This is a genomic window from Thalassotalea montiporae, from assembly GCF_053485855.1.
This window is the reverse complement of the sequence record NZ_JBQRUO010000001.1, coordinates 634,386-691,151: the sequence shown is the minus strand read 5'-3', so window position 1 is coordinate 691,151 and position 56,766 is coordinate 634,386. Positions and strand designations below refer to the sequence as shown.

Annotated in this window: 59 protein-coding genes and 1 riboswitch (2 of these 60 running past the window's edge); of the genes, 31 read left to right on the top strand and 28 right to left on the bottom strand. The window is 43.3% G+C overall.

Translation table 11 applies throughout. From position 1 onward, the window contains the following. Positions 1-997, bottom strand: partial view of an NAD-dependent malic enzyme gene (locus tag ACSLUR_RS02955; protein WP_448551659.1) — the 5' portion only. The gene continues 695 nt to the left of window position 1, outside the view; the window shows 997 of its 1,692 coding nt (coding positions 1-997); its start codon is at positions 995-997; its stop codon lies beyond the left edge, outside the window. 199 nt (positions 998-1,196) lie between these two features. Beyond that, positions 1,197-1,397: a Fe-S cluster assembly protein IscX gene (gene iscX, locus ACSLUR_RS02950; RefSeq protein ID WP_448551657.1), complete on the bottom strand. Its 201-nt coding sequence runs from the start codon at positions 1,395-1,397 to the stop codon at positions 1,197-1,199. Between the two features lie 264 nt (positions 1,398-1,661). Here iscX and ACSLUR_RS02945 point away from each other — a divergent pair, with 264 nt between their 5' ends. The 4 genes from ACSLUR_RS02945 (at position 1,662) to ACSLUR_RS02930 (ending at position 3,767) form a co-directional block, all read left to right on the top strand. Beyond that, a complete protein-coding gene (locus ACSLUR_RS02945; protein WP_448551655.1) occupies positions 1,662-1,901 on the top strand; it encodes a DUF2164 domain-containing protein in 240 nt (79 codons plus the stop codon). Between the two features lie 128 nt (positions 1,902-2,029). Beyond that, complete coding sequence (locus ACSLUR_RS02940) at positions 2,030-2,431, top strand: DUF3429 domain-containing protein (protein ID WP_448551653.1); 402 nt, start codon at positions 2,030-2,032, stop codon at positions 2,429-2,431. Positions 2,432-2,475: 44 nt separating this feature from the next. Then, complete coding sequence (locus ACSLUR_RS02935) at positions 2,476-2,973, top strand: thiol-disulfide oxidoreductase DCC family protein (RefSeq protein WP_448551651.1); 498 nt, start codon at positions 2,476-2,478, stop codon at positions 2,971-2,973. Continuing rightward, positions 2,970-3,767 (top strand): SDR family NAD(P)-dependent oxidoreductase, encoded by a 798-nt coding sequence (locus ACSLUR_RS02930; RefSeq protein WP_448551649.1) that lies wholly within the window; start codon positions 2,970-2,972, stop codon positions 3,765-3,767. The genes ACSLUR_RS02935 and ACSLUR_RS02930 overlap by 4 nt, the downstream gene beginning before the upstream one ends. A gap of 39 nt (positions 3,768-3,806) precedes the next feature. Here ACSLUR_RS02930 and ACSLUR_RS02925 read toward each other — a convergent pair whose 3' ends face one another. Then, positions 3,807-4,064, bottom strand: a complete 258-nt coding sequence (locus ACSLUR_RS02925; RefSeq protein ID WP_448551647.1) for a DUF3081 family protein — start codon at positions 4,062-4,064, stop codon at positions 3,807-3,809. 212 nt (positions 4,065-4,276) lie between these two features. Here ACSLUR_RS02925 and ACSLUR_RS02920 point away from each other — a divergent pair, with 212 nt between their 5' ends. Next, entirely contained in the window at positions 4,277-5,083 is an 807-nt protein-coding gene (locus ACSLUR_RS02920) for a DUF2189 domain-containing protein (RefSeq protein ID WP_448551645.1), read from the top strand. Between the two features lie 45 nt (positions 5,084-5,128). Here the strand turns inward: ACSLUR_RS02920 and ACSLUR_RS02915 are convergent, their stop codons facing one another. Both ACSLUR_RS02915 and ACSLUR_RS02910 read right to left on the bottom strand, forming a co-directional pair. Next, complete coding sequence (locus tag ACSLUR_RS02915) at positions 5,129-5,722, bottom strand: GNAT family N-acetyltransferase (RefSeq protein WP_448551643.1); 594 nt, start codon at positions 5,720-5,722, stop codon at positions 5,129-5,131. Positions 5,723-5,856: 134 nt separating this feature from the next. Next, complete coding sequence (locus ACSLUR_RS02910) at positions 5,857-8,046, bottom strand: M3 family metallopeptidase (RefSeq protein WP_448551640.1); 2,190 nt, start codon at positions 8,044-8,046, stop codon at positions 5,857-5,859. 197 nt (positions 8,047-8,243) lie between these two features. Between ACSLUR_RS02910 and ACSLUR_RS02905 the strand changes: the two genes are divergently transcribed. Together ACSLUR_RS02905 and ACSLUR_RS02900 are read left to right on the top strand one after the other, a co-directional pair. After that, complete coding sequence (locus ACSLUR_RS02905) at positions 8,244-9,212, top strand: D-2-hydroxyacid dehydrogenase (RefSeq protein WP_448551638.1); 969 nt, start codon at positions 8,244-8,246, stop codon at positions 9,210-9,212. Positions 9,213-9,403: 191 nt separating this feature from the next. Continuing rightward, on the top strand, positions 9,404-11,794 hold the full coding sequence (locus ACSLUR_RS02900) for an Ig-like domain-containing protein (RefSeq protein ID WP_448551636.1): 2,391 nt from the start codon (positions 9,404-9,406) through the stop codon (positions 11,792-11,794). Positions 11,795-11,886: 92 nt separating this feature from the next. On the opposite strand, the gene ACSLUR_RS02895 is transcribed toward ACSLUR_RS02900, so the two are convergent. After that, the gene (locus ACSLUR_RS02895; RefSeq protein WP_448551634.1) at positions 11,887-13,236 is read right to left on the bottom strand and encodes an NAD(P)/FAD-dependent oxidoreductase; all 1,350 of its coding nucleotides are present in this window, start codon (positions 13,234-13,236) and stop codon (positions 11,887-11,889) included. A 348-nt stretch (positions 13,237-13,584) separates the two neighbouring features. Between ACSLUR_RS02895 and ACSLUR_RS02890 the strand changes: the two genes are divergently transcribed. Beyond that, positions 13,585-14,148, top strand: a complete 564-nt coding sequence (locus ACSLUR_RS02890) for a GNAT family N-acetyltransferase (protein ID WP_448551632.1) — start codon at positions 13,585-13,587, stop codon at positions 14,146-14,148. Between the two features lie 49 nt (positions 14,149-14,197). On the opposite strand, the gene thrC is transcribed toward ACSLUR_RS02890, so the two are convergent. From thrC to ACSLUR_RS02850, 8 genes are all read right to left on the bottom strand, one after another. Then, positions 14,198-15,472, bottom strand: a complete 1,275-nt coding sequence (thrC, locus tag ACSLUR_RS02885; RefSeq protein ID WP_448551630.1) for a threonine synthase — start codon at positions 15,470-15,472, stop codon at positions 14,198-14,200. Positions 15,473-15,488: 16 nt separating this feature from the next. Beyond that, positions 15,489-16,457, bottom strand: a complete 969-nt coding sequence (gene thrB, locus ACSLUR_RS02880) for a homoserine kinase (RefSeq protein ID WP_448551628.1) — start codon at positions 16,455-16,457, stop codon at positions 15,489-15,491. Next, positions 16,457-18,925 (bottom strand): bifunctional aspartate kinase/homoserine dehydrogenase I, encoded by a 2,469-nt coding sequence (gene thrA, locus ACSLUR_RS02875; protein WP_448551626.1) that lies wholly within the window; start codon positions 18,923-18,925, stop codon positions 16,457-16,459. The genes thrB and thrA overlap by 1 nt, the downstream gene beginning before the upstream one ends. 309 nt (positions 18,926-19,234) lie before the next feature. After that, on the bottom strand, positions 19,235-20,185 hold the full coding sequence (locus tag ACSLUR_RS02870; protein ID WP_448551624.1) for a GGDEF domain-containing protein: 951 nt from the start codon (positions 20,183-20,185) through the stop codon (positions 19,235-19,237). After that, positions 20,185-20,790: a chemotaxis protein gene (locus ACSLUR_RS02865; RefSeq protein ID WP_115999242.1), complete on the bottom strand. Its 606-nt coding sequence runs from the start codon at positions 20,788-20,790 to the stop codon at positions 20,185-20,187. The genes ACSLUR_RS02870 and ACSLUR_RS02865 overlap by 1 nt, the downstream gene beginning before the upstream one ends. Next, positions 20,790-21,155, bottom strand: coding sequence for a response regulator (locus tag ACSLUR_RS02860; protein ID WP_116014819.1), 366 nt, complete (start codon positions 21,153-21,155; stop codon positions 20,790-20,792). Before ACSLUR_RS02860 ends, ACSLUR_RS02865 begins: the two co-directional genes overlap by 1 nt. Before the next feature lie 684 nt (positions 21,156-21,839). After that, positions 21,840-22,598: a M48 family metallopeptidase gene (locus ACSLUR_RS02855; RefSeq protein WP_448551621.1), complete on the bottom strand. Its 759-nt coding sequence runs from the start codon at positions 22,596-22,598 to the stop codon at positions 21,840-21,842. Further along, positions 22,598-22,966, bottom strand: a complete 369-nt coding sequence (locus ACSLUR_RS02850; protein WP_448551619.1) for a YebG family protein — start codon at positions 22,964-22,966, stop codon at positions 22,598-22,600. The genes ACSLUR_RS02855 and ACSLUR_RS02850 overlap by 1 nt, the downstream gene beginning before the upstream one ends. Before the next feature lie 402 nt (positions 22,967-23,368). Here ACSLUR_RS02850 and ACSLUR_RS02845 point away from each other — a divergent pair, with 402 nt between their 5' ends. Continuing rightward, a complete protein-coding gene (locus ACSLUR_RS02845) occupies positions 23,369-23,734 on the top strand; it encodes a DUF3718 domain-containing protein (protein ID WP_448551617.1) in 366 nt (121 codons plus the stop codon). 146 nt (positions 23,735-23,880) lie between these two features. On the opposite strand, the gene moeA is transcribed toward ACSLUR_RS02845, so the two are convergent. Beyond that, positions 23,881-25,116: a molybdopterin molybdotransferase MoeA gene (moeA, locus tag ACSLUR_RS02840; protein ID WP_448551615.1), complete on the bottom strand. Its 1,236-nt coding sequence runs from the start codon at positions 25,114-25,116 to the stop codon at positions 23,881-23,883. An 87-nt stretch (positions 25,117-25,203) separates the two neighbouring features. Continuing rightward, a riboswitch (molybdenum cofactor riboswitch) is annotated at positions 25,204-25,386 on the top strand. On the opposite strand from moeA, the gene moaA reads away from it, so the two are divergent. The 10 genes from moaA to ACSLUR_RS02790 all read left to right on the top strand — a co-directional run bounded on the left by moaA (position 25,373) and on the right by ACSLUR_RS02790 (position 32,317). Continuing rightward, on the top strand, positions 25,373-26,374 hold the full coding sequence (moaA, locus tag ACSLUR_RS02835; RefSeq protein ID WP_448551613.1) for a GTP 3',8-cyclase MoaA: 1,002 nt from the start codon (positions 25,373-25,375) through the stop codon (positions 26,372-26,374). It overlaps the preceding riboswitch by 14 nt. A 2-nt stretch (positions 26,375-26,376) precedes the next feature. Continuing rightward, the gene (locus tag ACSLUR_RS02830) at positions 26,377-27,021 is read left to right on the top strand and encodes a molybdenum cofactor guanylyltransferase (RefSeq protein WP_448551611.1); all 645 of its coding nucleotides are present in this window, start codon (positions 26,377-26,379) and stop codon (positions 27,019-27,021) included. Continuing rightward, positions 27,021-27,563 carry a molybdenum cofactor biosynthesis protein B gene (gene moaB / locus ACSLUR_RS02825; RefSeq protein ID WP_448551609.1) on the top strand — a complete coding sequence of 181 codons (543 nt, stop codon included), beginning with the start codon at positions 27,021-27,023 and terminating at the stop codon, positions 27,561-27,563. Before ACSLUR_RS02830 ends, moaB begins: the two co-directional genes overlap by 1 nt. Before the next feature lie 3 nt (positions 27,564-27,566). Beyond that, positions 27,567-28,055, top strand: coding sequence for a cyclic pyranopterin monophosphate synthase MoaC (gene moaC, locus ACSLUR_RS02820; protein ID WP_448551607.1), 489 nt, complete (start codon positions 27,567-27,569; stop codon positions 28,053-28,055). Then, complete coding sequence (moaD, locus tag ACSLUR_RS02815) at positions 28,049-28,297, top strand: molybdopterin converting factor subunit 1 (protein ID WP_448551605.1); 249 nt, start codon at positions 28,049-28,051, stop codon at positions 28,295-28,297. The genes moaC and moaD overlap by 7 nt, the downstream gene beginning before the upstream one ends. A gap of 36 nt (positions 28,298-28,333) precedes the next feature. Continuing rightward, on the top strand, positions 28,334-28,786 hold the full coding sequence (gene moaE, locus ACSLUR_RS02810) for a molybdopterin synthase catalytic subunit MoaE (RefSeq protein ID WP_448551603.1): 453 nt from the start codon (positions 28,334-28,336) through the stop codon (positions 28,784-28,786). After that, complete coding sequence (gene modA / locus ACSLUR_RS02805; RefSeq protein WP_448551601.1) at positions 28,786-29,736, top strand: molybdate ABC transporter substrate-binding protein; 951 nt, start codon at positions 28,786-28,788, stop codon at positions 29,734-29,736. The genes moaE and modA overlap by 1 nt, the downstream gene beginning before the upstream one ends. Further along, on the top strand, positions 29,729-30,436 hold the full coding sequence (gene modB / locus ACSLUR_RS02800) for a molybdate ABC transporter permease subunit (protein WP_448551598.1): 708 nt from the start codon (positions 29,729-29,731) through the stop codon (positions 30,434-30,436). The genes modA and modB overlap by 8 nt, the downstream gene beginning before the upstream one ends. Next, entirely contained in the window at positions 30,436-31,557 is a 1,122-nt protein-coding gene (locus tag ACSLUR_RS02795; RefSeq protein ID WP_448551596.1) for a molybdenum ABC transporter ATP-binding protein, read from the top strand. The genes modB and ACSLUR_RS02795 overlap by 1 nt, the downstream gene beginning before the upstream one ends. Position 31,558: 1 nt before the next feature. After that, positions 31,559-32,317: a HesA/MoeB/ThiF family protein gene (locus tag ACSLUR_RS02790; protein WP_448551594.1), complete on the top strand. Its 759-nt coding sequence runs from the start codon at positions 31,559-31,561 to the stop codon at positions 32,315-32,317. Positions 32,318-32,806: 489 nt separating this feature from the next. Here the strand turns inward: ACSLUR_RS02790 and rmf are convergent, their stop codons facing one another. Next, a complete protein-coding gene (gene rmf, locus ACSLUR_RS02785; protein ID WP_115999228.1) occupies positions 32,807-32,980 on the bottom strand; it encodes a ribosome modulation factor in 174 nt (57 codons plus the stop codon). A 401-nt stretch (positions 32,981-33,381) separates the two neighbouring features. Between rmf and maoP the strand changes: the two genes are divergently transcribed. Then, positions 33,382-33,753 (top strand): MaoP family protein, encoded by a 372-nt coding sequence (maoP, locus tag ACSLUR_RS02780; protein ID WP_448551592.1) that lies wholly within the window; start codon positions 33,382-33,384, stop codon positions 33,751-33,753. A 131-nt stretch (positions 33,754-33,884) separates the two neighbouring features. Here the strand turns inward: maoP and ACSLUR_RS02775 are convergent, their stop codons facing one another. After that, entirely contained in the window at positions 33,885-34,106 is a 222-nt protein-coding gene (locus tag ACSLUR_RS02775) for a DUF3820 family protein (protein WP_448551589.1), read from the bottom strand. Between the two features lie 286 nt (positions 34,107-34,392). Between ACSLUR_RS02775 and ACSLUR_RS02770 the strand changes: the two genes are divergently transcribed. Beyond that, positions 34,393-35,517: a DUF3083 family protein gene (locus ACSLUR_RS02770; RefSeq protein ID WP_448551587.1), complete on the top strand. Its 1,125-nt coding sequence runs from the start codon at positions 34,393-34,395 to the stop codon at positions 35,515-35,517. Between the two features lie 85 nt (positions 35,518-35,602). Next, a complete protein-coding gene (msrA, locus tag ACSLUR_RS02765) occupies positions 35,603-36,142 on the top strand; it encodes a peptide-methionine (S)-S-oxide reductase MsrA (RefSeq protein WP_115999224.1) in 540 nt (179 codons plus the stop codon). 115 nt (positions 36,143-36,257) lie between these two features. On the opposite strand, the gene yghU is transcribed toward msrA, so the two are convergent. From yghU to ACSLUR_RS02745, 4 genes are all read right to left on the bottom strand, one after another. After that, positions 36,258-37,145: a glutathione-dependent disulfide-bond oxidoreductase gene (gene yghU, locus ACSLUR_RS02760; RefSeq protein WP_448551585.1), complete on the bottom strand. Its 888-nt coding sequence runs from the start codon at positions 37,143-37,145 to the stop codon at positions 36,258-36,260. Between the two features lie 92 nt (positions 37,146-37,237). Then, a complete protein-coding gene (locus tag ACSLUR_RS02755; RefSeq protein WP_448551583.1) occupies positions 37,238-38,557 on the bottom strand; it encodes a sensor domain-containing diguanylate cyclase in 1,320 nt (439 codons plus the stop codon). A 516-nt stretch (positions 38,558-39,073) separates the two neighbouring features. Then, a complete protein-coding gene (locus ACSLUR_RS02750; protein WP_448551580.1) occupies positions 39,074-39,721 on the bottom strand; it encodes a class GN sortase in 648 nt (215 codons plus the stop codon). Further along, positions 39,718-42,153, bottom strand: a complete 2,436-nt coding sequence (locus ACSLUR_RS02745; RefSeq protein WP_448551578.1) for a marine proteobacterial sortase target protein — start codon at positions 42,151-42,153, stop codon at positions 39,718-39,720. Before ACSLUR_RS02745 ends, ACSLUR_RS02750 begins: the two co-directional genes overlap by 4 nt. 224 nt (positions 42,154-42,377) lie before the next feature. On the opposite strand from ACSLUR_RS02745, the gene ACSLUR_RS02740 reads away from it, so the two are divergent. Further along, positions 42,378-42,902, top strand: a complete 525-nt coding sequence (locus ACSLUR_RS02740) for a GNAT family N-acetyltransferase (RefSeq protein WP_448551576.1) — start codon at positions 42,378-42,380, stop codon at positions 42,900-42,902. 110 nt (positions 42,903-43,012) lie between these two features. After that, positions 43,013-43,414, top strand: coding sequence for a VOC family protein (locus ACSLUR_RS02735; RefSeq protein WP_448551574.1), 402 nt, complete (start codon positions 43,013-43,015; stop codon positions 43,412-43,414). A gap of 45 nt (positions 43,415-43,459) precedes the next feature. On the opposite strand, the gene ACSLUR_RS02730 is transcribed toward ACSLUR_RS02735, so the two are convergent. The 5 genes from ACSLUR_RS02730 to ACSLUR_RS02710 form a co-directional block, all read right to left on the bottom strand. Then, complete coding sequence (locus ACSLUR_RS02730) at positions 43,460-44,926, bottom strand: ATP-binding protein (protein WP_448551572.1); 1,467 nt, start codon at positions 44,924-44,926, stop codon at positions 43,460-43,462. An 86-nt stretch (positions 44,927-45,012) separates the two neighbouring features. Then, a complete protein-coding gene (locus tag ACSLUR_RS02725) occupies positions 45,013-45,762 on the bottom strand; it encodes a response regulator (RefSeq protein ID WP_448551570.1) in 750 nt (249 codons plus the stop codon). Positions 45,763-45,977: 215 nt separating this feature from the next. Beyond that, entirely contained in the window at positions 45,978-46,703 is a 726-nt protein-coding gene (locus ACSLUR_RS02720) for a hypothetical protein (protein WP_448551568.1), read from the bottom strand. A 201-nt stretch (positions 46,704-46,904) separates the two neighbouring features. Next, on the bottom strand, positions 46,905-47,426 hold the full coding sequence (locus ACSLUR_RS02715) for a DUF3019 domain-containing protein (protein WP_448551566.1): 522 nt from the start codon (positions 47,424-47,426) through the stop codon (positions 46,905-46,907). After that, a complete protein-coding gene (locus ACSLUR_RS02710; RefSeq protein ID WP_448551564.1) occupies positions 47,414-48,301 on the bottom strand; it encodes a MipA/OmpV family protein in 888 nt (295 codons plus the stop codon). Before ACSLUR_RS02710 ends, ACSLUR_RS02715 begins: the two co-directional genes overlap by 13 nt. Before the next feature lie 360 nt (positions 48,302-48,661). Between ACSLUR_RS02710 and ACSLUR_RS02705 the strand changes: the two genes are divergently transcribed. The 4 genes from ACSLUR_RS02705 (at position 48,662) to ACSLUR_RS02690 (ending at position 52,135) form a co-directional block, all read left to right on the top strand. Next, on the top strand, positions 48,662-49,102 hold the full coding sequence (locus ACSLUR_RS02705) for an SRPBCC family protein (protein ID WP_448551562.1): 441 nt from the start codon (positions 48,662-48,664) through the stop codon (positions 49,100-49,102). 309 nt (positions 49,103-49,411) lie between these two features. Then, positions 49,412-49,789 (top strand): VOC family protein, encoded by a 378-nt coding sequence (locus ACSLUR_RS02700; protein ID WP_448551560.1) that lies wholly within the window; start codon positions 49,412-49,414, stop codon positions 49,787-49,789. A 37-nt stretch (positions 49,790-49,826) separates the two neighbouring features. After that, positions 49,827-50,573, top strand: coding sequence for a DNA alkylation repair protein (locus ACSLUR_RS02695; RefSeq protein ID WP_448551558.1), 747 nt, complete (start codon positions 49,827-49,829; stop codon positions 50,571-50,573). A 161-nt stretch (positions 50,574-50,734) separates the two neighbouring features. Beyond that, the gene (locus ACSLUR_RS02690) at positions 50,735-52,135 is read left to right on the top strand and encodes a transporter substrate-binding domain-containing diguanylate cyclase (protein ID WP_448551556.1); all 1,401 of its coding nucleotides are present in this window, start codon (positions 50,735-50,737) and stop codon (positions 52,133-52,135) included. Between the two features lie 128 nt (positions 52,136-52,263). On the opposite strand, the gene eno is transcribed toward ACSLUR_RS02690, so the two are convergent. Both eno and pyrG read right to left on the bottom strand, forming a co-directional pair. Further along, positions 52,264-53,556: a phosphopyruvate hydratase gene (eno, locus tag ACSLUR_RS02685; protein WP_448551553.1), complete on the bottom strand. Its 1,293-nt coding sequence runs from the start codon at positions 53,554-53,556 to the stop codon at positions 52,264-52,266. 194 nt (positions 53,557-53,750) lie between these two features. Then, a complete protein-coding gene (pyrG, locus tag ACSLUR_RS02680) occupies positions 53,751-55,385 on the bottom strand; it encodes a CTP synthase (protein WP_448551551.1) in 1,635 nt (544 codons plus the stop codon). Positions 55,386-55,437: 52 nt separating this feature from the next. Here pyrG and ACSLUR_RS02675 point away from each other — a divergent pair, with 52 nt between their 5' ends. The 3 genes from ACSLUR_RS02675 to ACSLUR_RS02665 all read left to right on the top strand — a co-directional run. Next, the gene (locus ACSLUR_RS02675; RefSeq protein ID WP_181901505.1) at positions 55,438-55,611 is read left to right on the top strand and encodes a hypothetical protein; all 174 of its coding nucleotides are present in this window, start codon (positions 55,438-55,440) and stop codon (positions 55,609-55,611) included. Beyond that, positions 55,595-56,182 (top strand): DUF4202 domain-containing protein, encoded by a 588-nt coding sequence (locus tag ACSLUR_RS02670; RefSeq protein WP_448551548.1) that lies wholly within the window; start codon positions 55,595-55,597, stop codon positions 56,180-56,182. The genes ACSLUR_RS02675 and ACSLUR_RS02670 overlap by 17 nt, the downstream gene beginning before the upstream one ends. Positions 56,183-56,382: 200 nt before the next feature. Further along, on the top strand, positions 56,383-56,766 hold the beginning of the coding sequence (locus tag ACSLUR_RS02665; RefSeq protein WP_448551546.1) for a GGDEF domain-containing protein. 1,206 nt of this gene lie beyond the right edge of the window; the window shows 384 of its 1,590 coding nt (coding positions 1-384); the start codon lies at positions 56,383-56,385; its stop codon lies beyond the right edge, outside the window.

Genomic DNA, 56,766 nt, shown 5'->3' with positions numbered 1-56,766 from the left:
CCATAAAGATCTGTGAGCGTGCTTGCTCAGGTGACGCACCTTCACTGACCATTTGACTAATAATTTGCTCAGCAATACCACAACCGGCGGAGCCGGCACCAACAAAGGCGACCTTTTGATCAGCAAGCTTAACACCTTTGGTACGACAGGCCGCTAATAATGTTCCAACCGTTACCGATGCTGTTCCTTGAATATCATCATTAAAGCAACAAATTTCGTCTTTATACTTTTCTAGTAGCGGCATTGCATTAGGCTGTGCGAAATCTTCAAACTGCAACATCACATTTGGCCAGCGGCGCTTCACCGCTTGAATAAACATATCAACAAATTCGTTGTATTCTTCTTGGCTAATACGTGGGTGTCTTGAGCCCATATACATAGGATCGTTTAATAGTTTTTCATTGTTGGTACCGACATCCAATGTAATTGGCAGGCAATACGCTGGGCTAATACCACCACAAGCGGTATAAAGTGCCAACTTACCAATTGGAATACCCATACCACCAATACCTTGGTCGCCTAAGCCTAAAATGCGCTCACCGTCAGTCACGACAATTACTTTGACTTTATTTTTGGTGGCATTACGCAAAATATCATCAAGTTGGTCACGCTCTTCATAAGCGATGAATAAACCACGGTTACTGCGATAAATATCAGAAAAACGCTCACATGCATCGCCTACCGTTGGCGTATAGATGATTGGCATCATTTCTTCTAAATTTTCTTCCACTAGTCGGTAATACAAGGTTTCGTTTTTATCTTGAATATTACGTAGGTAGATATGCTTGTTTAAGTTTGTTTGAAAGCTACTAAATTGCTGATAGCAACGTTCAACCTGCTCTTCAATCGTTTCGTAACTTGGTGGAATTAATCCGGTTAAGTTAAACATCGCACGCTCTTCTTTGCTAAACGCACTACCCTTGTTTAGTAGCGGAGTTTCAAGCAAGTGAGGGCCAGCATAAGGAAGATACAATGGGCGTTTTTTGGCTTCTGTCATAATAGTTTTGGTTAGAATATTGGTATTAGGGCGGAAATTAGTTAGCGAAGTGATCGTATTAATGATCCTGACGCTAAATTTGGCCGACAGTATAGTTGATGAACCGTGAACTAAAAAGCCGACCATTGGGTCAAGTTCAAATTTTTATGGTATTCAAAATAATAACGATCAAAAAACGTGAACTTAACTTAACGCAAAGTCAGTCAGCTTCATCAATCCAAGCTTGTTGAATAGCTTCGAGGATACGCTCTCCACAACGGTTTGGGTCATCATCGAACTCTTCTAAAGCAATCACCCACTGCATTAATTCAGGAAAATGCAGTTGCGTTGGATCAACCGCTGGGTGTTCGTCAATTAAGGCTAAGGCAATATCAAGTGAGTCTACCCATTTTAGTGCCATCAAGACTTTCCTCTCTTGTTTTCGTATCAGTTCATCACTTAAGCAACCGATAAAAACTTTCAAGGCTGCTAAAAAATTAATTTAAAAACAAAGTAATCCGCTAATAACATGAGTATAAGCCATAACAGGAAATAGCGAGTTTTTCGGCAAAATTCACAGTCGGTGTGCCATAGCTTCTTGAGGTAGTCGAGCATAGTTTAGGCTTGAATAAAATTTTCACCTTAGTATAAAGAGTTCCTTCATAGTCGAACAACTCTTAGCGTAATGAAATCCTTATCAAAGCAACAAAAAAATGATTTAACCCAAAAACTTACCAATTACTTAAACGACGAGTTAGCCATAGACATTTATGGCTTTGATGCGGAGTTTCTATGTGACTTTATTGTCGAGCAGTTTTCACCGCACTTTTATAATCAAGGTGTTACCGATGCCCAGATAAAAATGCAGCAACAAGTCGACTTAATCAGCGATGCAATAGATGAGTTGGTATTGCCTACAGATTAACTAAGCCATTTAAACAGCAATTCTCCCTGCGTTACTGATCGCCTGTGCATCGTGCTGCGTAACTTCTCAGACAGTCAATACTGCATTGCACAGGCAATAAAGGCGTGAAAACAAAAGGTGTGAAAGCAATGGCAAATATAATCAATTGGCGAACACTGGGTTACCTAGGGCTAATTCCATTTATTGCCGCAACATGGGCTGCAACGAGTAATGCCTCTTTATTGTCGCTCTCGCCGTACCAAGTTTTTGTCGCCTACAGCGCCTGTATATTGAGTTTCCTTGCAGGTACCCTATGGCTAAAGCAAACAGCAACTATCATTTCCAACCTATTTACTTTAGTTGCCTTCGCCTGCTTATTACTGCCAGCAGAACTGGCTTTACCCGTGTTAGCTAGTGGCTTTGTGTTGCTGCTCGCAAGTGAATTTAAAATGGGGTTATTCACTGATAAGCCACTTGGCTACCAATTGTTGCGAATAGTACTAACCAGCATCGTAGTGCTTTGTCATATCCTGACTTTTAACGCTCTTTAGCAACCTATCGTTAGTAGCAGACTTATATTTAATAGGAAATTAATATGGCAGAGCTTACCCTATTTTTTGACGGCAACTGTCCGTTATGCATAGCTGAAATCAATGCATTAGCCAAGCGAAATACCAAGCAGTTGATTCAATTTGAAGACTTACATCAGAGCGATTTTGCTACTCAATTTCCTGATATTGATAGCCAAGAGGCGATGCGCGTTATATACGGTAAGCTTAGGGGTAAAGTGATCACGGGTATCGACGTAAATTACCATGCATGGCGACTAGTTGGTAAAGAGTTTTGGGTTAAGCCATTAGCCTGGCGACTAACTCGACCGTTGGCAAAGCTCGGCTATCGGTTATTTGCAGCTAATCGCCATAGCATTTCTAAGTTTTACGCCAAGCTAACTAAGCAAGAAACGCTAGACAAACAAGATTGTGGGTGCACGGTTTCAACGACCGTTCAACAGTCTTGTCAATCAAGCAACGTTAGTGATGGGCTACCTCACACCGAACATGACATAGATTCAAAAAGGAAAATGCGGCAATGACAACGAGTCTAGTGATTGGTGCCAGCAGTGCCATTGCCCAAGCTGTGATTGCGCAGCTTCTAAACGACAGCCTAAACAAAAATAAAGCCAAAGCTGAACATAACAAGGTTATCGCCGTATCTCGACAAGCTATGCCGCAATCACTGGCGCCTTTTTTGGCCAATGGACAATTAACTTGGCGACAAAGTGATTACCAGCAAGCAAGTATAGAAGCCTTGTTAACTGAGCTCTCATCGAACTTCACTAGAGAACAACCTGCGACTCTCTCTGAGGAGCAAAGGCAACTGAGCGAAATTATTATCTGCAATGGTATTTTACACAGCGAAGACTTTATGCCAGAGAAAAAAATCGAAGCGTTTGAGCCAAGCGCATTCGATCAAGTTTTATCAGCCAATACGTTAACACCACTGCGCTGGTTACAAGCCTTAATGCCTTATTTAGAGCATTATCAAGCACCTTGTATTGTTACTGTGATGAGCGCTCGCATCGGCAGCATTAGTGATAATCAATTGGGCGGTTGGTACAGTTATCGAATGTCAAAGGCAGCGTTAAATATGGCAGTAAAATGTTTGGCGATAGAGGCAAGTCGCAGAGCTAAGCACGTCAAATTTATTTTATTTCACCCCGGAACAACAGACACACCGTTATCTAAACCGTTTCAGCGCAATGTGCGCAAAGACAAGCTATTTACACCCGCATTTGTTGCAACGCAATTATTGTCAGCAAAACACCATGTTGAGTTGGATGGAGAGGCTAGTTACCTTGATTGGCAGCATAAAGTGATTGCTTGGTAAAAGCATTCCTGTGTAGCCGACAACCAGAAAGTTAAAACATTATAAACTGTCTGCCAAACTTTTAATTTTCTTTAAAAATTGTTGCCAAGCCTCTTCATTAGGCTTGCTAACATCATACTTGCCGTGAAACAGCAAAGTCACCACCACCTGATTAAACTGTAAATAGCAGGTATAGCCATCAAAATCAGCCCACGCAGACAGCCCTTGCCAATGGCGTTTACCCTCTAACACTTCACCGTCACTAAGCACCTTATTAAACACCGACAGACAATATTTTACGTCTAGTTCGTTGTGCATACTTCCTCCTAACTTCACCGCTGCTGGTTACGAACTAACCTTACGCCATAAGATTAACCCCTAAAAATACAAACTAGCTTACGAACTTATGCATAAACTGGCTCAATCGGGAAAAATGAACCATGGTTAATATAACTGCGTAATCAAATAGGTAGACTACCCTAGATTATGAAGCAGTATCCGCAAGAACGACAACGAACGAGGGATATGATATGCCGACCACTCAGACGTCAACACAGGCACAAGCAAACCGTCAAACACGAGACAAAAAAGCGTTTGCCAGAACGATTGAAAGTAATCAAGTAAGTACATTTGCCTGTTTTCACTGGTTAAGTTTAGCCATCAAAGATTTTACTAAAGCACCATTAATCAGCTTAATTTACGGCCTTATCTTTAGTGTCGTACCTGTGGCAATTTTCTACTTGGTAGCAAATACAGAAAATCATTTGATTATCTTGCCCGCCACAATTGCCTTTGCTTTGATTGGTCCGGCATTTGCCACCGGTTTATACGATGTCGCCTGGGAGCTAGAAAAAGGTCACAAGCCAACCATGTCGCACAGTCTTAAATCCATGTTTAGAAATCCCGTTGGCGAATGGGGTTTTGCCATCTTATTAATGATTTGTATGATTGCGTGGACTCGCCTAGCCGCCTTGATCCATGCACTGTATCCCAATACCGTAAATCCAACCTTTGAGGAACTTACGTTCTTTTTAGGTTTCGGTACACTAGTGGGGGCAGCCATGGCTGCTGTGGTGTTCACTATCAGCGCCTTTACGCCACAAATTATGGTTGAGCGCCGCGTTGATATTATGACGGCGGTGATAAGCTCAGCAAAAGCGGTTAACAAGAATGTCGTCGCCATGTTTGCATGGGCCTTGGTCATTCTAGGCTTCATTCTTGTAGGGTTCTTAACCCAAGGGTTTGGTTTTATTTTGATTATGCCAGTGCTGAGCTACGCGAGCTGGCATGCATATATTGCCGTGATAAAAACGAAACGTGAACGTCACTACGAGTAGATAGTTATAAATAAACTTTGTTTATTACCGACTACTTACTACCGACTACCAAGCGAGCCGGTAATAAACAACTTCTGCGTCACCTAATGGATCTGTGTGCAAGTAAGTAGAAGTATATTGGAGACCAAGCTTTTTCATCACCCCAATCGAGGCGGAATTATCTGGCAAGGCAATCGCGCCAATGCCGCGTGCAATACCCAGTGATTGAATCGCCGACATCACATGTTGTGCAGATTCAGTGGCATAGCCTTTGCCCCACGTATAACGTTTAAAACGCCAGCCAATTTCTAATTCATCCCAGTTGGGTTTATCCGTAAAAAAGCCCATTGGTCTAATTAAAATCCAGCCGATAAAGCGCTCGCGGTCATGCTCTGCTTGAGATGCGGTTTGAGTTACATCGGTGGCTTGTTGCGCTTCCACACCTTGTGTAAAAACGCCCCACATCCCCCAGCCTTGCGAAGGATTAACAAATTTTTGCAACCTTGGAATGAACACTTGTTCAATATCGTCAAGTGTATTAACTCGTCCACCGTTAATGTATTTCATCACCTCAGGATCTTGATCAAGATCTGCCAATAACTGAGCATCGTCAGCTGTTAGTAAACGGTAAAACAAACGTTCAGATGGGCTGATTTTCATCAGTATATTCCTTGTTAACGTGATATTTTGATTGTGCAATATAGATAAAAATATTAAAGCCCGCAAATGCGGGCTTTAGCGTATTTAACTTTTAGTTCAGCTAGTTAGTAGCTGATAACTTATTTTAAAAGTTACTATTTAGTCACCGGAAAACCACGGTCACGCATTAGCGCATCAACCACAGCGTCACGGCCACGGAACGCGCGATAAGCTTCGGCAGGATCTACCGCGTTACGCACGCTGAACAAGTGCTCTACTAATTTCGCTGCAACAGCAGGATCGTAGTAACCACCAGGAGCTTCTTCAAACGCTTCTGACGCATCAGACGTTAGCACTTCTGCCCACATGTAGCCGTAGTATGCAGCTGAGTAGCCTTCACCACTAAACACATGACCAAAATGCGGTGTGCGATGACGCATAACAATTTGCGATGGCATATTTAGCTTCGCTAATTCTTCACGCTCAAATTTATCTGGGTCAATACCAGCAGGATCTGTCGTGTGTAGCTTCATATCGATAATCGCAGACGCTAAGTACTCAGTCGTTTTAAAGCCTTCGTTAAAAGTTGCTGCCTGCTTGATTTTAGCGACTAAATCTTTTGGCATTGGCTCGCCAGTTTTGTAGTGCACCAAGTAAGTGTTAATCACTTCATCTGTCGTTAGCCAACGCTCTAATAGCTGTGATTGGAATTCAGTGTAATCTCGCACACCGCCATTTAGTGTTGGGTAATCAACGTTTGATGATAAGAAGTGCAATGCATGACCAAATTCGTGGAAGAAGGTTTCTGCATCATCCCAAGAAATTAATACTGGCTCGCCTTCTTTACCTTTGATGAAGTTCGAGTTGTTTGACGATAATACGTTAGTTTTACCATCAATCGTTGTATGACTGCGGTAAGTTGTCGCCCATGCCCCGCTGCGCTTACCTTTGCGGGCAAACGGGTCTAAGTAGAATAAACCAATATGCTCGCCAGAGGTTTTATCTTTTACGTCCCATACGCGCACATCTTCATGGAAAACAGGTACTGAGCCATCGGTAATTTCACTGAAGCTGTAGTTGAATAAACGACCCGCAACATAGAACATTGCATCTTGCAGCTTTTCAACTTGTAGGTACTTCTTCACTTCGCTTGAATCAAGTGCGTATTTGTCCATACGTACTTTTTCAGCGTAGTAACGATAGTCCCATGGTTTGATCATTTTCACGCCGTCTGCTTTGGCGATATTCAGCATGTCTGCCACTTCTTCATCAACACGGGCAATTGCTGCTGGCCAAACTTTCTCCATTAATGCGATCGCATTTTCTGGCTTTTTCGCCATACGATCTTCTAAACGCCATGATGCATAGTTGTCGTAACCTAATAAGCCAACACGCTCGTGACGAAGTGTTAAGATCTCTTTGATAATCTCGTTGTTATCAAATTCGTCACCATTGTCACCACGGTTGTAGTAGGTTTCCCAAACTTGCTTCCGCAATTCACGCTCAGTTGAATAGGTTAAGAACGGGTCCATTGAAGAACGTGTATTGGTAAAGGCGTATTTACCTTCCTGTCCGCGCTCTTTTGCCGCTTTAGCCGCTGCCGCAATAATAGAATCAGTTAAACCACCTAGCTGGCTTTCATCAAGAAATAGTACGTAGTTCTCTTCATCAGCTAAAACGTTGTTAGCGAATTTTGTATGTAACTGAGCTAAACGTTGGTTAATTTCAGCGTAGCGTGCTTTTTGTTCGCCCTGCAAGGTTGCGCCATTGCGAGCAAAACCGTTGTACACCAACCACACTAAGCGTTGCTGCTCTTTTGATAAGCCTTTGACTTCTTCGCCGTTGTAAACAGCTGAAACACGTTGGAAAAGTTTATCGTTTTGACTAATTTTTGAGAAAAACGCTGACAGCTTAGGTGCCATTTCACTTTGAATTTCTCTAAATTCAGCTGAAGAACGGTTAGCACTCCAAATACCGTAATATCTGAAAATGCGATTGAGTACTTTGCCTGCACGTTCCATTTCAACAATGGTGTTTTCGAAGTTTGCTGGTGCTGGATTGTTAGCAATCGCCTCGATTTCAGCCAAATTCAACGCCATCGCTTTTTCTAGCGCAGGCTTTAAGCCAATGAGTGATACTTTATCAAACGCTGGTACACCTTGGTATGGGCCAGTCCATTCTGACATTAACAGCTCAGTTGCAGCTGCAATTTCTGCACTATTTGCAGCCACAGTATTAACCTCGGCTTCTGGTGATTGGCTAACAGCTTGGCTAGTATCTGTTGAGTTACATCCCCAAAGTACGCCAGAAATCGCCATTGCGGCGAATAATTTGTTTAATTTCATGGTTTACTATCTCTAGTTATTGTTATTAGGCTTTGCAGGCACTATGCCCTGACCTTTACCAGCGTTACTATAAGTGCTGCGGGTTAATAACGCCATTACAACTATCGTAAAAACCATGTGAATCGCCGTACTTGAGGCCTATTGCCTTTCTCGTTAAGCTTGCGCCATTCCCCTGAGCCACGCTAAGCGGCAATAAAATGACAACAACAGTATTTCTTGATTACGGCACCTTTAATTCTGGCCTTGATGTAAATTCAATTCGCCAAGTGACAGATAAACTTACCTTACATGAGTTTACTCAGCCAGCAGAAGTGATTGACCGCGCCCAACATGCCGAAATAATTATCACCAATAAAGTGGTATTAGATGCCGAAACACTGGCCAGGCTATCCAAGCTAAAACTGATTTGTGTTGCCGCAACTGGCACGAACAACATTGATTTAGACGCTGCTAAACAGCGCCAAATTGAGGTTTGTCATGCAAAAAACTATGCAGGGCCAGCAATCGCTCAATATGTTTTTTCACAGCTATTTAAGCGTTTTCAAAATATTGAACAGCATAATTACAATGTTGCCAGCGGCAAATGGAGCACAAGCCAAGCATTCTGTTTGCACGATCAACCAATTAATGAAGTCGCGGGAAAAACATTCGGTATTTTAGGCTATGGCCATATTGGTCAAGCGGTTGCGAAAGCGGCACGTGCTTTTGATATGAAGGTACTAATTGCAGAGCGACCTGACAGCCAGACAGTTCGCGAAGGCCGCGTCAGTTTTGATGATATGCTAGCCAATGCTGATGTTGTCAGTTTACATTGCCCTTCAACGCCCGCAACTCAAGGGTTAATCAATAGTGATCGCTTAGCTCAAATGAAGCCTTCATCAATACTGATTAATACTGCCCGTGGCGACTTAATTGACAATAACGCATTAGCCAATGCATTGAGAACACAGCAGCTTAGTTACGCCATTTTAGATGTACTTGATCAAGAGCCACCACCAAGCTCACATCCTTTGGTTGCAGGCTTGGTTAGCGGTGATATTCCCAATCTTGCTATCACGGGCCATATTGCTTGGGCAAGCCAACAAGCACAGCAACGTATTTTAAATATAGTTGCGGCAAACATCGCAGGCTTTAATACAGGCAAGTTAATTAACAAGGTGAACTAGGCAACTAGATGCGCTGCCCAAGCAGTTGAATTACGCGAGTAGCCAAACTCGCTCGTTAAAATCACCAGCAATTTAACTGAGTAAAATCTGATTAAGAACACAAAATAGCCCAGAAAATTCATAGACTTTTTACCGACAGAAATTTATTCTTGCTGTAGTTTTACGTCCATCCTTTTCAACAGGTATTCCGAATGAAAAAGTACTTCACGGCACTGCTTTTTGCGAGCCTTAGCCTTTTAGTTGGTTGTAATGGCAGCTCAGGAGACAATCCCACCGCCAGTGAAAGCCAAACAGTCAATTCAATTACCCTAGCCATTTTGAATGCGTCAGGGCAAAGTCAACAAAGCTTTCAAGCCAATGATGAAGTACAGCTATTAGCTACAGTACTAGATAGCAATGGGCAAATCATCGCAGGCCGCAGTGTCAGCTTTGAAACCACCATCGGTAGCCTAGCCGTTAGCTCTCGCCTCACTAATGAACAAGGCCAAGCAAGTGTTACGGTCACTAATATTGAGCTTGCTGCTGGCGCAGGCACAGCCACAGCGACGATTGGTGAACTGACGGCATCAGACGATTTCGAGTTTTTACAGACAACAGCCGTGCAAGCCCCTAGTCTAGCCAGCCAACTATTAGTTGATGGCCAAGTCACGAGCCAGTTTAAAGCTGATCAACAAGCGCAAATTATTGCTCGCTTAACGACTAATGCTAATCAGCCTATTGCCAATGAAATTGTCACTTTTACTGCAGATATTGGCACGTTAAACACAACAACGGCACTAACTAATAGCCAAGGTGAAGCTAAGGTTACGCTGGTAAGCGACGGTCAAATAGGCGCTGGCGTTGTGGTTGCGTCACTTGGTGAAGACAGTGAAGTAACACCTAGTCAATTTAACTACGAAATCATTGCTGCTGACGCTGTTATTGTCGATGAAGGTATTCGCATTGGTCATATTGATGCTAGCGGAACCTTTAACGAAGGTGAGGTTCTATTAGGCTCAGACACCATCAGTGCAGGCGGGACATTAGGTTTAACTGTTGATTTAGTAGATAGCGAAGGGAACCGTATTAATACACCAACACCAGTAAGCTTTTCTTCAAACTGTGTGCAAAGTGGTGATGCGACTGTTGATGAATCAGTGTTTACCATCAAAGGAACTGCCAATGCGACCTTTGAAGATTTAAGCTGTGCAGGCAGCTCAGGTATTGATGATGCTATCGTTGCATCAATTACCGTTAACGGCGTTACTAGTATTGCTTCAAGCACAGTGAGTATCGCTGGCGAACAGCTTGGCTCAATTGAATTTACCTCTGCAGAGCCCACCTCTATTGTCTTAAAAGGTACAGGTGGCCAAGGCCAACAAGAAACATCTACCTTAACCTTTACTGTGCGCAGTGCCTTAGGTAACCCACTAGCGCAACAAGCTGTAGACTTTACTTTAAGTACACAAGTAGGTGGCATGACGCTAAGTCCAACATCTGGTCTTACTAACAGTCAAGGTATTGTCACTGTTAAAGTTACGGCAGGCACAGTGCCAACAGCCGTTCGTGTTTCGGCTAAGTCGACAATGAATGTTGGCAATGAAACTATTGAGGTACAAACCCAGTCAGATTTACTGTCAGTGAATACCGGTTTACCTGAGCAACGTTCAGTCACCTTGTCAACTGATATTCGCAACCCAGAGGCTGACAATATCAGCGGTGTTGAAGCGCAAATTACAGCCCGCTTAGCAGACAACTTTAATAACCCTGTACCAGACGGCACAACAGTAAACTTTACCACCGAAGGCGGTGCCATTCAGCCAAGCTGTACCACCACTAACGGCGCTTGTTCAGTTACTTGGACAAGTGCAGAGCCACGTGTACCAGATCACCGTATTACCATTTTAGCGACGGCGCTTGGCCACGAGACATTCTTTGACACTAATGGTAATAATACCTTTGACGACAGCGACGGTACTGCCATTGTTAACTCCGCAGTATCTTCAGGCCGCGGCCGTCAGATTGCGCAAGCTTCTGGTTTTGTAGATATGAGTGAGGCATGGCGTGATGATGATGAAGATAATCAATATGATGCCGGTGAAGTATTCCTAGATTTTAACAACGATAACAGCTTTACAACCCAAGACGGCCTGTTTAACGGTCCACAGTGTCAAGGCGCGCGTTGTGCAGCTGAAGATAATCAAGCCATTCATGTGCGTAAAGCGATTGTCATGGTCATGGCAAGCTCAGCTGCATCATACACATTGCAAAACCAAGCGGGTTTTGTCTATGAGACAAGTAGCTCAAATACCTCAAACGATATTACTATCGCCGATGGTAACGTGACTAACATAGTTTTACTATTTTCAGATACCGCAGGGCAAGCAATGCCTAGGGATACGACCGTTACTGTGACCTCTACTGCTGGCACAGTAGAAGGCACAACATCGTTTACGGTACCTGATACATTAAGTTCACATCGTATTGAGTTTACACTGGAAAACCCAACAGATGGTGAACCAGAATCCGGTTTGCTTATTATAGATATTACCTCACCATCTGGTGTTACAACTTCTATCCAAGCAAACGTCAGGCTGCTATAGCAATATATTTTCCGAATGAAAAACCACGCTTTAGCGTGGTTTTTTTATGTCTGTAATAAATGATTTTACCTAAAAGTCACTATGCTAAGTTGCTAAAAATACCTATCTTTGATTTTGCCATATTGAAAATAGCTCCATTGGCCAACTCGTCTTAGCGGCGCAAACGGAAACTTAGGTAGATGACGATTAAATATTGGCAAGCTTGATAATGAATTTGGTAGCTGTTTTTCAGCGACGTTTTCCGCTAAGCGCTTGCCTGCTTGCGCTGAAAATGACAAACCGGCTCCACAATAGCCCATGGCATAGAAAACCTGTTGTTTGTCATCATGGTAAATATGCGGAATATCATCGAGCGACATACAAATCCAGCCAGCCCATGCATAGTCATAGTTAATATCTTGAAGTGCAGGAAAACTCTGCTTTAATACCGAAAGCAAGCGCTTCGGGTAATAATCATCTTCTGCGCCTTTGCCAGTAATGGCCCCGCGCCCACCAAATAAGATGCGATTGTCTGGCAACTTTCGGTAATAGTATTTTAACGCACGAGTGTCCATCACCACATTATTCGTTTGCCAGTTGCATGCTGCAATTTGCTGCTCGGTCAGTGGCTCAGTCACAATAATTTGAGACAGTACAGGTAAGAATCGGTGATTAACCCAAGGATGAAAGCCTTTGGGTGTATAGCCATTGGTTGCTAGCACTACTTTTTTCGCTCGCACCTTGGCATTTGGCGTGATTAACTCTTGATATTCGCCTTGTTGCTGCCAATTAACCACTGGCGTACCAGTATAAACTTTAGCACCCGCTTGGCACGCTAAGCGCTGATAGCCCCATGCGAGTTTAAGTGGGTTCAAACCCAAACCATCTTGATAGCGAATGGCACCATAGGCTTGTTGGTCATCCATGTACTGCTCACGGACTTGCTGCTTTGACAGCACTTCCACTTGATAACCAAATTGCTGGCGTTGAACATCAGCCAGCGCAATGAGCTCTTTTAACTTACTCGGCTTATGAGCAACTTTTAAATAGCCCGCTGTTTGGCGATCACAGTCTATGCCTTGTGCAATTAAACTATTGACGGTATCAACGCCCGCCGCCATTTCTTGATAGATGCCGCGCATTACTTCATTGCCCCAATCGTTCGCCATTTCAGTAAACGATTTTCGACCAGAGCTTTTTAAGACAAATCCTGCATTACGACCACTACAGCCCCAAGCGGTTTGATTTGCTTCTAACACAACCGCTTTGATACCTTGCTCGGCGGCAAGGTGATAAGCGCAGGATAAGCCGGTAAAGCCACCGCCAATGATAACGACATCAACATCGAGATCACTTTGCAGCTGGCCATCATTGTCTGGGCTTTCGCCAGAAACATCAGCCCAATAGCTGCTGGGATAGTCAAGGTTAATACCAGGGATGGAATCGTGCAGCGGATCATACATAGGTTATACCAATTTGATTAATTATTTAGCCTCTCAGAATGACATAAGCAGTATTAGAACAAACGAAATTTATGACGATATAGTTGTTCTACATCGAGTGAATTTTGTGTAGTTATCATGCTGCTTATGCATTCCCAAGGGCGAGTTTTAAAGGCTCATATACTGCGTTATTGATTTAGACAAGGGAATAACCATTCTCGGCAATCAATGCCTTGCCTATGAGCCTTTAAATTCTCGCTGAGTGATCAAATAATTATTCAACTTGGTATTCATTAGGCGAGCGTTAATGCAACTAAATCAAAACAGTGGCAAACTATGCCATTATTTTAATTGGCGTGACAAGCAGTAATGACGACCATTGACTATCGGGCGTTGACCCCAAATGACTTTGCTAAAGTGATCCAGCTAGCCAACCATGTGCATGGTGATGGCTATATGGACGAGAACAATATTCAAGACTGGTATCAAAAAGGTTTTAAAAACGAGATTAATGCTGGCTTTGTTGCCTATGACGGCGACAAGCTCGTTGGCTTTCGCATTACCTATGCCGCTGAGCAATGGCATATCGACAAATGGTGCAGCCCACGAAAATGGCGAGCAGACGCAGCTCAAGTTTGCTATTTCAAATGTAATACCGTTGATGAAAACTACCGGGGCTACGGTATTGGCAGTGAATTACTTAAGCTGTCGATTGCTGCCGCCAAACAGCAAGGGGCAATCGCTGGCGTTAGTCATTTATGGAAGCAAAGTCCGGGCAATAGCGCGGTGAAATACTTTACCAAATGTGGTGGCGAGTTAGTGCAATCGCACCCAGATAAGTGGCGTGAAGACGCGCTCAACGGCTACGATTGCATACTTTGCGGGTTTGACTGCCACTGCGAAGCGGCAGAAATGATCATTTATTTTGATTAAGCAAGTTTAAGTCTTGTTACTTAAGCTCAAATGCCTTTTCTTAATGAGCTTACTTAAGCAAGTAAGCTCTTAAACCAGCAAAATCAGCATTCATATCCACCGATAAAATCTTTTCACCAGCGCAATCGGCTAATTCTTTTGGCAGCGCAATTGGCTGCCCCAAAGTACTTTCCACTACATCTTTAAACTTAGCTGGATGCGCAGTACCTAAGAACACACCAAACTCATTGTCTTCACAGTGACCAAGCGCTTTGTAAGCAACTGCCGCATGCGGCTCACTGATATAGCCTAATTTATTCAGTTGCAACATAGTTGATTGGGTCTGCTCTTCATCAACAGAAATTGAGCTCACACATTCGTCTACTATGCCCGCTTTTAGCATATGCTCAACACGCGGCCAGTTATTCGGGTTACTAACATCCATCGCATTAGAAATAGTCGCTACCGTGGCTTTTGGCGCCCACTCGCCGGTTGCTAAATAACGTGGCACAGTATCGTTGGCATTAGTTGCAGCAACAAAGCGTTTAATTGGCAAGCCCATCGCTTTAGCAAATAAACCCGCCGTTAAGTTACCGAAGTTACCACTTGGCACAGAAAAGACGATATCGTCTAGCTGGCTATTTTGGCGTTTTAACTGAGCCACCGCTTCAAAGTAGTAACATACTTGCGCGAGTAAGCGACTGATATTAATTGAGTTAGCTGAATTTAGGCCAATTGCTTGTGCTAGCTCCTTATCGTCAAATGACTGCTTAACAAGTGCCTGACAATCATCAAAGCTGCCTTCAATGGCAATCGTTTCAATATTGCCGCCAAGGGTTGTGAACATTTTCTCTTGCAGTAAGCTGATCTTACCTTTCGGGTATAAGATCACCACGCGGATATTCTCTAGGCCATGAAATGCATGAGCAACAGCCGCGCCCGTATCGCCGGAAGTTGCCGTTAAAATTGTGATCTTTTGACCATTAGTGAATTTTTGTAGACACTGCGCCATAAAGCGGGCGCCAAAGTCTTTAAAGGCTAGCGTTGGACCATGGAATAATTCCAATACTGAACGTTGCTCGCTGATCGGCTGAATTTGCGCAGGAAAGTTAAAGGCATTGGTGACAATTTCCGCCAGTTCACCTTTGGTTAAATCGCCCTCGACAAAGGGGGCTAATACATGCACGCTGCGCTCAACCAACGACATTGCCAATAGCTCATCAACATTGTCGAGCGCCGGAATATCTTCAGGAAAGAATAAGCCCTGATTTTTGCCTAAACCTTGTTTAACTGCTTGAGCAAAACTAACTTGCTCTTCATTTTCTTTTAAATTATAAAACTTCACGTTAACTTCCTTCCATTTACAGGCAGCGAGCGCCCTGTGTGTCGGCTTTGCAGACATGCACAAAACCTAATTCTGTTGATAAGTAATTTTCTTGCAGCCAAGTAGCTGCGTTGTCAGCCAGTGTTTTGTCGTCGGTTACAGCAAATAATGTTGGACCCGAGCCAGATATGCCAACGGCTAAACAACCTGCCGATTGCAAATGAGCTTTCGCTTCAACAAAGCCCGGCAATAAACTTTCACGATATGGCTCAGCCAGTACATCTTTAAAATGACCGAAAGCTTGTTGTTTGTCTTGTCGGTAACAGGCGTCAACAAAGCCTGCTAAGGTTTGCCCAAAGGCAATAGCATCGGCTTTTGAGTACTCATTAGGCAGTACTTCACGTGCGGCTTTAGTCGAGACTTCAATACCTGGATATGCCATCACAAAATAGCAATCTTCAAAGCTTGGTAAAGTGCGCGTAATTATAGTGGGATCGGCAATCATTAACTGTAAACCGCCAAAGTAACAAGGCGCAACATTATCGTAGTGTAGGCTGCCGCTAATTTGCGCTTCCATTTGTCCCATCATGGCTAACATCTGCTCAGGCGAAAACGGTTTGTCATAGAACGCATTAAGCGCTTCAAGCGCGGCGACAACTGAGCACGCGCTTGAACCTAAACCACTGCCAACTGGCATTTTTTTATCAAGCGTTAACCTAACAGACTGAATTGCATGACCTTGCTCAGCCTTTTGTTCAGGCTTATGTTGTTCAACCAAGGCTTGGTTAAATAGCTGCAAGCAGTGCCAAACGATATTATCGCTTGGCTCGCTCGGTAATTTATTGGCGAAATTGCCAATGACATCAAGGCAGTCACTATCACTGGCTTCGACACTGACCACATCGCCTAACAAGCTACCATCAACCGGTTGCACAGCAAGGCCTAAAACATCAAAGCCAACCGTGACATTGCCGATTGAAGCAGGGGCAAAAACTGAAACTGCCATTAGTGTTGTTGCTCCCATGCTAGCGTGCGCAGTAAGTCACCAAAAACACCAGCTGCAGTGACAGCAGCACCAGCACCATAACCACGTAGTACAAATGGCAGTGGTTGATAGTAGCGAGAGTGAATTGCTAATGCATTTTCGCCGTCTTTAATCACGTAAAGCGGATGGTCAGCAGCGACCGCTTGAATAGCCACACGGCATTTACCTTCGTTAATGGTACCGATATAGCGTAGCACTTTTCCTTCTGCTTGGGCTTTCGCCACTTGCTCAGCCACTTCACCGTCAAGTGCATTTAAGTTATTCATAAACTCGCTGACATCGCCACTCGCGTCAAAGTTATTCGGTAACACAGAGTCTACTTGAATATCTTTTAGCTCTAATGGCATGCCCGCTTCACGCGCCATAATTAATAGTTTACGCGCAACATCCATACCGCTTAAATCATCACGCGGATCAGGCTCAGTAAAGCCATTTTCTTTGGCAATCGCCGTCGCCTCAGACAGTGACATGCCCTCTTCCAGCTTACCGAAGATGTATGATAATGAACCAGATAAAATCCCTTCAAATCGCACCAGTTCATCACCCGCTTTAATCAGGTTTTGTAGGGTATCAATCACAGGTAAGCCAGCACCGACAGTTGTTTCGTATAAGAATCGGCGATTAGTGCTTTGCCCCGCTTCACGTAACTTGCCGTAGTATTGCCAAGAGTCAGTATTAGCCTTTTTGTTTGGTGTAACAACATGGAAGCCTTCTGCCAAATAATCTGCGTATTGCAGCGCTAGCGCTTCATTCGAGGTAACATCCACTAATACTGGGTTGATTAAATGGTTATCACGGGCAAAAGCTTTTAAGTTATCAACCGTCAGCGGCTCTCGTTGCTGCTCATCGGCATCGGCTAGTGTTTGCTGCCAATTAGCTAAGTCGATACCACCTTCATTAAATAGCATACCTTTTGAGTTTGCTAGGCCATATACTTTTAGTTCGATTTGCTGCGCTTTAAGACTCGCTTGCTGCTTAGCAATTTGACCTAGCAGTTCACTACCAACAACGCCACAACCAACAACAAAAGCATCAATGGTTAAACGATGTGAGAAGAAGTTTTGGTGACACACTTTAAGTGCGTCAGTACATTTACGCTGTTCAATCACCACTGAGATACTGCGCTCAGAAGAGTCTTGCGCAATCGCCACAACATTCACGCGTGCTTGTGCTAATGATGAGAATAATTTAGCCGCCACACCGCGTTGATGGTGCATACCATCACCAACGAGCGAAACAATAGATAAATTACTTTGTAGTTCGATTGGCTCTAATAAACCGTTTAATAGCTCCAGCTCAAACTCTTGCTTTAAACTTTGTTCGGCGCGGAACGTGTCAGCAGTATGAATACAAAAACTGATACAGTATTCGCTTGATGACTGACTAATCATCACCATAGAAATTTGTTCGCGGCTAATCGCTGCAAATACGCGGCTAGCCATACCTACCATGCCTTTCATGCCAGGGCCAGACACGTTAACCATGGTCAGGTTATCTAGGTTAGATATCGCTTTTACTTGCTGCTTGTCGTCAGTTTCATTAGCAATGCGAGTACCCGGTGCTGACGGGTTGCCGGTGTTTTTGATTAGGCAAGGAATGTGAAATTGCGCGATTGGGCCAATAGTTTTTGGGTGCAGCACTTTCGCACCAAAGTAGGAAAGCTCCATTGCTTCTTGGTACGAGAGGTAATCCAATAGTTTTGCGTCTTTAATAATACGCGGGTCAGCATTATAAACACCGTCTACATCTGTCCATATTTCACAGCATTCTGCTTGCGCACAAACGGCTAATACCGCGGCTGAATAGTCAGAGCCATTGCGACCGAGCGTAGTCACTTCAGCTTTGCTATTTACACCGATAAAGCCAGGCATAATGCTAATGCCCGATAGTGAAGGATAAGCAAGACTAAACTTCTCTTTACATAACACGAGATCAGCAACCGCATTCAGCGATACATCATTAGTAGCTAAGAATTGCTCAGGTGCTAAAGCTACGGCCTCTTTTCCATGTGCGGCGATCACTGACGATAAAATAGCAACGCTTAGTCGCTCACCCGTTGAGATGATGCGTGCTCGGACATGATCCGGACAAAACTCAAGTAAATGTGCCCCTTGCATCAAGCGCGTTAATTGATGCTCCCAATCAGTTAACGCTTGCTCGGCATGGTGCTTATCAAAAGAAGGAATGCTAGCACTTAAGTCAGTGATGATGGTTTCAATGGCTTGCTTGAAATGCGATAAATCTTGCTGCATTTTGGCTTCATCGCCAATATTTTCAGCCATAGCAACCAAGTGGTTTGTAACACCTTGTGGCGCAGATACCACAACGGCAACGCTAGACTCTTTTTCTTTGGCAAGAATGATATCGGCAACTGCTTTAAATCGTTCCGCTGATGCCAGTGATGACCCACCAAACTTTAATACCCGCATTTTTTCTTCCTCTAAAAACAAAAAAGCCCGTGACCTTGTTAGGTCACGGGCTTTGTAAAAATCTATTTTATTTACACGTCAGCCAATGACCACCAACCCTCGAGGGTGGTAGTGGTAATAATGGTAATGATGTGGTTTTGAATTTTAAGCATGGGCTTAACATGCCACTGTCATTTTAGAATGTCAACTCTAAAACACTGAATAAAACCCATTAATTATGAATAAACCAATAGCTTTTGTGCATAACTAGGCAAAACAGCTTGATGCCAATTTCTGCAGCCATTTTGTGATGGTTTAACGTTTTTGGTTTTAAGAACACTTATAAAGTGTTGGAGAGAGGCAGATTTTATTTCGCCCTGACGATTTCGCCCGATATAAAGCGGCATCAGCTTCAGCAATTAGCGTCTCATGACTGGTTTGCTCAGAGTTAAATGAAGCAATGCCAATGCTCGCAGAAAAGTAAATCTCTTTGCCATTAAAGACTACGGGAGTTGCAGTGAGCGATTTCTTAATTCGCTCGGCGACTTCAACCGCACCGAACTGCGCAGTTTCCGTTAAAATAACAGCGAACTCTTCGCCACCATAGCGACCTAAAATATCAGCATCGCGCAATAGCGAGTTAACTCTTTGAGCAGCTTCGACAAGAACAAGATCGCCACATTGATGACCATAGTTATCATTAATGGACTTGAAATGATCAAGGTCAAACATCAACAAACTCATGTCACAAGCATAACGCTTGGCACGCGAAAACTCATGAGTAAGTGACTCTTCCCAAAACTTGCGATTGTAAACTTTAGTTAGGCCATCAATTCGAGTCGCTAGCTCTAGCTCTTGCATCGTGGCTTTTAGCATTGACTGGTAATGGCATACATCGGTGACATCTTCAATTAAGATATAAACGCCTGCCAACTGCTGCTGCTCAAGGTAAGGCAAGAACGTACAGTTTTGTGCCATAAACTCGCTGTCTGTGGAGATTGGCCGAGTGTGAGGTAATTCAAATAAGTGGTGTCGTTGCTCCCAACCGCAAAAGCTTGGTGTGCCAAGTTGAATAACGCTATTTAGCTTGCGCTCTAACCAACGTTTAGGTAACTCTGGAAAGACATCAAATATTGATTGCCCAGCAACGTCATTAAAAGGCTTATTAACATGAACAGCGAGGAAGCGGTTCCAATGAACGAGTTTAAAGTTCAGATCGACCAGTAAAACACCAGAATTTAATTGATCAATTATTTGGCTGTCCATCATCCCCTCACTCATTAAAAGTCTGCCAAGATCCTATCAATAACGGTTTTAATGTTATCGATCGCAGCTTCTGGAATTAACAAAATCATTTCACAATTGAACGAGTAGTCGGTCACCTGATAATTAATATTTACCGTTAATGCCGTATCCCAATCAAACGAAAGCTGAGTTAAATGAGCCGATAAGGTACCTTTACTATCTGCTAGTAATTTTGGTGCACTGTATGAAAGCTGATTTTCTATTTGGCTAGCAAATACATTCAAAAAAGTGGTTGTTAAAATTGAGCTAATATCGATTAACTGCTCTTCAACTGACAATTCATCTGGCTCGTAGCCCAGCAAATCACCGATACGATCCGAATCTTTGTGTTGATAGACCAGTAAGGCTTCGCCACGAATCCCCTCATAACCAAAAAAGCCTTGGCTCACAACAGCCATAGATGCTTCGTTAGCAACAAGGTCATCACTCAACTTTTGACCATTGACCAAGGCAATATTAGGCACGGTTAAGTAGACGAAGGAGTCTAAATAGCGAGCGAGCTGATCGCTTGCCTGACCCATGGCAACATTGATCAACTCTTGCAAGCAATCTTGTTGATCTTCAGTTAATTCATACGCCATTACAGAATTCCAAAATCTTGCAAAGTCGAGGCTAAGGTATCGGCATTAATAGGCTTACGCAAAAAAGCCTTTGCACCTAGTTCTAACACTTTATTTTGCATTTCAGGTTGAATATCTGCAGAAATAACAAATACAGGCAGGCTTATATTTTCTTGTTGAAGTGCTTCAAGCACACCGACGCCATCTAATTCAGGCATGGTTAGATCAAGAAACATGACATCAATATTGGCAGTGCGTAACACAGACAATGCTTCAAGACCATTCTTGGCAAGTTGAACATCTACATCCCATTGCGAGGGTAAACTTCTTAGCACTTGTTTTCTCGCGAGATTCGAGTCATCACAAATAAGAACCGACGAACTCATAAAGAGGTACTTCCTTTCGTTATTATTATTTTAATAGTCTAATCTAACGCATATTTTTCAAATTGTTAATGAATATCAACAATATTTGTAAGATTTTTAGACACATGGGAACAGGTAGATAAATAAGGCGAAAAATATAGAGATAAGTAAAGACCTTGCACCAAACCAGTTGGTACAAAAAATTAATTCTGTGGCAAAAAAGCCTTTAAAATGGCAACAGTAGCTTAATTAACAAGAGCGAAATTATCGCTGATATACAATATATCAGTACCATTTTGACAACGTTCGTTGTTAATTTCATGACCTTTCCTCATAAACCCAACCTTACTACTTGTGCATTCTTACCTCTGATTTACTGCTTATGCATTGTTTGATCCAAAAATTTGAAAATAGTTCGTTAAATTTAACGCTCAATTAACAAATAATTTTCATATATAACCGCTTTAGTCGTATAAAAATTACGCATTCATGAAAAAAATACGAAAATATTCGCAGGGGCAGATTATGTGCAAAGAAAAGGCTTATATAGAAAGATATAAAAACAGTTGAAAAAATAAAGCGCTAGGTTACTTAAGCAATTATTACAAAGCAGAGGAAAGCTGATTAGCTTTAACTTCAATGCATCTGGAAAAAGCAGCTCAAACAAATGTTCAAGCGCTAATTATTTATAGAATGCTACTGAAATTAAAAATAGAACTCTCGCTGGTTTTGTTTAAGCCAAGATTTAGCTTGTTCCACATCAGGGCAATGGCTGTTTACAAGCTGCCAGAATTTTGCGGAATGATTAAGATGAACCAGGTGGCAAAGCTCGTGAATAATAACATAGTTAATAACTTCGACAGGGCACAACATTAGTCGGCTATTTAAGCTGACAACGCCTCGACTCGTGCAACTTCCCCAACGGGATTTGTACTTCCTAATCAAAACCTCTTGCGGAAGTAAGTTGGTTATTGATGACCAATATCTGACCCGCTCAGGCAGGTATTTTAACGCCTGTTCTTTGAGCCATTGATCAAGCTGTTTTTCCAACTGAAGTGTTAACTTGCTAGGTGTGCCTTTACTATTTATTTCATCTTCACTTGAAGCAAAATAGCTGCCTGGCAGTTTAAAAGAGAAAGCCTCATCACCAAGGTCAATACTGCTTCTGCGACCCGTTTGCACTGTAATATCGAACTCTTTGCCCATAAATAGCATACGACCACCATCCATAAGCCGATAGCGTGGTAAGCGGTTTTCTGTATTGTGCTGTTGAGAAACTTTTGCCCTAAGCCAGCTTGCTTTACTGGCCACAAATCGCTCAACAAAAGTCTTATCAACAAAGGAGGGAGCACGCACTGTGATAAGCCCGTGCTTAACTTGTAGACCTATTGTTTTGCGTTTGTCACTATAAATCAATTGATATGACAGGCTACCCGAAGATGCAGTTTGTAAGTTTGCAGTCACTAACTTGCTTCTGGAAGCTGTTCTTCATCACTACTATCAGCTTTACTAGTGTTAGTCGCTTTATCTTTTTTACTTACTTTATTTGATGCTTGCTCTTTGTCGCTCGCAGACTGCGCTTCAGTTTTTGGTGCTGGCTTTGGCTTTTTCGCTTGCAGCGCAATGAGCACTTCTTCGCGTCGCTCCGCTAAAAAGATACTAAGGTCTTCAGTTACTTGCTCTGACAATTCGATTGGTGCATCGGTGAGCATCGCAGACAAGTTATCTGCCATATCCAACATTTTGTCGTATTCATCAGCGGCCTTCTTATCCATAAACGTCTGCACCTCCACGCCATCTCTAATTACCACAAACCGACTTTCAACTGCCATGCGTTTCCCTCATTTACCGAACACTGCACTTATATAACGCAGCAAAACATTAGACAATAAACTGTATAGATCGACAGTAACACAATTCCAATTTTTCACCAAACTTTTGTCGCCGTTTGTCGGCTATAGACTCGTGTTACCGGTATTGAATGTAACTATATTTTTCAAAAATCATTATTCACATTTTCAATAAGAGACTATTTATTAATCACTTAGCGACGAACAACCTGTTTTATACGGTAAAGATATTTACAGCCAGTCTCTACTCATTAACAACTTTTCGATGAAAAAACACCACTATTAACTTGTGCTTGGCAATACACCTACAACAGCACTTTAAACAAGCGTGCTAATTGATGCTCAGTAGCACTTTGCACGCCATCTAAATTAAGGAGATTAACAATGAATAGTCCAATCAAAACAACTAAGGTTAAAACTGTCATCACTGGCGTTGTTGCTGGTATATCGTTGGCGCTGGTAAGCGGCAATAGTATGGCAATGGACAAACAAGTAGAGCGCGCATTGATCAAAGTATGTAAATCAGCGGCTAGCAACAAACCCATTCGAATGAAAGTGGCAATGGAGGATTACAATCTATCAACACATGACGTTGCGTTGAAAGTTATGTGTAATGGCGACGATATTATTACTTTTGCGGAAACTCGCGGTGCTTATAAAACCGCCTCTCGCCTGCAAAACAGTATTGGTGGTGTTGAAATTATCGACGTAGCCAAAGCGGATAAAATTAATGTTAACTTTATTGAATAAGTGACTATCTCATGCCTCAGTTCAGAAAACGGTGTGCTCATTACAATCATTCATAAATGAGCACATCATTTCATAAAACTAATCCTTAAGTCACTGCTAGTAACACCTGAGCCGCTCTAGAAATTACTGTTCAGGAAAGTAGCTAATTATGAGATTAACTCGTCAAACAACTCTATCGTCACGATTTCGCCCTGCTCCACTCGACCTTGATCTTGTGGTAACAAAATGAAGCAGTTAGCTTTGGCAATGCTGGTTAAGATGCCAGAGCCTTGTGAGCCTGTACTTGTCACTTCAAGTTGGCCTTCGCTATTTAACTGCCAAACCGCCCGTTGAAAATCCATTCGCCCCTGTGCTTTTCTCAGTGCTGAAGTTGTTACTGCCGGCAGTTTTACGCGCGGTGGCATTTTGGCAGCCATCATTTGGTAAAGTGCAGGCACAACTAGCTGGTAAAAAGTGACCAATGCTGACACTGGATTTCCCGGCAGGCCAAAGAAGGTGCTGTTAGCAAGCTTACCAAAAGCAAACGGTTTGCCTGGCTTCATGGCAATTTTCCAAAAGCCTACTTGGCCTAATTCTTCCAAAATCAGTTTAGTGTAGTCAGCCTCCCCCACGGAAACGCCGCCACTTGAGATGACTACGTCGGCTTGCTGGTTAGCTTGATTAAACGCTGCTCGCAGTTTCTCTTTATCGTCAGCGATAACACCAAAGTCAATCACCTTAACTGGTAGCTTGCTCAACATCGCCGACAAAAAGAAGCGATTACTTTCAAAAATATCCCCTTCCGTTAACACTTCACCTGGCTGTTTTAACTCATCTCCTGTCGCAATCAACGCAATAGTCAGCAGTTTCACAACGGTGACGGAGGCAATACCGATAGAAGCCAAGGTTCCAATATCAGCGCTCGTTAACTGATGTCCTTTGTTCATCAATACTTGCTGCTGCTGAATATCTTCACCTGTCGCTCTAACGTGCTGACCGTACTTCGTTGCTTGTTGCAGCACATGCTGTTCGTCTTGAACCTCGACATTTTCTTGCATTTCAACCGTGTCACAGCCTAAAGGCAATTTAGCACCAGTCATAATGCGAACACATTCACCAGCGCCGACTTGGCCTTGAAAGGGTGCACCCGCAAACGCTTTGCCTACCAACCTTAACCTACTGGTGTGCTCAACACTTGCCTGAGCAAAGGCATAGCCATCCATCGCTGAATTATCATGAGGCGGCACATTGACGGGGCTCAGCACTTGGCTGGCCAGAACTCGACCAATTGCCTGCTCAATGGGAATTTCTTCGCTATCGCTGTGGGTTGGAACATTTTCTAATATGAGGGTTTTCGCTTGCTCAAATGGCAACAACCCCGATTGACTAAAACAATCAGCCATGACAAAACCTTATAATAATTTGCGCCTGCTCAATATACTGGGTTTTATGCAAGTTTGAAATCTAGCTGTGAATTGTTATGCTTAAGGAACAATTTGGTTCGCCGAGCTTTTCAGCGCTAAGTATTTGTTGCATCAAGCGACAAAGATAAGTCTGATAAGCCGTGGTTAACGAGTGGCAACGCAATACAGCGACCACAAGTCAAACCACCAGGGTTAGCAAGGAAACGCGCTAGCCTCCCGCATTTGGAAAGGTGAGATGTTACAAGACGCTTTTGGTCGCAGGTTTTATTACCTGCGCCTTTCAATTACTGATGTATGCAACTTTCGTTGCCAATATTGCTTACCTGATGGTTATCAGTGCGATCACGATCGCAACTTTCTTACCCTGCCCGAAATCAAAACACTGGCGGCAACCTTCGCTCGTTTAGGCACCGAGAAAATTCGTATTACTGGCGGTGAGCCCTCTTTGCGAAAAGACTTACCTGAAATTATCAGTGCCTGTAAAAATACCTCAGGGATTAAAAAAGTAGCCATTACCACTAATGGTTATAAATTGCCTGAGCATTTGCCGAGCTGGTTAGATGCTGGCTTAGACGCTATCAATATCAGTATTGATAGTTTAGATGCCAAGCAGTTTCAGCTAATTACTGGCCACAACAAGTTAGCCACCATTTTAGAGGGCATTGACCAAGCACTTGCGGCGCCGCAATTAACAGTGAAGGTAAATACTGTATTAATGCGCGGTTTTAATTTAGATGAACTGTCACGCTTTTTAGCTTGGGTAAAAGACAAACCTGTTTCATTGCGCTTTATCGAGTTGATGCAAACTGGTGATAACACAACCTTCTTCGATCAACAGCACGTTAGTGGTGACACCATTAAGCGTCATTTACTGCAAAATGGCTGGCTACCAGCGTTAAGAGATAAAACCGCAGGCCCAGCGCAAGAGTTTTACCACCCAGACTATGCTGGCAAAATTGGCCTTATCATGCCGTACAGCAAAGACTTCTGTGCGAGTTGTAACCGCCTGAGAATTAGCTCGCTCGGCAAACTTCACCTTTGCTTGTTTGCCGAGCAAGGGCACGAATTACGTCACTTGTTAACCCCAGATTCTCAAGACGATGCTAAAGCCAGTGACGAAAAGATTGAACGCATAGCAGCCGAAATTACCGCCTTACTGGGTGATAAAAAGGCTAGCCACTTTTTACAAGACCGGCTGACCGGTGCCACTAAACATTTGTCGATGTTAGGAGGCTAAACTTGAATAACCATCAAAATGGCTGCATTGGCATAGTGCTCGCTGGTGGTTTGTCACGCCGCATGGGGAAAAATAAGTCGCAGCTAATGCGCGCGCAGCAAGCGGGTTCGCAAACCATGTTGTCGTTTAGTCAAGAACTGCTTGCTGATGCTGGTGTTGATCGCGTGGTGATTAGCGCGTCATCGGAAAACTTAAGCACAGATTCAGCTATAAACAAGACCGACAACAAGGCCAATATCGTACCTGATCTAATGCCACAACTTGGGCCACTGGGCGGTATTTATAGCGTATTTGCACAAGTACCTTGTCAGGCAGCATTAATTATTCCTGTTGACCTGCCCTTGATGAACGCCCAAGTATTAACTCAGTTAAAACAGGCTGGGCAGCTGCTAAAGCAGGCGGTACATTTTGAACAACACTCACTACCGCTTTATTTGCCAAACAATGCCTATACTGAATTGTTTTTTAATCAGCACTTAGTTCAACTAAGTCAAAGTGCGAAAGGGCCTTCGATTAAGGCGCTATTGGCACAAATGCCACATCAGTCAATTAGGTGCTTAACGCCCAGTACATTAACCAATACCAATACCCCTGATGACTGGCAACAAGCTCAGTCGCAACTGTTGACGCCACTAAGGAGTTATTAATGGCCAAAGCAAGTTTACCTGAATTTATTCCATTAAATATCGCTGTACTTACCGTTTCAGATACCCGCAGTGAAGAAACAGATACCTCAGGCGCTGCATTAGTCGAGCGCTTAACTCAAGCAGGCCATACACTGGCTGAAAAGGCGATAGTGAAAGACGATGTTTATCAATTACGCGCCATTGTCTCGAAATGGATTGCCAGTGACGATGTGCAAGTGGTTATTTCAACTGGCGGCACAGGCTTTACCGCCCGTGACAATACGCCTGAAGCCTTAATGCCATTATTTGACAAACAGATTGAAGGTTTCGGCGAAACCTTCCGTCATATTTCATTAGGTGAAATTGGCACTTCTACGGTGCAATCTCGCGCCCTTGCTGGTATGGCGAATGGTACCGCAGTATTTTGTGTACCCGGCTCAACTAATGCCTGTAAAACCGCATGGGATAAGTTATTGGCAGAGCAGCTTGATGCCAGCCACAAGCCGTGCAACTTTGCACCGCACCTGAAAAATATTGATGTTAACTGTCATACCCGAGGTTAATTGATGAGTGATTCACTAACTCATTTGAATGCACAAGGCGAAGCCAACATGGTTGATGTTACTGACAAAGCGGTTACGCAGCGTCAGGCCACGGCACAAGGCTATATCAAGATGTCGGCAGACACTTTAGCCATGATAACCGAAGGCAAACATAAAAAAGGAGACGTGTTCGCCGTAGCGCGTATTGCCGGTATTCAGGCAGCGAAAAAGTGTGGCGATTTAATTCCGCTTTGCCATCCACTGATGCTGACAAAAGTTCAAGTTGACTTTACTCTCGAGCCTGAGCACAACCGAGTTAAAGTCACTAGCCTATGCAAGCTTTCGGGCCAAACTGGTGTTGAAATGGAAGCACTAACGGCGGTGTCAGTTGCCTGTTTAACCTTGTTCGACATGTGTAAAGCCGTTGACCCTAACATGGTGATTGAAGGTATCGCTGTAACCACTAAATCAGGTGGTAAAAGCGGACACTGGGAGCGCACACAAGCATGTTAACCGTATTATTTTTTGCGAGGTTACGTGAGCAGCTTGGTCAAGCTTCGGTTCAAATCGCAGTTAACGAAAACACCACTGTAGAACAAGTGCTGACGCAATTGATGGAAGAGCACCCTAGTTGGCAATCTCCTCTAAGTAGCGACAATATTTTAGCGGCGCTTAATCAACAAATGGTGAGTAAAGATACTGTGGTAAGTGCTGGTGATGAACTCGCATTTTTTCCACCGGTGACCGGAGGCTAAGCATTGACTGTAACTGACCTTAATAGCGCCAGCTCAATGAGCACCAAAGTACGAGTGAGCGAAGCTGATTTTAATGCCGGTGATGAAATTACATTACTGCAAGCTAACAACCAAGCAGATGGCGCGGTTGTAACGTTTACGGGCCGCGTGCGTAAGCAAAATGAAGGTCATCGAGTCACAGGCTTGTTTCTAGAGCACTACCCAGCAATGACAGCACTGTCACTTAACCGCATCATTGATAGCGCCAGAGCCAAGTGGCAGATCAATAAAGTAACGGTTATTCATCGGGTTGGCCAGCTGAATCTCGGCGATAATATTGTTTTTGTTGGCGTCACGAGTGCACATCGTGGTGATGCATTTGCCGCTGCCGAATTTATTATGGACTACCTCAAAATTGAAGCACCGTTTTGGAAAAAAGAAACGCGAACCGATGGCGAAGTTTGGATAGACGCCAGACAAAGTGATCAAGATAAAGCAATTACTTGGTAATGCAGCAGTTTTTAACGTCAACGAGTAAGTTCATTAAATCCTTTCTCAACAAACTCGATGTAAGCTCGCGCTGGCGTCACTTGCCTGATTTTTTCGCTCACCTGCACAACCTTAAGCAACTTCGCCTTAGCTTGTTTAGCTTTTTTTCGTTTAACTTGCTTGGCTTATTTAGCTTGGCAGCATTCAGCGTCAGTGCTTACGCCCAGTCTGACATCGTACTCAGAGCAGCCGTTGCCAGTAATTTTGCGGCCAGTGCAAAACAATTATCCGCTCCTTTTGAAAAACAATATAACCTAAAAATCCATTGGATTAGCGGTGCCAGCGGCGCGCTTTACCAGCAAATTCGCCATGGCGCCCCATTTGATTTGTTTTTTTCGGCTGATCGCCAACACCCAGAGCTATTGGCCGATAACGGCTTTATCAAGCAAACAACGCTTGCTCCGTATGCCATAGGGCAACTCGCCATTTATGCGGCGAAAAATCCGGCTCTAACGCCACAAGCTATTATCAACAAAGACTTTGTTGCTAAACGTATCGCCATTGCAAATCCTATCACCGCCCCCTATGGCAAAGCGGCACAAGCGTGGCTAACCGAGCATGAACTTTGGCAGCAATATCGCAAAAGCGCGATTATCGGCAATAATGTCAATCAAACCTTTCAGCAAACTCATTCTGGCGCCGTCGATTGGGGCTTAGTTGCGGTTAGTCAGCTAGTCGCCCATCAGTTGCCTGTGCAGCAAGTTACCCTTACAAGTCCCGAGATGCTCACCCAATACGCAGGTGTACTTTCTGCCAGTAAACAGCCTGCACTATCGAGTAAGCTGATTGCGTTTTTTACGCAAGTTGAACAACAAGAAAAGCTCGCTTCACTCGGCTATTTGCCGATTGATGCATTGAGTAACCCTGCGCAGTTGTCTCAAGATATACCAAGTGCCACTCGCCATGACTGAATTTGACCTATTAGCCACCTTCACAACACTTAAACTGGCAAGTGTCACAACCCTGATTTTATTATTGCTGGGCACACCGCTGGCATGGTGGTTAAGTCAGTTACAATCCAAATGGCGAGTGGTGATTGAGGCTGTGGTTGCTTTGCCATTGGTACTTCCGCCAACCGTCTTAGGTTTTTACTTGCTTATTGCCTTTGCGCCAGATGCCCTGCCCGGCCAATTATGGCAGTCGCTTACTGGCCAGCAACTAGCCTTTAGCTTTTCGGCAATTGTTATCGGCTCAGTATTTTATTCACTGCCCTTTGTTGTTCAGCCACTACAAAAAGCGTTTGAACAAATTGACCCGCATATACTGGCCAAAGCACGTATGTTAGGGGCGACCAAGCTCGACTTGTTTTTCCACGTTATTTTACCACTGACCAAAGCCAGCTTTATCACGGCGGCAACCTTAGGCTTTGCGCATACCGTGGGCGAGTTTGGGGTGGTACTGATGATCGGCGGCAATATTCCTGATGAAACTAGGGTGCTATCTATCGCATTATTCGACCATGTTGAAGCGTTTGATTATCAACAAGCACATTTACTGGCCTCAATACTGCTAATTGGCTCATTAATTACGTTAGCGCTCATCTATTTACTCAATTTTCACCATGACCAACGCAATGCGAATGAAGGCTCGCATGGGCTAAGGCAGCGTTAATGAGTTATTTAGAAATTAACATCAAGGCACAGCTGGCAAACTTCTCCTTGGCCGTTGAAGAGCGCATACCGCTAACGGGTATTGTTGGCTTATTCGGCCATTCAGGTGCGGGTAAGTCTACGCTACTAAAAACCATTGCTGGCCTCAACACGCCTGCAATTGGTGATATCAGTCTGGCTGGCACTAAGCTATTAGCAACCAAAGAACGACTAAATGTTGCGAGCAAGCACCGGCGCATCGTCGGTGTATTTCAACAAGACAGCTTATTCCCTCACTTAAACGTGAGAGACAATTTACTTTTTGGCCGTAAACGCTTGTCGTCACCAACACTCGATACCGACAAGATTATCGAGCAAGCTGGGTTAACCTTGTTACTTGATCGCAAAGTCACTTACCTCTCAGGTGGTGAACGACAAAAAGTTGCATTAGTGCAGGCAATATTGGCAGAGCCTAAGTTGCTAATATTAGATGAGCCAGTTACCGCACTGGATAGGCAAAATAAACTAGCAATTTTACAACTGATTAAGTCGCTGCATCTCACTACCCAAATGCCCATGCTGTTTGTCAGTCACAATATGAGTGAACACGAATTTTTGTGTGAGCAGCTTTATGTTATGGAAAATGGTCAAATTATCGAGCGTGGCGAAATCTCAGGCGTGGTCGCCCAGCTAACCCAAAAGCAACGCATCGTGCCGCAAACGGTATTAAAAGTAGAACAAACGGACTTGCCTGAACAAAAAGACTTAGCAGGGCAAAACGGTCTAGCAGGGGACAATGGTTTAGTGCAACTGCGCACGCCAAATGGCCTAGAGCTATATACCTTAAGTGGCCGCATTATCTTTAACCAAGGCAGCAGCGTATGTAGTATTCTTGCCAGCGATATCAGTGTTTGCACTTCACCGCCAGATCATAGCTCTATCGTTAATCAACTGTCCGGCATTATTACGCATATATCAGTTCATCAACATCAAGTCTTGTTAACGGTGAACTGCAGCGGTCAGGAATTTTTTTCAGCTATTACCAGTTATTCATTGTCGCAACTGGCATTAGCGGTTAATCAACCGATTTATCTACAATTTAAGGCAAGTGCCTTACAACAACTGGCTTATCAAGGAGATTAAGGTGTTAACAGCACAAGAGCATATCCGCTACGGTCGTCAAATAATGCTAAGCCAAATTGGCGAACAGGGGCAACTTGCCCTACAGCGCGCCAAGGTGTTGATTGTCGGCATGGGTGGGTTGGGTTGCCCAGTGAGCCTTTATCTTGCCAGTGCCGGAGTTGGTAACTTAGTGCTCTGTGATGGCGATGAAATTGAAGCATCCAATTTACAGCGACAAGTGCTCTACACCCCAGATGACATCGGCGAAAACAAAGCGGAAATAGCGGCGCAAAAACTTTCGCAGCAAAACCCCTTGATTGATATCGAAGCGGTTGATGAGATGTTTGACTCAGAGCTCGCCGAAAGTTATTTACCTGAAGTTGATTTAGTGATTGATTGCACCGACAGCCTTAGCGCCCGTTACCTACTTAATCAAGCTTGCTACAACTATAACGTACCACTTGTGATCGGTGCAGCAACAGGCTTTGATGGCCAAACCATGATGATAGATCCGCGTCAATCAAGCGCTTGCTATCAGTGCTTATTCCCTGCATCTTCTTCGAGCGACGCAGCCGATAACAATCAAAATTGCCAAACCCTCGGCATACTTGGGCCAGTACTGGCGATAGTTGCGGGCATGCAAAGCCTAACGGCAATAAAATACCTCGCTAACCTTCCGGTGAACGTCAATCAGCTACAGTTGTTTGATGGCCTAAGCCAGCAATGGCAGCAATTTACTCTCGCCCCGCAAACAAGCTGCCCTGTTTGCCACAAACAATAGTCCTGAAGAAAGATCTAAATGACTAGGGCGTGTTGACCTTTCGAGATTGAATTTTGTTCAATCTAAACGCTTTCTGATCGCGGCGCTCGCTTTGTCGTATAGTCGTTCTATGTAAAAAGCGAGCAACAATGAGCAGGAAGCGTTTAGATGAACCCGCAGGGCAGCGTCTGTTTGAATTTTCTACTGTGTTGGCACTTATTTATGGAGAATGACTACACTACACAAGTGCCGCCTTGTATAAAACCCAAACAGACTGCTGTAAAAACAACCCTGAAAGATCAACACGCCCTAGACATGAAAAAAGCCGCATTAAGCGGCTTTTTTCGGAATCCTTACTGTCATGATCACGCTGGAAAATAGCATGATGTGGAAATTTTTGTTGTCTGTACTTATGTTTCCGTGTTTCCGTACGTGTGTTTTTCATAAGTGTGCTATCTAAATACTAAATAGCTTTTGTTGTCTATGTAGATTATTAACTTAAGGCAAGACTTATTTAAATAAGCCCATATTGCGGTCATTCATTGCCGCTCGCCAACCGCCGAGCCATTCAGATTTGGCTTCGATACTTTGGTAAGGACAATTGTCTCGGGATTTGCCACTAAGGCCGGCTTGATAACCATTTGCATGCGCTCTATCCAAACGATCTCGTTTTTGTCTTCTCATAGATCAGTCTCCGTAACTTGTTAAAAGTATTGTGGTTTTATTGACTATAAATTGATTAAGCGGTCAACCTTGAAGAACAGTTGACGATTCATTTAAGAACAAATCGAATCCGAATGCAATAACAAAAAATTCATAAAAATGTCATTTGATGTAACTAGTAGGAACAAGTAAATGAATCATTAATTAGCTAAACTTGAAAAGCTATTTGAAAACATGCGGTTAATATTTAACAAGTAGGAAAGCAACACAATAAGCTAAATGTTCGCGCACTAAACAAGAGTGATTAAAGCATCAACAATTAAACACAAATGATAACAAATTCATAAAAATGCCATTGCCAATTATCAAATCTTGCGATAAAAAACGCTCGTAATCTTTATTTTTATTTTTTGAGTCTTGTTATGAATGCAACTAGTATTCCAAAAGATAGCTTTAAGGCTAACCGCAAATTTTACGATGATAGAAACTACCCACGTGGTATGGGTAGAAGTGGCGACTTTACGCTCGCTGAAGTACAAATTTTAGAAAACCACGGCGTTGCCTTAAAAGCATTAGCTGATGGCTCTCAAACTCCAGAAACCGAGTTGGAGCAACGCTTTGTTGAAGTGTGCCAAGGCAAGCTTGCCCCAGAAAATAAGGTCGAAAAAGCTTGGCTTAAGTACCAAAACAAAGTGTTATCACCAAAGCAGTTTCATACACTATTTGGCCGTACTAAAGTCGAAGCCAGTGATGAAGAAACGACTACCGAATCAATCGATATCGACGCTGACTAGGCAATAAAGCCGCAAGCTAGCAGTTTATTTAATGATTCAACTAGCTAAGCCTCAATTAACTCGGCATCAACTAACTGAGGCTCAATCAGCTCTGGTCGATTTACAACGCTACCGCTCGACAATTAGCTTAGCTAGTCGGCTTGTAACAGCGGTTGCAACATAGCTTCTAAACCATTGAGTTTGATTTCATATACTAACGCTAGCTGTTCCCCTAACTTCCCTTCTGGGAAGCCTTTGCTATTAAACCAAACCAAGTAAGGTTCGGGTAACTGCAATAACTTACGCCCAGCGTATTTACCAAATGGCATCACTTGATTGATGGCAGCAACCAGTGCTTGTTGATCAGCGAACATAAGATGAGTAATCCATTGGGTTAATTGTTATTAGTTGGTTTAAATGCGATGAGTTTGTTTGCGTAAATATTTTCGCACTTTCTTAAGCAGAGTAATATACCTATTTAATTACCAAGCTCGGCCAGCAATTTGTCATCAAAAATTCACACCTAAGCGCACTCCCCTATATTGACGCTAACGTAAGGCGATAAACGCTAAAGTAACTGGTTAACCATGCAATAAAAGTGTCATCTGCACTCTCTATACTCGGCTCGAATTCACGAATTAACATGTTAAGGGACCATAGATGTCAATTATTCGTAAACGAACAGCACCGCAAAAAGCCTACATTCCAGTTAACGCCAGAGATAACCATTATTTACTTGCCGAGTTTCCCTTAACAGATCGCCTTATTGAAGCGTTGCAAACACAACCTAGCAAAGTTGAGGGAGAGTATGAATCTGTTTATCAAACGCTTAGTGCCAAGCTTTTTGAATTGAGTCAGCATTACGAAATCACTAATGCCCTATTTATTGCAAACGATAAACTAGCACGAGTTCGTTACTCTCAAGAAATGCATCAGTGGCAAACTAATCAGCAGATTTTGTTTTACTACAACCCTAGCTATCATCAATTGCAGAAGTCGTTTTACGATGCCAGCTATCGCGCTGAAAAAATCACCTTGCTGTTTTTAGCAATTGGCAGCGACATTCGAATTAATGCTGCTAGCTTTCATGCCAAAGTCAGCCAACTGCTACTGGAATTTGAAGCAACATTAAACTTGGGCAGCTTGAATTTTAGATTAAGAGATCACCAGCACCTGACCTACGATTTATTCGAAAAACAAAAATCGGGTGCCGACTCAAAAGCTCATAAGCTGAGAACTATTAACGTTCGTTATGCGAGCCAAAGTGTCGAGCTACCCGCGTCACAACGCCAAATGACCTATGCAACCATTAACATTCCAGTTAAATCTGACTTAGTGAATTTGGCTGATATCGACCCGTCTTCTGACGATCCGTATAACCCATTTTATACGCTAATTACTGACGCCTTTTCCAACGCTGCGCAGCGTTTTAATCTCAACAATGGTGCACTTATCGCCAATGGCTTAATTCCAATTGTTCGTTGCAACGAGCATGAAACCGTTTCACGCGTTGGTGAATTGCAAATGCTCGGCTACAACCCTGAGCTATCCCCTTGCGGTTTAATGAGTAAGTGGGATGCTCGACACTTAGTGGATCATATCCAACTCGTGTTTGTCGCAACCAAAGACAATCAAACTGATTTAGCCCATGCAAGGTTTCTCAATCAAATCGAAATGGCGGTTAAGCAAATGGCACAAACGCTGGCGTTTGATCCTAAGCATGATGAGGTCACGGTGCGCTTTCATCAGCATATTGCCTATAACTTGAGCGCAAAAAGCGATTAATAGTCACAACCAGTAAAAACATCTAGACGTCTAAACATCTATGATGTATCTTTAACATTATCATTAGGTGTTTAGGACGTTTATCGTGACTACAAACTTTCAACAAACCACATTAGCTGGTGGTTGCTTCTGGTGCATTGAAGCAGCTTTCAATCAACTGGTTGGCATAGAGCAAGCTGTGTCTGGCTATATGGGCGGCACGGAAGCAACAGCCGATTACAAAACGGTCTGCGAAGGTAATACTGACCACGCAGAAGTGGTGCAACTGACCTTTAACCCTGAACTTATTAGCTATCGCGAGATTTTAGAAATCTTCTTCGCGTTGCACGACCCTACGCAGTTAAATCGTCAAGGTAATGATATTGGTCGCCAATACCGTTCAGCGATTTTCTACCACAACGATGCGCAAAAGCAGGCGGCAGAAGCCATTATTGAAGAGATTAATCAAGACGCTATTTGGCCCGATCCTGTGGTTACTGAAGTGAACGAGCAAATGCCGTTTTACAGTGGCGAGGAGTACCACCAAGGTTACTTTAACGCGAACCCAGAAAACCAATACTGCCAAGCTGTGGTTTCACCGAAATTAGCGAAGTTTAAAAAGACTTTTGCCAGTAAGTTGAAATAAGCCAATCAACTGACGACAGTCGTAATTAAAAAGCCCCAAGCAATCCCTATTGCTTGGGGCTTTTTGTTTAGCTTTGCTTTTTAGCGTTGCAGCTAACTTATAGCAAGATAATGTGCTACGAGTTTTCTTCTGACTCAGGCTCACCAATAATATCTTGTGTGCGCAACTCAAAGTCACTGGCGTCGTGGCGCTCATGTAATTGCTCGTTAGGTTCACCCCAAGCGCGATTTACCATACGACCACGCTGTACAGCAGGTCGTTCAGCAACTTGATTTGCCCAGCGCACAACGTTGCGATAAGCGTTCACGTCTAAAAACTCAGCTGCTTCGTATAAACCACCTTGCACAAGTACACCGTACCAAGGCCAAATCGCCATATCGGCAATCGTGTATTCTTCACCACATATGTAAGTATTGTCAGCAAGGCGCTTATCTAAAACATCAAGCTGGCGCTTCACTTCCATAGTAAAACGATTAATTGGGTACTCAAATTTTTCTGGTGCATAGGCATAGAAGTGGCCAAAGCCACCACCTAAATAAGGCGCACTACCCATTTGCCACATTAGCCAAGAAAAACATTCGGCTCTTGTCGATGGCTCGGTAGGAATAAAAGCGCCAAACTTTTCAGCTAAATAAACTAATATTGCGCCAGATTCAAACACAGGAACAGGTGTTTCACCTGAGTTGTCATAAAGCGCAGGGATCTTAGAGTTTGGATTGATCTCAACAAAGCCTGAGCCAAATTGATCGCCTTCCATAATGTTTACCATGTAAGCGTCGTATTCAGCTTCTTTAACACCAGCAGCAAGTAACTCTTCCAGCATAATCGTCACTTTCACACCATTAGGTGTTGCCAGTGAATGTAATTGCAGTGGATGCTTACCAACAGGCAGTGCTTTTTCAAATGTAGCACCTGAAATTGGGCGGTTAATGTTAGCAAATTTGCCACCACTTTCACTGTCCCAAGTCCAAACCTTAGGGGGTTCGTAAGGCTTTTCTGACATTATCTAACTCCTAATAAATTTGATTATTAAATCATACGCTTAGTTGACCTAATGTAAATCACTTATCTTTCATCCGTATTTGTCCAATTAGGCTAGTAACAGACCTTATTACGACCCGAGCGTTTGGCCTGATAAAGGCAAATATCCGCACGGCCAATAAAATGCGAGACTTGCTCATGCCCTCGTGCTTCGGCAACCCCAGCACTGACAGTACGGTTTTTAACACATGCGATAGGCGCTGACTCAATCGCCTTTCTGATTTTCTCGGCAACTTGTATTGCGCCATCCAAATCCGTTTCAGGGCAAATAACTAAAAACTCTTCACCGCCCCAGCGACCAGCAATATCAGCTGCTCGTATATGCGATGCAATAATTTTAGCCATGGCTTGTAATACTTTATCGCCTTCTTGATGGCCCAGTTCATCATTAATATCCTTAAAGTGATCAACGTCGATAATAATGATGCTACTACTTTTGCGATAACGTCGAACGCGACCTAATTCGCTATCCATGGTTTCATTTAACTTAAATCGATTGTAAAGCCCAGTTAGCGGGTCAGTAATGGCTCTTTGTTCTTGCTGCATGCGCTTGCGAATTTCAGCTTGTACTTGCTGCTCTAACTGAAACCTTAACTTTGAAAGTTCGGTCACATCTGTCGAGAAACCGATATACCGATTTATTTCGTTATCGCCATCAAATAAGGGGATCTTAGTAGACCAGTAATATTTGTCTTCGCCCTTATCATCAACAAAATGCTCTTCACCCACCTGCTTTTTGCCAGTGGCGAACAGTTGATCATCCATGCGATTAAAATTACTTACGCTCTCAGGAGGAACTAACTCGTCAAGCCGATGCCCTAGCAATTCATCAATGCTTTTATTAAATAACTCCAATGTTTTGGTATTGGCATAAACAAAGCGATAGTTGCGATCTTTCATGTACACGAAAGCATCAATATTGGAGAGTATGGTGTCGAGCAGGTGATTGTTTTGTTTGATCTCGAGCTCCATGCGCTTGCGCTCGGTAATATCAGTTGCCACGCCAAACATGCCAATAATGTTACCTGCACAATCAAGCAATGGCTTTTTAACGGCTAGGCAAAAACAAACTTTACCCGTTTCAGCAATAATATTTCTCTCTTCTGCAGATATGGTTTTGCCATACTTAAGCACTTGCTCATCGTTTTTACTGATGTCATCCGACTTATCTAGTGAAAACAAATGATGGTCATCATAACCGATGATCTCTTCCTTTGGCCGGTTGAACATTTCACAGACGAGCTGATTTACATAGGTGTAACAGCCATTAGTATCTTTGATAAAGACACAGGCGCCGATATTGTCTAGCACCAACTTAAGCACATCGAGCTGAACCAAAGCCCCCTGTGCGTTGGAATCCACTTTGCTGTCCATAACAACCAATACCTTTATTATCGCAGCCTTGCGCTGCACTATTATTATCGAGTTAGGTAATACTGAGCAGTTTATTCGCTACCACTCTTAATTAGCACTTTAGCGAGCGTTTAGATTAAACAGGCTCCAGAGTTCTAAACGCTTTACAACTATTAAATACTAACTATAGGTGAGAATTCAAAATTTCAGTAGTACACGCTAAGTAACGTGAATACTCGGGCGTGTTGACCTTTCGAGATTGAATTTTGTTCAATCTAAACGCTTTCTGATCGCGGCGCTCGGTTTGTCGCATAGTCGTTCTATGTAAAAAGCGAGCAACAATGAGCAGGAAGCGTTTAGATGAACCCGCAGGGCAGCGTCTGTTTGAATTTTCTACTGTGTTGGCACTTATTTATGGAGAATGACTACACTACACAAGTGCCGCCTGGTATAAAACCCAAACAGACTGCTGCAAAAACAACCCTGAAAGTTCAACACGCCCTAGGTATCGAGCGTAAGTCGTTAATAACCAAAGGTCTATTTAACTGGTGGCTGGTAAACTGGCTGTTTGTAAACTGGTAATGCATAAACTATGAGTCGCTTCGACGCGGGTTCAACACTAGCTAACGGACTATCGCCCGTTAAACTAGTTAAGTTAGTTAAGTCACTAAAAGGATAACAAGTCACTAATACCAGCCCGCCCTGACTTGGCGCTATACTTAGCATCGCTGATTCTTCGACAATGTCACTGCCAAAAATTTGATAATACCGCTCTTGGCCATCAGCGGTGGTGAGTTTAATTTCGTCCCCGACTTTGATATTGGCGAGCAATCGAAAATGCGTATCTTGGTGGCCAGCAATAGCAATAGTTGACTCACTATCAACGCGATTGAAGGGCGCTATCATCCCCGCTGAAAATGCCAGCGAGGTAGCATCGGCATGATTTAGCACAACAATATCTTCTTCGAGCCGCAAAAAACTTAACTGTGCAGCCGCTGTTGTATCTGCCCAAGGCCAAGGCTTCAGCGATTGGCCCGTTTCGCGGTAATGTTGCCAACTAATGCTAATAAGCTCATGGGCGAGCCAAGACTTGGTTGGCAGCCACAGTGCATGCATCGCCATCACTGCGCCTAACACTAATAAGCTGCTACTTCCTAACACCAATCCCCTTTGCCAAGGTTTCATGTGCTTTGATCCTTGCTTAGCGTTCTCCCTTCCTTCGTTATAGCTAATGGCTTTACCCCGCTAAACCAATAAACGGCACATGCTGAAATCATCAATAACGCTGCTAACATTAGCTGCGACAACCAACCAAGTGATGTTTGTGGCATCATCAATTGCAAGCTTTCTTGCACTGCCAACCGACTATTAGCCAGCTTTTCACTGATATCAAGGCGCTTAGCTCGTGCTATTTTAACGGCGGCCTCTGGGTAGGCGACTGGCTTTTCTATCGCCAGCAAACTCGTGTATGGCGATAATATTTGGTAGGCAAGCGATGTTGTTGTGACTTCACTTTTTATTTGCTCTTTCGGATTGCCAGTGACTAAACCGTCCAGTAAGTCAGCAATTTTTCTGCGCGCCCAAAGCTTGGCTACACCTTTTTCATACACTCCTTTGCCGCTCTCCTCGTCACCAATGGCTTTCGCAAATTTAGAGTCAGCGAGTTTGCTTTCATCAATCACCACTGAACGATACCAATCACCTTGTGGCGTTTGCCCGGTGACTTCGAAACTGGTCAATGGTAGTGATGATTTTATCGCTACCTGCAAAGGCTGACCCGCATGTAAGTCTTTTAATCGTTTTGGATAAACATCAAGTGCTGCGTGAATAGCATTATTAAAAGACAGCTCTAGGTTGGTAACCTGCGGCTTGCTAATGGTGTCTAAAAGTTCGGTCATTTTATCTAGCACGTCTTGCTGGCGCTGAATAAACACATAGTGACCGCGACCAAATTGCGCGGCTTTTTTCATAAAATAGCCATTGGGTGCTGCGCCAATACCAATAGTATACAAACGATAATTTTGCGTACTATTCGAGAGCAGTTGCATCAGCTCAAATTCATTGGTGATTGCACCGTCAGTAATAAACACAATCTGGCGAAGGACATTTTCTCGCTGTTCATCTACTGCTTTGCTTCTCCTCATCACTAGTGCTTGACTCAGTGGCTGATACATTTCGGTGCCACCGTCAGCACGTAGGCCACTGACAAAATGTTTAGCTCGGGAAATATTTTCGCTAGTTGCCATTTGCGTTTGGCTAAACAAGCGCGACACGTTGCTATCAAAGGCCAAGATATTAAAGCTATCGGCAGGATTAAGTTGTTTTATCGCGTATTGCAGGCTCGCTTTGGCTTGTGCAATTGAGGCTCCTTGCATTGAGCCTGATGTGTCGATAATAAAAATCATATCGCGCGCTAGTTGATTCACTTCAGTGCTTACCTCGGATTCGTGAGAGTCCGATAGCGGATTTTCTAGAGATGAGTTAATTTGGGACTTAAGAGAAGAGTTAGGCGGGTAAAGGGTCAATAAGGTAAAGTGTTCCTCTCCTACTTGCTCATGATAGGTGGCTACTTGAACCGTTTCTGAGATCGCTAGTTGCCAGTTGATTTCAAAGCTGCGATCGGCTGATGCCTCGCCACTAGCGAGTTGAATGTTATATCGACCATAGTCAGAGGATACTACTGCTATTTGATGGCTAGCACTGCTAATTTTAGAAAGCTCAGCACCTGAATTTAACTGCACATTGATCGCAAGTTTACTATCTACCTTTTTATCACCATGAGTTGTATCAGACAAATGACGAACTAAACCGGATCCTAAGGTTCCAGACTCCAAAGCCCCACTTCGAGTGCGTATACGCGCATAGTTACTAACATCATTACTACTAACATCACTACTAAGATAGTTACGACTTCCTATAGTTTGCTCCGCAGCGACTTGTGTCCGCGTAGGTTGATATCGCTGCGTTATTGCACTGGGTAAACGCAACGAATACTGATTATTATGTATTGATACCGGCATCATTAAACGAATGGTAATTTCAACTTCGCTGCCTGCGGGAATATTCGCTAGCTCATTAGTAAACAAGTTTGGGCGATGTTGGTTCACTATGCTCGCCTTCTTCCCCGTCGCTTTCGCTTGGTTAAAAAGCCGCCTAGCTTGCGGCTTAGCCATAATAGTCCCTTTAATTTCACGCTCGCCAACACGCATATGTAAATAATGAACGGCACCATCTTCCGGCAATGGAAATTGATACTGACCATCAAGTGCAATGCCATGCGGATTGACAAAGACTTGCTTAAACTCAGCCATCGCGATTAAGCCATTTATTTCGACATCGATGCTGGTATCAACCGCACTAGCGAATCGCAACTTAGGGTCAGGATGATTAAACACTAACATTGGGCTCAGTAAATAAGGATTAGTTGCCCCATCATTACGTTGAACCTGAGATGCCATGGATTGACGCGTATAGAGTATGAGCAGCAATACCAAACAGCCCATCACAGCAATTATCAGAAATCGTCTAATTCGTTGATACCTGCGTTTTCGCCGCGCCTGTGCAAAGAAAAATGATTGCTGTGGTTGTAGGTAATCTCTTGTTTTATTGGTGAACACTGCCTTGTTGCTCCAGTAGGGAAAGCTTAAGTGCAAGTTCAACAAAAGATCTTGGGCATGAACTAACTAAAATCTGGCAATGTGGCGATAAACTATGGCCAAAATATGGCAATCAAAATTTGCCTAGTAAAAATAGTCATTTACACCCCAAATTTCTTCACTTTACCTTGAAGTAACTTTGCGAGTATTTTGATAGATTCAGGTGTAAAACTAACGGTAACTAGATGACAACAATTAGGAATTTAAGCCAAGCAGATGCGCTAGATGCAAAAGCTATCTGTGATATTTACAATCACTATATAGAAACCTCAACGGCAACTTTTGAAGAAACACCTATTTCGGCAGAAGAGATTAGCCATCGAATTGATAAGGTTTTAGCAGCCAAGTTGCCCTGGCTAGTCATTGAAAACGAACAACAGCAATTAATTGGCTACGCCTATGCTAGCAAGTGGCGAGAGCGCAGTGCTTACCGCTTTGCTGTTGAAGTGTCAGTTTACTTGTCGCCTCAGCACCTTGGACAAGGGCTAGGCGTAAAACTATATCGAGTTTTGTTTGAGCAGCTAAAAGCACTTGGCATACGCCATGCAATTGGCGGCATTACCTTACCTAACCCCGCCAGTGTGGGTCTGCATGAAAAACTGGGAATGACCCAAGCAGCGCAATTTAATAAGGTTGGACTGAAATTTGGGCAATGGTTAGATGTTGGTTATTGGCAAATTGATTTTCACGCCGAACCACCTCAAGAGTAATGTTAACAAGTAACTAAACTCATAGTAGTTAGCCCTTTGCAGGTAACCGATAGCTAAATAAAGCGAGTCAGCTATAATGCCGCGTTATTATTCCTAGCGAACTTGAATAAATGAGCAAAACAATACAACAAGACATTGCCACCATAGCCCTAGTTGTGGCTGATTATGACGATGCCATTGAGTTTTATACCCAAAAGCTTTCTTTTACTCTGGTTGAAGACACCGCAATGGGTGACGGCAAACGCTGGGTCGTGGTGAAGCCACAAAACACAACCGGCACCCACTTACTGCTTGCGAAAGCAAAGAACGATGAACAGCTCGCTGCAGTTGGTAATCAAGCGGGTGGACGAGTGATGCTATTTCTTAACACCAATGACTTTTGGCGAGACTACGAGCAAATGAAAGCGAACGGTGTTAATTTCCTCGAACAACCTCGTGAAGAAAGCTACGCTACCGTGGCGGTGTTTGAAGATCTTTATGGCAATAAGTGGGACCTGCTTGAACGCAAATAGTTACGCTTTAGTGTCATTAGCTATGTAAGAGTCAACATAGACTCGTTACTGCTTTGGCCAAGTCAATATAAAGCTCGCACCGCCAAGCGGCGCTTGATCGACTTCGACGCGTCCTTTATGTAACTCTACGTAGCGTTTTACGATGGCTAGCCCTAAGCCGATACCGCCAGATTTATGATCACATGTCTCTTCCAGCCTAACAAAGGGCTCAAATAAAGATTGCCTATCTGGCTCTGGAATCCCGGGGCCATTGTCTTGTACCGCAAGTTTCACCTGCTGCGCTGCTGGCTTTTGAAAATGCGTATTTCCCTCTTGGCTGCCGCTTTGACTTGCTTGTTGACTGCCATTTGAAATAGCAATATTAATGGTGGTTTTAGCATAACGCACGGCATTGCGAACTAAGTTATCGACCACCCGATTCATCGCTTCTTTGTCCGCCAAGCATGTCACTTCACTTAGTTCATTTGCATCTTGGTAGTTAATGCCATTTATTTGAAAAGTTAGCTCAGGTTCGGTTAACGCAAATCGATGGCATATGTCATAGGCTAAATTGACCAAATTAATAGATTTAAGCTCAAGCTGCGGTTCTTCACGGTCAAAACGCGCGTAAACTAATAGCTCATCAACCAAGGCGTCCAACTCTTCAATCGATTTATCCATGGTATCTATGTATTGATTGACCATGACTTTATCGTCTTCATCGCGAATAATTTCCATAGCAAAACGAATGCGGGCGATTGGCGTTCTTAGCTCATGAGAAACAGCATGCGATAGCTCTTGGTGCGATTTAATTAAACGCTGGATACGCGCCGCCATCGAATTAAAACGCAAAACAAGTTGTTCTAAAGGTTTTGCCACCTTAGTGCTGGCTCGTACACTAAAATCGCCCTGCCCGAAGATTGTTGCGGCTTTGGTAAGTGACATTAGGCCGCGAGAGATTGGCCACACCCAAATAAAAACCACCAATGCTAGGCCAATAAAAAATATCAAAGTATAAACAGCGTCGGTTTGCCCTGCGCTTTCTGTCAATATTGGCCCTAATGCAATAATATTGGCTGGCTCTGCTGGGGCGAACTTTATCGCTTCTGCGCTAATACGAGGGTTTGCTTGAGTCGGCGTTAAGGTTTTAAAAAACCAGCTTTCGCCAGCGATATCATCGTAAAGCGTAACAATGCCACCAAGGCTTAAATAGTCCAGCTGAGCTTGACTAAAAGGAGTTTGAACACGCTCAGCAATCGATGTTAGCTCAGCTAAATGCAGTAAAGAGACGGGATAACCAAATGAGGTGGTGATTGCCGTTAAATGTTGCTCGCGCGTTTGCGCAGGTTGGCGCTTGAGTTCGGTCTCCAGTAAGAAAAATGTTCCTTTGTGCAGCTCAAGATCTGACGTTAATTGGCGTTCAGCTACCACAGCCTTATTTAAGGTTGCGTTGTATAGTAGATCAATACTCCAACCTAGCCCGACCAAGGTTAAAATAAGAAACAGATAGAGCCGAATAAAAAGGTTTTTCATTACTGATGCTAAGTGAGTGCCTTTAAGTGAGTAGCATTAAGTGACTGCTGCGAAATGAGTGTTTATTGTAAACGAATAGGTGTCATTTATTGCCATGCATCAGCAACCAATAAGTAGCCTTTCTTCCACACCGTTTTAATCTTGCTCGGCTTGGTGGAGTTGTCACCCAGTTTCTTTCGCAGACGCGACACCAACATATCAACAGTGCGATCTAAGCCGTCGTAACCAAAGCCACGTAGGGTGTTAAGTAAATCGTCACGCGACAATATTTGATCGGCATTCGCCACAAATTGGTAAAGCAGCTCTAACTCGTTTGTGGTTAGTTCAATCGCTTCGTTGGCAAGAAATACTTCCTGCTTATTCTTGTTAACGGTTAAGGTGCCACACTTAATAATACCCGGTGCGATAGTTTGTGTCGCAACGGGAGCTGCAGCCTCCTCAGCTGCTACTTGATTAGCGATTTTTGCACCGCGGCGCAAGGTCGCATTTACCTTTGCCAGTAGCAATCTCGGCTTAACTGGCTTACAGATGTAATCATCAGCGCCAACTTCCAAGCCAACAATTTGATCAATATCATCTGTTCGCGCAGTTAGCATTAAGATCGGCGTATCAAGTTGTGGTCGAAGCTCTCGACATATATCTAGCCCATTTTTGCCAGGCAGCATTAAATCGAGAATGATCAAATCCGGTTTGGCGGCAAGAATTCGCTCAACCGCTTTATCACCTTGCCCTTCGACAGACACTTGGTAGCCTTGACGTTGAAAGTAATCTTGAACCAAGTCCGCTAAACTGGCGTCATCCTCAACTAAGAAGACATGCCCTTGATTAACTTCCATGTTTATCTTCCATCTGCTTACTTCCCTTGTGCTTACTTTTAATAAATGTACCTTCTATAAACTTCATTTTCATATTAGGCAGCTAACTCCCTTTTAATATACAACTCAGCATAATATTCAACGCTACGCCAGCAATTTGCGCGCTAAAAAGCGAGTTCATCATCTTGGCTTCAATGAATTACCAAAAACAAATGAACTCGCTCACTATCATACCGCTAAAAACGATAGGTGTAATACACGCCAGCGGTTTTTTCATAAATATCATCGGCCTTGTAACCATTGGCTTGTGCGTCAAAATTCGAGTAGGTCACAAGCACGCCAATATCAGACTGCTTTGATAAGGTGTAATTTAAGCCAAGTGAGCCTGCATGTGAATCATCTTCAACGAAGTCGTGCAAATCGCTATAGGTATATTGACCAAAGGCACTCAACTGACCATAAAGGCGCTGTTCAAATCCAACTGACAATGCAACCTCACCGCGATTATCGCGTTTGTCTTCTTGCCAATGAATATATTCGATGCCAAAAGTCAGTGCGGTATCTGAGCTAAATACATACTTACCCGACAAATCAAGACCAACCCCGTAAGAGTCGTCAGCGCCGATAACTTCTCGCCCGCCAGTTAAACCTAAACCTAGCGTCATCTCGAGCCCTGTTTTGTCTTGCCAGCGTTCCATAAATTGATAACGAATACCGCCAAATCCAACAGTAACATTATCAGTAACGCCGTAGCCAAACACAGGCAATGCGCGCCATTTATTGTCACCGTCAGTTTGTTCGCCAAAGAGCAATGCCCCACCGACGGCAATTTCACCATCAGCTAAGACTAATGGCCGTTCAACTAGATTACTTGGGCTTAATTGCTGAGCACTAACCGCCGCAGAGCTCAGTGCGAATACAAAACTAGATAAGATTACTGGTGTTGAGATTAACTTTTTCATCATCATTTCCCTTTGCTATTAAATGCATATTGATTAGTTCAATTGGTATGAGGGAAATCTTAAAGTTGAGATCTGTATGTTTCTTTAATTGAGATGTCGAGAAATGTCGCACACTTGTATAAATCAATGTTAGTTGTCAAAAAGTGTATGACTCTCATGTTAGCAAGTGAATTTTTTAGCTAAGTTGCTGCTGAGATGTGGCTAGAATATCCGTAAGAAACGACGACGACGTTTGGCACGAATGCGCTGTTCTAACGTACCGATGACATTGATATTTGCTTGCGCTATAGCATCACCTAGCAAGTTGGCAGATTGATAACTACGCAAGATATACGTAATAGGCTTATCTGATTCAAACATCATCACATGGCTGCCTGACCATTGGTTTTGCCAGCACTGCAACGGTTCTAATTCTTCTTGCTCATATAAACAATAGTGGCCAGCTTGTGGCATTTCCCATATTAATGCAGCTTTCATTGAACATAGGTATGTACCTGCAGCGAGCTCACAAACATTGGGACTCGCAATCAACATCGGCGACTTAGTGTGGCGAGCTTGATTAGCCTGTTCGCTTGATTGCTGGCTCAACGGTTCTGCTGGTGCAGAGTTGTTTTGAGCCTGAGCCTGCACCTGATTAATCGCAAGCATAGGTAATAACAAACCTATTGTTGCGGCTAACTTCACTAACAGTTGTCGATACGGCCTAACCATCAGAAAGTCCATAGCATGCCTACACTCAAGCTATAAACCGTATCACGGCCACTCACCAGTGGACTGTCACTAATATTGTCGCTAAACAGCGATACACTAGCCGCCGCAATAATTGACCAGTCATCATCCATTGGCCGTTCAACGTAGAGTCGTGCTCGACCAACCCATGCAGCACCAGGTCGATACTCAGGTCGAAAGCTTGTCGCCTCTTCGGCACTTACCCCGTAGTAATAGTCGGTGGCATTATCATCATAAACAGCAACACTGATGCCCGGTAAGAACATTGCGTGACGGGTAAAGTAAGGCCTTGATACATCAAGGCTGGCAACCGTACCGTGATGCCTTGATAATGCGTCATGTACAACGGCCATCCGCACATCAAATTTTCTAAAGATGCCAAAGTACTCAAAGCCAACTTCCGTTGAAGCTTTTCGTGTTTCAATACCATCGAGTAAATTACCGCGCTCTTGATCGTCTTCTGACAACTCAAAAAATAACGACTCGGCTATAACACTTACCTGCCGCGTTTCGCTTTGATAAAGAATATGCCCGATAGTAAACGGACGCCCTGATAAGGGAGCAACTTCAGCAAAAAAGTTATCTTTGTAGTAGCCACCAGAAATAACGGCATCAAGTTCTATAGTGTTGTGAAACTCATCAATGCTATCAATTAATGTATTGCGATAGGTGGTGACTAAACCAAGATCTAGCTCCCAATGTGACTCTGATGAGCTGGCTTCTTGCACAGAAGTTTCATTTACTGTCGATATTTGTACCGCTTGTTGCTCAACTGCAGAAGCCTGGTTAGTTTGACCAGCGACAAGGTGAGGATAACAAGCAACAAAAGCCAACCAAACCAACACTAGGTTATATAAATTTTTTTTCATTATTTTTCTGTTTTAAAGCCTGTGCCGATTTCAAAGGCGCTCGGTATATTATTGGTCAGCAAAGCAGTTACCATTACATAAGTGCGAGCTAAGTCTTTCATTTTGTTATTTTATAGACAAATCCAAGTGTACGATGTCATTACTTGGCATGCTAGCGATTTATTAATGCATTAAAAGTAGCAAGGCTAGCGTTAAGCCCCAAATAATTGATAAGTGATAAGTGATAAGTGATAAGTGAGCAGGCACAACTCGCTAAACCAATTCACTTCACGCTAGCAAAGGCCCTAGTTATTGGCGTGCTGGCAGAACACTCAGAATTGATTACACTTAATTTTAGGGCAGACAATCGAGCAAATAGCGATGGAGCAAAGCTTCACCTCCAGTTTTTATATCGCAGCCAAACCAGCAAGTATATACACTGCACTCACCTTGGATGTGTGTAAATGGTGGACTGAAAATGCCACTTGTGCCAGTAGAATTGGCGACTTGCTAAGTGTGTATTTTGAAAACAATACACATTGGGTGATGACAGTCGCAGAGGCCACGCCATGCCATTCTCTCGTTTGGCATGTTACCGAAGCTTTTCACGATTTACCTTCGCTTGACCAGAAAGATGAATGGCTTGGTACCAATATTATTTGGCACTTAGAAGAGCAAAAACACGGGACGAATGTCAGTCTAACACATAACGGTTTAGTGCCATCACTTAATTGCTATCGGGTTTGCCAATCGGGTTGGCAGCAATACTTATCAAGCCTGCAGGCTTATTTAGAATCGGGCCAAGGTAACCCTTATCACTGAAATACGATGCAGTAGCTTTATGTATGGTCTAGTGGATTTAAGACAATAGATTCCATATTAATCGTTTTTTTTCTGTTTAGTGTTAGCAACTCTATTATCACTTTTAACCTGATGCTGGTTTAGTCTGTCACTCTTACTCTCTTCCTTTTGCTATTGCCATTGCCATTGCCATTGCCATTGCCATTGCCATTGCCAGCAGTGCAATTGAGGTTTACACAGCCTCTTACAATTGCACCAGAATATTTTATTTTCAAATCCGACTAAAATTCATAGAGTAGAAATAAAAATAATAATTCAAGGACGCTAACATTGAACCTAAACCAAGTAACACTGCCAACCGTTGATATGGCTCAATCTACCGCTTTTTATCGCGCAATGGGATTTACTCAAATTGTTGATACAAATCACTACGCAAGATTTGAATGCCCAGACGGTGATGCTACCTTCTCACTATCACTTACCGAAAAGCTTAACTCAAACGAAAGCGTTATCTACTTTGAGTGTGAGGAACTTGATAACAAAGTGGATAGCTTGCTTAAGCAGGGCTTTACATTTGAACAATTGCCAACAGATCAACGATACCTATGGCGCGAAGCGATACTGAAAGACCCTAGTAACAACAAAATAAAGCTATATTGGGCTGGCGAAAATCGAAAAAACCCACCTTGGCGGGTAGAGCTAAAATAGCGAGAAAATAGTGAAAGCGTAAAAGAGTTAAGAGCTTATGCCAAAGCACATAAAACAAATACAATCAGCTGCTGCAGTGCTAGCTAGCCTTGATGCGATGGCCGACGCTAAAATTGCTGAACACTCAACGCGCTTTTTTAAAACAGCACTAGGGCAATATGGCGAGGGTGATAAGTTTCTTGGCATTCGCGTACCACAAATCCGAAAAATAGTAAGCCAATACAAAAGCCTCCCACTGAGTGAAGTTAACGTATTATTGTACAGTGAATATCACGAAGCCCGCTTGTGTGCATTACTGATACTCGTGAGCCGATTTAAACAAAAGCGCTCAAACGAGCATCAAGCGATATTCGATTTTTACTTAGAAAATTTAGATCAAGTTAACAATTGGGATTTAGTCGATAGCTCTGCCCACCCAATTGTTGGCGGCTATTTATATAGTAAAACGGCGAGTAAAGACCGCGCATTACTATATCAACTAGCAGACTCTGAGAACCTTTGGCATCGACGCGTCGCCATTATCGCTACATATCACTTTATTAAACGTGACGACTTCGCCGACGCACTAGCATTAAGCGAAATACTATTAACAGATAAACAAGACCTTATTCACAAAGCGGTTGGCTGGATGCTCAGAGAAATAGGCAAAAAAGACTATAACACTGAGTACAAATTTTTAGTCAAACACCATGTAAATATGCCAAGAACAATGCTGCGCTATGCGATTGAAAAATTTTCACCTGTCGTTAGAAAACAGTTTTTATCAGGCCAGTTAAGCACATAACAAAGGAAGTAATTTCAGGGGGCTTTGCAACTAAGTTGCAATGTTGTCACATTCACATTAGGTTTAATAAAGGCGTCAAGGACAGACAGTGAGTGAGCGAACCAAATTGACTACCAGACATTTGTACAGCAGTTGCCTGTAAATCGTTAAGGAAGTAACACTTGCCACAATTTATTCATAAAATTATCGGGTGTTGTTTGCTTTTGTTGGCTGCGCATGGAGCACAGGCTAGAACGCTGAACTATTGTGTTGACCCCAATTGGACACCCTATGAGTATCTAGAACAAGGTCAGCATGCTGGGCTATCGGCATTCTATTTTGAGAAAATAGCCAAGTTTGCCAACCTTGAGATAAAGCTCGTTCAAACTGAATCTTGGCAAGCGACGATTGAGGCCCTAACGAAAGGTGAGTGCGATCTCACACCATTTTTAAATTACTCCGACGCGAGAGCCGAGTATTTAATTTTCTCAGTCCCCTATTTCCAAGCCCCTAACGTGATATTTGCTCATTATCAACAAAAGCTGATTGGCGGCTTGGCCCAAGTTACCAATGAGCGTATTGGCGTTGTTAAAAGCTACCGCCTAGAAAGCTACCTCAACCGCTACTACCCCAATATTGAACAAGTGCCAGTGGCAAGTGAACTTGAAGGATTAAGAAAAGTTAATAACAAAGAAATCGATTTGTTTGTCAGCTCTTATTACGGCGCTAATTTTTTGATCCACCAGCATAATTTAGCCAATATTCGTATTATCGGTTTAGCCGATTTAAAAGATCAGTTACGTATTGGCTTACGGCATGAGCATAGCGACTTAATGCCAAAAATAAATCAAGCCATACTTAAGCTAAGTGAAGAAGACCACCGTCATGCATTTAGCTTACTTGAACCCGTTAAAGTAATCTCGCAAACCAATTACACCTTGGCTTGGCAAATTGGTGCCATCGGTGCACTTCTGGTGATGATGATGGGGCTCAGGTATTACTATTCGCTGCAACAAAAACACGCATTGGCGCAAAAGAACCAAGCACTTGAGCGCTTGCACCAAGCACTAGAAAAGAAAAACACCCAGCTGGAAGCGCTGGCCGTGACCGATCATTTAACGAAATTACATAATCGCAGTTACCTTAGCGACAAAATCGCGGAATGCATCAATCGTAAAAAACGTTACCAATCAGAATGCTGTTTGATCATGTGTGACGTCGATAACTTTAAAGCCTTTAATGATAATTTTGGTCATCAAGTGGGCGATGAGGTGCTCGTTGTACTCGCTAATACCATTCGAGGCTGTGCCCGTGAGACAGATTTTACTGCCCGCTGGGGCGGCGAAGAATTTGTGATTATTTGCCCAGAAACCAACTTAAATGATGGCTTAAGCTTGGCCAATCGTATTCGTCAGCAATTAACAATAGAAAGCGTTAAATTACCTTGTCCTGTCACTTGCAGTATCGGCATTGCCCAGCTTGGTAGCTTCGATACCCAAGAATCTTGGTTTGCCAGTGCCGATCAAGCACTTTACCTCGCTAAAGAAGCAGGTAAAGACAAAATAGAGGTAGCGATAAACTAGTACGCTAGAACGTATAGCATCTTAGTCAAGGTTGCGAACGCAGAAATGAGCGCTTCCGTCATAAAAAAACGCTGCATCAAGCAGCGTTTTTTTATTGTCAGCTAATAAAGGCTATCAGCGCCTAAAGGTTACTGACCTTTAACTTCTGACAATCCGTTGAATAATGCTTTATCGCCTAAGAACTCTTCAATGCGAAGCAATTGGTTGTACTTAGCAACGCGGTCAGAGCGACATAAAGAGCCAGTTTTGATTTGGCCAGCTGCTGTACCAACAGCAAGGTCGGCAATCGTGGCATCTTCAGTTTCACCTGAGCGATGCGAAATAACCGCGGTAAAACCAGCATCTTTCGCCATTTTAATCGCCGCTAAGGTTTCGGTTAGTGAGCCGATTTGATTGAATTTGATCAAGATAGAGTTACCAATACCTTGTTCAATGCCGCGCGCTAAAATCTTAGTGTTGGTTACGAATAAATCGTCACCTACTAGCTGAACTTTGTCACCAATTAGGTCGGTCAACACTTTCCAGCCATCCCAATCAGACTCGTCTAAGCCATCTTCGATTGACACGATTGGGTAACGAGAAGAAAGTTCAGCTAGGTATTTTGCAAACCCTTCAGAGTCAAACTGCTTACCTTCGCCAGCTAAATCGTAAACACCGTCTTTGTAGAATTCAGACGAAGCACAATCAAGCGCTAGGGTCACGTCTTTATTCATCTCGTAACCAGCATTTTTTACTGCTGTTTCAATCACTTTAAGCGCATCTTCGTTAGACGCTAAGTTAGGGGCAAAGCCACCTTCATCACCCACAGCAGTGTTTAAGCCTTGGCTTGAAAGCTCTTTCTTCAGTTGGTGGAAAATCTCCGCCCCCATGCGCAATGCTTCTTTAAAGCTAGGCGCACCAACAGGCTGTACCATAAATTCTTGAATATCGACGTTGTTGTCAGCATGCTCACCACCGTTAAGAATGTTCATCATAGGTAGTGGTAATGAGTATTGACCTGGAGTGCCATTCAAATCAGCAATGTGTTCGAATAACTGCACACCTTTTGCCATGGCTGCCGCTTTAGCCGTTGCTAGCGATACCGCCAAAATGGCATTGGCACCGAAGTTTTCTTTGTTTTCCGTGCCATCTAAGTCAATCATGATTTGATCAACATTTGCTTGCTCAAGCGCTGATTTACCAATTAATGCAGGGGCAATTTTGTCATTCACTGCAGCAACGGCATTTAATACACCTTTACCTAAATAACGTGATTTATCACCATCACGCAGTTCAAGAGCCTCACGCGAACCCGTTGATGCACCTGATGGCGCACAAGCGCGACCCCATGCGCCAGATTCTAAATAAACGTCGGCTTCAACCGTTGGGTTACCGCGAGAGTCCATCACTTCGCGTGCAATAATTTTTGCAATGTTTGACATGTTTGTTCCTCTACAGCTTTTGCTATGTTGAGCTTTGATAATTGTTAAACTTTGATAATTCGATAATGATAATTAATGCATGCTATCAACACGCATTTTATGCCGCTAATTTACCCCGAACGTTAACGACTTGCACGTCACGAAAATAAATAGCGACAATAAAAAAACCGTAGCTAAGCTACGGTTTTAGAAAATTAAGCGTCTTGCTTGTGAAAGCTAAATGCTGCTGCAATAAAGCCTTCAAACAGTGGGTGTCCATCACGCGGTGTTGAATTAAATTCAGGATGGAACTGGCCCGCAATAAACCATGGGTGATCTTTGTTTTCTATCACCTCAACTAATTTCTTATCCGCAGATAACCCCGAGAATACCAAGCCAGCTTTGCTTAGTTGGTCACGGTAGTTATTATTTACCTCATAACGGTGGCGGTGTCTCTCATAAATTGTTTCACTGCCATATACGTCACAGACTTTGGTACCTTTCACTAAGTGGCACAGTTGTGAACCTAAACGCATGGTGCCGCCTAAATCAGACGCTTCACTGCGTGTTTCAACTTGGCCGTCTTCATCTAACCACTCGTTAATTAAACCAACCACTGGGTAAGGTGTTTCAGGATTAAACTCGGTTGAGTGTGCATCTGCTAAGCCAGCAACGTTGCGGGCAAACTCAATCAAGGCCACTTGCATACCTAAACAAATTCCTAAGTAAGGGACTTTGTTTTCACGGGCGTATTGCGCAGCAAGAATTTTACCTTCAACACCACGCTCACCAAAACCACCTGGTACCAAAATGGCATCTAAATGCTCAAGTAACTCGGTACCTTTAACTTCAAGATCTTGTGAGTCAATGTACTCAATCTTGATTTTTACTTGGTTTTTCAAGCCGGCGTGTTTAAGGGCTTCGTTAACTGATTTGTAGGCATCAGCCAGTTCGATGTACTTACCCACCATACCAATGGTTAACTCATCAACTGGGTTAGCTTCTTGGTAAAGCACTTGTTCCCATTCAGATAAATCCGCTTCTGGCACATCTAAGCCAAAGCGTTGGCAAACTAATTCATCAGCACCTTGCGATTTTAGCAATGCAGGGATTTTGTAGATGCTGTCAACATCACGCATTGAGATAACAGCACGCTCTTCAACATTACAGAATAACGCAATTTTCGCGCGCTCATTCGCAGGAATAACGTCTTCACTGCGACAAACCAGCAGATCAGGAAAAATACCAATTGAACGCAGCTCTTTTACCGAGTGCTGAGTTGGCTTAGTTTTAATTTCACCTGAAGCGGCTAAATAAGGCACTAACGTTAAGTGCATAAACATGGCGCGTTCACGGCCAAGTTCAGTACCTAATTGACGAATCGCTTCTAGGAAAGGTTGTGATTCAATATCACCGACCGTACCGCCAATTTCAACCATAGCGACATCGTAACCTTCCGCACCTTCAATAACGCGACGCTTGATGTCGTTGGTAATGTGAGGGATAACCTGAATGGTAGCACCAAGGAATTCACCTTTACGCTCACGCGCTAAAATATCTTGATAGATTCGACCGGTGGTGAAGTTGTTGCGCTTGGTCATTTTGGTGCGAATAAAACGCTCGTAGTGACCTAAGTCTAAATCTGTTTCGGCGCCATCTTCAGTCACGAATACTTCACCGTGCTGAATTGGGCTCATCGTCCCTGGGTCAACATTAATATAAGGGTCAAGCTTTAACATGGTCACTTTCAAACCACGTGCTTCCAGAATCGCAGCGAGTGAGGCTGCAGCAATTCCTTTACCTAACGACGACACAACACCGCCCGTTACAAAAATATATCTTGTAGTCATGTTTAACCCAGAAAATAAGGAAGTTTGGAAATTGGCCAAACTTGGATCTTCGATGCAAGATGCAAGTATAGCAGGACGGGGCGGCATTATACCCAAAGCCCCTATGAACAACAAGCAAGCAGCCAATAAAATTAGTGATTTAACACAGACAGTTGGCAACGCTAAAAAACTGAGTATGATGGTGCCACTTAGAACGGAAAAAGAACACTATGAGCGCAGCACTTAACCTTGTCCTTGACGCGATTGATGCAATCAACCAGCAAGATCCCAATGTTGAACAGATTGATGGTCAACCACAACCGAAAGAGCTAGTTTACGGTCAACGTATGTCACAGTGCTTACATAGCTTTTGGCCAGACAGCAGCGAGCACTTACAAATTGCGGTACGCGCTCAACATGTCAAACGTTGGGCAATTGCACGTAGCGAATATCCCGAAGGTAAAGCGGGTTATCTAAAATGGCGCAAAGCGCTCGGCCAACTTCATGCCGAAACGGCTAGTGAGCTGATGTTAGCCAACGGCTATGAACCAGCTGATGCTGACCGAACAGCCGCAATTATTCGCAAGGAAAAGCTAAAATCTAACCCTGAAAGTCAAACGCTTGAAGATGTCGCCTGCTTAGTGTTTCTCAGCTACTATTTTGCGCCGTTTGCAGCAAAACATAGTGACGAAAAAATTATCAGTATTTTGCAAAAAACTTGGAAAAAAATGTCGGCAACAGCCCAGCAAATTGCACTTAAAGCAGATCTACCCGCGCATTTAGCTGCCTTAGTTGAACAAGCATTAGCTGAAATTTAGTCGCCTTTTGATCAATTAATCACTGAATTTTTGCTGAGTTCGCTTAGCACATTTGTTATTATTTTGTGAACACGCTGACGATAGCCATTTCAATGCATTCTTTTTATTCTTGAATCTGGCCTGCAAGACATAACATCGCCAAGCGCAGCTCATAACCAAACAAGTTACTAATTTTAGGATTTACGTAAGCCTTCAACGCCATGAGTAGTCAAGATTTACAAGCACTCAAGCGCACTAACACGGAATTAAAGCGAGCTATTAGACATTTTCTCGAGGCCGCTCCAAATTCAGGTCCGTTAGCTGTGCAAGTTAATAATATTAAAGAAGCAATTAAGTCTAATGAAGCGATGTTTACTTTCGCTTCGTTGGTAGAACAATACGCAAAAATGAAAAAGAATTTTGATAACGTAGATTATCAAAATCAGAAAAAAGATCTCGCCAAGTTTAAAGCGATTGTTAAGAAAACAGGCACTCGTAATTTATCATCTAATCAGCTGGAAAAAGTTGAAACCCTGTTAGCAGAACTTAATACCGCTCAACCCGCGCATACGGTGTTAATGAGCGCAGGCCAAACGATTGATTAC

Excerpts from the sequence above, each read along its gene's own strand:
- ACSLUR_RS02865 (WP_115999242.1), bottom strand. The coding sequence starts at position 20,790 with ATGGCGTATGAATTAACTGAAGATCAACAAGATTGCTTGCAAGAGTTG.
- ACSLUR_RS02890 (WP_448551632.1), top strand. The coding sequence starts at position 13,585 with ATGACGACCATTGACTATCGGGCGTTGACCCCAAATGACTTTGCTAAA.
- ACSLUR_RS02720 (WP_448551568.1), bottom strand. The coding sequence starts at position 46,703 with ATGAAAAAGTTAATCTCAACACCAGTAATCTTATCTAGTTTTGTATTC.
- ACSLUR_RS02930 (WP_448551649.1), top strand. The coding sequence starts at position 2,970 with ATGACAACGAGTCTAGTGATTGGTGCCAGCAGTGCCATTGCCCAAGCT.
- ACSLUR_RS02945 (WP_448551655.1), top strand. The coding sequence starts at position 1,662 with ATGAAATCCTTATCAAAGCAACAAAAAAATGATTTAACCCAAAAACTT.
- ACSLUR_RS02670 (WP_448551548.1), top strand. The coding sequence starts at position 55,595 with ATGAGCGCAGCACTTAACCTTGTCCTTGACGCGATTGATGCAATCAAC.
- modA (WP_448551601.1), top strand. The coding sequence starts at position 28,786 with ATGCAGCAGTTTTTAACGTCAACGAGTAAGTTCATTAAATCCTTTCTC.
- ACSLUR_RS02905 (WP_448551638.1), top strand. The coding sequence starts at position 8,244 with ATGACAACAACAGTATTTCTTGATTACGGCACCTTTAATTCTGGCCTT.
- ACSLUR_RS02735 (WP_448551574.1), top strand. The coding sequence starts at position 43,013 with ATGAGCAAAACAATACAACAAGACATTGCCACCATAGCCCTAGTTGTG.
- ACSLUR_RS02710 (WP_448551564.1), bottom strand. The coding sequence starts at position 48,301 with ATGAAAAAAAATTTATATAACCTAGTGTTGGTTTGGTTGGCTTTTGTT.
- pyrG (WP_448551551.1), bottom strand. The coding sequence starts at position 55,385 with ATGACTACAAGATATATTTTTGTAACGGGCGGTGTTGTGTCGTCGTTA.
- yghU (WP_448551585.1), bottom strand. The coding sequence starts at position 37,145 with ATGTCAGAAAAGCCTTACGAACCCCCTAAGGTTTGGACTTGGGACAGT.
- ACSLUR_RS02860 (WP_116014819.1), bottom strand. The coding sequence starts at position 21,155 with ATGAGTTCGTCGGTTCTTATTTGTGATGACTCGAATCTCGCGAGAAAA.
- ACSLUR_RS02705 (WP_448551562.1), top strand. The coding sequence starts at position 48,662 with ATGGAGCAAAGCTTCACCTCCAGTTTTTATATCGCAGCCAAACCAGCA.
- ACSLUR_RS02675 (WP_181901505.1), top strand. The coding sequence starts at position 55,438 with ATGCAAGATGCAAGTATAGCAGGACGGGGCGGCATTATACCCAAAGCC.
- ACSLUR_RS02695 (WP_448551558.1), top strand. The coding sequence starts at position 49,827 with ATGCCAAAGCACATAAAACAAATACAATCAGCTGCTGCAGTGCTAGCT.
- thrA (WP_448551626.1), bottom strand. The coding sequence starts at position 18,925 with ATGCGGGTATTAAAGTTTGGTGGGTCATCACTGGCATCAGCGGAACGA.
- modB (WP_448551598.1), top strand. The coding sequence starts at position 29,729 with ATGACTGAATTTGACCTATTAGCCACCTTCACAACACTTAAACTGGCA.
- moaB (WP_448551609.1), top strand. The coding sequence starts at position 27,021 with ATGGCCAAAGCAAGTTTACCTGAATTTATTCCATTAAATATCGCTGTA.
- ACSLUR_RS02900 (WP_448551636.1), top strand. The coding sequence starts at position 9,404 with ATGAAAAAGTACTTCACGGCACTGCTTTTTGCGAGCCTTAGCCTTTTA.
- ACSLUR_RS02740 (WP_448551576.1), top strand. The coding sequence starts at position 42,378 with ATGACAACAATTAGGAATTTAAGCCAAGCAGATGCGCTAGATGCAAAA.
- ACSLUR_RS02845 (WP_448551617.1), top strand. The coding sequence starts at position 23,369 with ATGAATAGTCCAATCAAAACAACTAAGGTTAAAACTGTCATCACTGGC.
- ACSLUR_RS02935 (WP_448551651.1), top strand. The coding sequence starts at position 2,476 with ATGGCAGAGCTTACCCTATTTTTTGACGGCAACTGTCCGTTATGCATA.
- ACSLUR_RS02915 (WP_448551643.1), bottom strand. The coding sequence starts at position 5,722 with ATGAAAATCAGCCCATCTGAACGTTTGTTTTACCGTTTACTAACAGCT.
- ACSLUR_RS02750 (WP_448551580.1), bottom strand. The coding sequence starts at position 39,721 with ATGAAACCTTGGCAAAGGGGATTGGTGTTAGGAAGTAGCAGCTTATTA.
- ACSLUR_RS02755 (WP_448551583.1), bottom strand. The coding sequence starts at position 38,557 with ATGGACAGCAAAGTGGATTCCAACGCACAGGGGGCTTTGGTTCAGCTC.
- ACSLUR_RS02775 (WP_448551589.1), bottom strand. The coding sequence starts at position 34,106 with ATGTTCGCTGATCAACAAGCACTGGTTGCTGCCATCAATCAAGTGATG.
- ACSLUR_RS02925 (WP_448551647.1), bottom strand. The coding sequence starts at position 4,064 with ATGCACAACGAACTAGACGTAAAATATTGTCTGTCGGTGTTTAATAAG.
- moaA (WP_448551613.1), top strand. The coding sequence starts at position 25,373 with ATGTTACAAGACGCTTTTGGTCGCAGGTTTTATTACCTGCGCCTTTCA.
- ACSLUR_RS02795 (WP_448551596.1), top strand. The coding sequence starts at position 30,436 with ATGAGTTATTTAGAAATTAACATCAAGGCACAGCTGGCAAACTTCTCC.
- eno (WP_448551553.1), bottom strand. The coding sequence starts at position 53,556 with ATGTCAAACATTGCAAAAATTATTGCACGCGAAGTGATGGACTCTCGC.
- moeA (WP_448551615.1), bottom strand. The coding sequence starts at position 25,116 with ATGGCTGATTGTTTTAGTCAATCGGGGTTGTTGCCATTTGAGCAAGCG.
- ACSLUR_RS02725 (WP_448551570.1), bottom strand. The coding sequence starts at position 45,762 with ATGGAAGTTAATCAAGGGCATGTCTTCTTAGTTGAGGATGACGCCAGT.
- thrB (WP_448551628.1), bottom strand. The coding sequence starts at position 16,457 with ATGGCAGTTTCAGTTTTTGCCCCTGCTTCAATCGGCAATGTCACGGTT.
- ACSLUR_RS02770 (WP_448551587.1), top strand. The coding sequence starts at position 34,393 with ATGTCAATTATTCGTAAACGAACAGCACCGCAAAAAGCCTACATTCCA.
- ACSLUR_RS02715 (WP_448551566.1), bottom strand. The coding sequence starts at position 47,426 with ATGGACTTTCTGATGGTTAGGCCGTATCGACAACTGTTAGTGAAGTTA.
- moaC (WP_448551607.1), top strand. The coding sequence starts at position 27,567 with ATGAGTGATTCACTAACTCATTTGAATGCACAAGGCGAAGCCAACATG.
- ACSLUR_RS02870 (WP_448551624.1), bottom strand. The coding sequence starts at position 20,185 with ATGAGTGAGGGGATGATGGACAGCCAAATAATTGATCAATTAAATTCT.
- ACSLUR_RS02850 (WP_448551619.1), bottom strand. The coding sequence starts at position 22,966 with ATGGCAGTTGAAAGTCGGTTTGTGGTAATTAGAGATGGCGTGGAGGTG.
- moaE (WP_448551603.1), top strand. The coding sequence starts at position 28,334 with ATGAGCACCAAAGTACGAGTGAGCGAAGCTGATTTTAATGCCGGTGAT.
- ACSLUR_RS02895 (WP_448551634.1), bottom strand. The coding sequence starts at position 13,236 with ATGTATGATCCGCTGCACGATTCCATCCCTGGTATTAACCTTGACTAT.
- ACSLUR_RS02730 (WP_448551572.1), bottom strand. The coding sequence starts at position 44,926 with ATGAAAAACCTTTTTATTCGGCTCTATCTGTTTCTTATTTTAACCTTG.
- ACSLUR_RS02920 (WP_448551645.1), top strand. The coding sequence starts at position 4,277 with ATGCCGACCACTCAGACGTCAACACAGGCACAAGCAAACCGTCAAACA.
- iscX (WP_448551657.1), bottom strand. The coding sequence starts at position 1,397 with ATGGCACTAAAATGGGTAGACTCACTTGATATTGCCTTAGCCTTAATT.
- ACSLUR_RS02940 (WP_448551653.1), top strand. The coding sequence starts at position 2,030 with ATGGCAAATATAATCAATTGGCGAACACTGGGTTACCTAGGGCTAATT.
- rmf (WP_115999228.1), bottom strand. The coding sequence starts at position 32,980 with ATGAGAAGACAAAAACGAGATCGTTTGGATAGAGCGCATGCAAATGGT.
- maoP (WP_448551592.1), top strand. The coding sequence starts at position 33,382 with ATGAATGCAACTAGTATTCCAAAAGATAGCTTTAAGGCTAACCGCAAA.
- ACSLUR_RS02910 (WP_448551640.1), bottom strand. The coding sequence starts at position 8,046 with ATGAAATTAAACAAATTATTCGCCGCAATGGCGATTTCTGGCGTACTT.
- moaD (WP_448551605.1), top strand. The coding sequence starts at position 28,049 with ATGTTAACCGTATTATTTTTTGCGAGGTTACGTGAGCAGCTTGGTCAA.